37 protein-coding genes are annotated in these 46,812 nt (G+C 76.6%); 20 read left to right on the top strand and 17 right to left on the bottom strand.

Features of this window, described 5'->3' with window-relative positions; translation table 11 throughout:
• Window positions 1-149 precede the first annotated feature (149 nt).
• The gene (locus ACI8AD_RS20840) at window positions 150-1,157 is read left to right on the top strand and encodes a type IV toxin-antitoxin system AbiEi family antitoxin domain-containing protein (RefSeq protein WP_456872441.1); all 1,008 of its coding nucleotides are present in this window, start codon (window positions 150-152) and stop codon (window positions 1,155-1,157) included.
• Window positions 1,158-1,277: 120 nt separating this feature from the next.
• Here the strand turns inward: ACI8AD_RS20840 and ACI8AD_RS20835 are convergent, their stop codons facing one another.
• The 4 genes from ACI8AD_RS20835 to serS form a co-directional block, all read right to left on the bottom strand.
• The gene (locus ACI8AD_RS20835; RefSeq protein WP_456872440.1) at window positions 1,278-2,894 is read right to left on the bottom strand and encodes a methyl-accepting chemotaxis protein; all 1,617 of its coding nucleotides are present in this window, start codon (window positions 2,892-2,894) and stop codon (window positions 1,278-1,280) included.
• Window positions 2,895-2,964: 70 nt separating this feature from the next.
• A complete protein-coding gene (locus ACI8AD_RS20830; protein WP_456872439.1) occupies window positions 2,965-3,768 on the bottom strand; it encodes an HAD hydrolase family protein in 804 nt (267 codons plus the stop codon).
• On the bottom strand, window positions 3,761-4,675 hold the full coding sequence (locus ACI8AD_RS20825; protein WP_456872438.1) for an HAD family hydrolase: 915 nt from the start codon (window positions 4,673-4,675) through the stop codon (window positions 3,761-3,763). Before ACI8AD_RS20825 ends, ACI8AD_RS20830 begins: the two co-directional genes overlap by 8 nt.
• The gene (gene serS / locus ACI8AD_RS20820) at window positions 4,672-5,973 is read right to left on the bottom strand and encodes a serine--tRNA ligase (protein ID WP_456872437.1); all 1,302 of its coding nucleotides are present in this window, start codon (window positions 5,971-5,973) and stop codon (window positions 4,672-4,674) included. The genes ACI8AD_RS20825 and serS overlap by 4 nt, the downstream gene beginning before the upstream one ends.
• Before the next feature lie 87 nt (window positions 5,974-6,060).
• Here serS and ACI8AD_RS20815 point away from each other — a divergent pair, with 87 nt between their 5' ends.
• Together ACI8AD_RS20815 and ACI8AD_RS20810 are read left to right on the top strand one after the other, a co-directional pair.
• The gene (locus tag ACI8AD_RS20815; RefSeq protein WP_456872436.1) at window positions 6,061-7,491 is read left to right on the top strand and encodes a GuaB1 family IMP dehydrogenase-related protein; all 1,431 of its coding nucleotides are present in this window, start codon (window positions 6,061-6,063) and stop codon (window positions 7,489-7,491) included.
• Complete coding sequence (locus ACI8AD_RS20810) at window positions 7,488-7,835, top strand: metallopeptidase family protein (protein WP_456872435.1); 348 nt, start codon at window positions 7,488-7,490, stop codon at window positions 7,833-7,835. Before ACI8AD_RS20815 ends, ACI8AD_RS20810 begins: the two co-directional genes overlap by 4 nt.
• Window positions 7,836-7,907: 72 nt before the next feature.
• On the opposite strand, the gene ACI8AD_RS20805 is transcribed toward ACI8AD_RS20810, so the two are convergent.
• Window positions 7,908-9,131 carry a hypothetical protein gene (locus ACI8AD_RS20805; RefSeq protein WP_456872434.1) on the bottom strand — a complete coding sequence of 408 codons (1,224 nt, stop codon included), beginning with the start codon at window positions 9,129-9,131 and terminating at the stop codon, window positions 7,908-7,910.
• Between the two features lie 268 nt (window positions 9,132-9,399).
• Between ACI8AD_RS20805 and ACI8AD_RS20800 the strand changes: the two genes are divergently transcribed.
• On the top strand, window positions 9,400-9,735 hold the full coding sequence (locus tag ACI8AD_RS20800) for a GroES family chaperonin (protein WP_456872433.1): 336 nt from the start codon (window positions 9,400-9,402) through the stop codon (window positions 9,733-9,735).
• Between the two features lie 83 nt (window positions 9,736-9,818).
• Here the strand turns inward: ACI8AD_RS20800 and ACI8AD_RS20795 are convergent, their stop codons facing one another.
• The gene (locus tag ACI8AD_RS20795) at window positions 9,819-10,271 is read right to left on the bottom strand and encodes a MarR family winged helix-turn-helix transcriptional regulator (RefSeq protein ID WP_456872432.1); all 453 of its coding nucleotides are present in this window, start codon (window positions 10,269-10,271) and stop codon (window positions 9,819-9,821) included.
• 60 nt (window positions 10,272-10,331) lie between these two features.
• Between ACI8AD_RS20795 and ACI8AD_RS20790 the strand changes: the two genes are divergently transcribed.
• Window positions 10,332-12,449 (top strand): MMPL family transporter, encoded by a 2,118-nt coding sequence (locus ACI8AD_RS20790; RefSeq protein WP_456872431.1) that lies wholly within the window; start codon window positions 10,332-10,334, stop codon window positions 12,447-12,449.
• A gap of 27 nt (window positions 12,450-12,476) precedes the next feature.
• Here the strand turns inward: ACI8AD_RS20790 and pheA are convergent, their stop codons facing one another.
• On the bottom strand, window positions 12,477-13,412 hold the full coding sequence (pheA, locus tag ACI8AD_RS20785; protein WP_456872430.1) for a prephenate dehydratase: 936 nt from the start codon (window positions 13,410-13,412) through the stop codon (window positions 12,477-12,479).
• A 106-nt stretch (window positions 13,413-13,518) separates the two neighbouring features.
• On the opposite strand from pheA, the gene ACI8AD_RS20780 reads away from it, so the two are divergent.
• The 3 genes from ACI8AD_RS20780 (at window position 13,519) to yczE (ending at window position 18,605) form a co-directional block, all read left to right on the top strand.
• Window positions 13,519-15,210 carry a diguanylate cyclase gene (locus tag ACI8AD_RS20780; protein ID WP_456872429.1) on the top strand — a complete coding sequence of 564 codons (1,692 nt, stop codon included), beginning with the start codon at window positions 13,519-13,521 and terminating at the stop codon, window positions 15,208-15,210.
• A gap of 113 nt (window positions 15,211-15,323) precedes the next feature.
• The gene (locus tag ACI8AD_RS20775; RefSeq protein ID WP_456872428.1) at window positions 15,324-17,915 is read left to right on the top strand and encodes a diguanylate cyclase domain-containing protein; all 2,592 of its coding nucleotides are present in this window, start codon (window positions 15,324-15,326) and stop codon (window positions 17,913-17,915) included.
• A 72-nt stretch (window positions 17,916-17,987) separates the two neighbouring features.
• Window positions 17,988-18,605, top strand: coding sequence for a membrane protein YczE (yczE, locus tag ACI8AD_RS20770; protein ID WP_456872427.1), 618 nt, complete (start codon window positions 17,988-17,990; stop codon window positions 18,603-18,605).
• Between the two features lie 4 nt (window positions 18,606-18,609).
• On the opposite strand, the gene ACI8AD_RS20765 is transcribed toward yczE, so the two are convergent.
• A complete protein-coding gene (locus tag ACI8AD_RS20765; protein WP_456872426.1) occupies window positions 18,610-19,716 on the bottom strand; it encodes an MFS transporter in 1,107 nt (368 codons plus the stop codon).
• A gap of 322 nt (window positions 19,717-20,038) precedes the next feature.
• On the opposite strand from ACI8AD_RS20765, the gene ACI8AD_RS20760 reads away from it, so the two are divergent.
• Both ACI8AD_RS20760 and ACI8AD_RS20755 read left to right on the top strand, forming a co-directional pair.
• Window positions 20,039-20,638 carry a TMEM165/GDT1 family protein gene (locus ACI8AD_RS20760; protein WP_456872425.1) on the top strand — a complete coding sequence of 200 codons (600 nt, stop codon included), beginning with the start codon at window positions 20,039-20,041 and terminating at the stop codon, window positions 20,636-20,638.
• Window positions 20,639-20,697: 59 nt separating this feature from the next.
• Complete coding sequence (locus ACI8AD_RS20755; protein WP_456872424.1) at window positions 20,698-22,152, top strand: diguanylate cyclase domain-containing protein; 1,455 nt, start codon at window positions 20,698-20,700, stop codon at window positions 22,150-22,152.
• Here the strand turns inward: ACI8AD_RS20755 and ACI8AD_RS20750 are convergent.
• Window positions 22,133-22,699 (bottom strand): TetR/AcrR family transcriptional regulator, encoded by a 567-nt coding sequence (locus ACI8AD_RS20750; RefSeq protein WP_456872423.1) that lies wholly within the window; start codon window positions 22,697-22,699, stop codon window positions 22,133-22,135. The genes ACI8AD_RS20755 and ACI8AD_RS20750 overlap by 20 nt on opposite strands.
• Before the next feature lie 75 nt (window positions 22,700-22,774).
• On the opposite strand from ACI8AD_RS20750, the gene ACI8AD_RS20745 reads away from it, so the two are divergent.
• Genes ACI8AD_RS20745 through ACI8AD_RS20735 form a run of 3 tightly spaced genes read left to right on the top strand, consistent with a single transcriptional unit; the run spans window position 22,775 to window position 24,993 of the window.
• A complete protein-coding gene (locus ACI8AD_RS20745; RefSeq protein ID WP_456872422.1) occupies window positions 22,775-23,164 on the top strand; it encodes an antibiotic biosynthesis monooxygenase family protein in 390 nt (129 codons plus the stop codon).
• 39 nt (window positions 23,165-23,203) lie between these two features.
• Entirely contained in the window at window positions 23,204-24,172 is a 969-nt protein-coding gene (locus tag ACI8AD_RS20740) for an ABC transporter ATP-binding protein (protein ID WP_456872421.1), read from the top strand.
• A complete protein-coding gene (locus ACI8AD_RS20735) occupies window positions 24,169-24,993 on the top strand; it encodes an ABC transporter permease (RefSeq protein ID WP_456872420.1) in 825 nt (274 codons plus the stop codon). Before ACI8AD_RS20740 ends, ACI8AD_RS20735 begins: the two co-directional genes overlap by 4 nt.
• On the opposite strand, the gene ACI8AD_RS20730 is transcribed toward ACI8AD_RS20735, so the two are convergent.
• A complete protein-coding gene (locus ACI8AD_RS20730; RefSeq protein ID WP_456872419.1) occupies window positions 24,990-25,475 on the bottom strand; it encodes a VOC family protein in 486 nt (161 codons plus the stop codon). The genes ACI8AD_RS20735 and ACI8AD_RS20730 overlap by 4 nt on opposite strands.
• 56 nt (window positions 25,476-25,531) lie before the next feature.
• Window positions 25,532-26,422 carry a haloalkane dehalogenase gene (locus tag ACI8AD_RS20725; RefSeq protein WP_456872418.1) on the bottom strand — a complete coding sequence of 297 codons (891 nt, stop codon included), beginning with the start codon at window positions 26,420-26,422 and terminating at the stop codon, window positions 25,532-25,534.
• Window positions 26,423-26,529: 107 nt separating this feature from the next.
• Between ACI8AD_RS20725 and ACI8AD_RS20720 the strand changes: the two genes are divergently transcribed.
• Window positions 26,530-27,282, top strand: a complete 753-nt coding sequence (locus ACI8AD_RS20720) for a MerR family transcriptional regulator (RefSeq protein WP_456872417.1) — start codon at window positions 26,530-26,532, stop codon at window positions 27,280-27,282.
• A 76-nt stretch (window positions 27,283-27,358) separates the two neighbouring features.
• On the opposite strand, the gene ACI8AD_RS20715 is transcribed toward ACI8AD_RS20720, so the two are convergent.
• From ACI8AD_RS20715 to ACI8AD_RS20705, 3 genes are read right to left on the bottom strand one after another with little or no spacing between them, the layout of a single operon-like run.
• Window positions 27,359-28,156, bottom strand: coding sequence for a methyltransferase domain-containing protein (locus tag ACI8AD_RS20715; protein WP_456872416.1), 798 nt, complete (start codon window positions 28,154-28,156; stop codon window positions 27,359-27,361).
• A gap of 59 nt (window positions 28,157-28,215) precedes the next feature.
• Entirely contained in the window at window positions 28,216-30,549 is a 2,334-nt protein-coding gene (locus tag ACI8AD_RS20710) for a glycoside hydrolase family 65 protein (protein WP_456872415.1), read from the bottom strand.
• Between the two features lie 9 nt (window positions 30,550-30,558).
• A complete protein-coding gene (locus tag ACI8AD_RS20705; protein ID WP_456872414.1) occupies window positions 30,559-32,076 on the bottom strand; it encodes a glycerol-3-phosphate dehydrogenase/oxidase in 1,518 nt (505 codons plus the stop codon).
• A 38-nt stretch (window positions 32,077-32,114) separates the two neighbouring features.
• Between ACI8AD_RS20705 and ACI8AD_RS20700 the strand changes: the two genes are divergently transcribed.
• Together ACI8AD_RS20700 and ACI8AD_RS20695 are read left to right on the top strand one after the other, a co-directional pair.
• Window positions 32,115-33,779: an FAD-binding oxidoreductase gene (locus ACI8AD_RS20700; protein ID WP_456872413.1), complete on the top strand. Its 1,665-nt coding sequence runs from the start codon at window positions 32,115-32,117 to the stop codon at window positions 33,777-33,779.
• 1 nt (window position 33,780) lies between these two features.
• On the top strand, window positions 33,781-35,553 hold the full coding sequence (locus ACI8AD_RS20695; RefSeq protein ID WP_456872412.1) for a CocE/NonD family hydrolase: 1,773 nt from the start codon (window positions 33,781-33,783) through the stop codon (window positions 35,551-35,553).
• 212 nt (window positions 35,554-35,765) lie between these two features.
• Here ACI8AD_RS20695 and ACI8AD_RS20690 read toward each other — a convergent pair whose 3' ends face one another.
• On the bottom strand, window positions 35,766-37,181 hold the full coding sequence (locus ACI8AD_RS20690) for an FAD-binding oxidoreductase (protein ID WP_456872411.1): 1,416 nt from the start codon (window positions 37,179-37,181) through the stop codon (window positions 35,766-35,768).
• A 188-nt stretch (window positions 37,182-37,369) separates the two neighbouring features.
• On the opposite strand from ACI8AD_RS20690, the gene ACI8AD_RS20685 reads away from it, so the two are divergent.
• Window positions 37,370-40,807 carry a BTAD domain-containing putative transcriptional regulator gene (locus ACI8AD_RS20685; RefSeq protein WP_456872410.1) on the top strand — a complete coding sequence of 1,146 codons (3,438 nt, stop codon included), beginning with the start codon at window positions 37,370-37,372 and terminating at the stop codon, window positions 40,805-40,807.
• Between the two features lie 12 nt (window positions 40,808-40,819).
• On the opposite strand, the gene ACI8AD_RS20680 is transcribed toward ACI8AD_RS20685, so the two are convergent.
• Window positions 40,820-41,587 (bottom strand): SDR family oxidoreductase, encoded by a 768-nt coding sequence (locus ACI8AD_RS20680; protein ID WP_456872409.1) that lies wholly within the window; start codon window positions 41,585-41,587, stop codon window positions 40,820-40,822.
• A gap of 128 nt (window positions 41,588-41,715) precedes the next feature.
• Between ACI8AD_RS20680 and ACI8AD_RS20675 the strand changes: the two genes are divergently transcribed.
• From ACI8AD_RS20675 to ACI8AD_RS20665, 3 genes are read left to right on the top strand one after another with little or no spacing between them, the layout of a single operon-like run.
• Window positions 41,716-42,918 (top strand): arginine deiminase, encoded by a 1,203-nt coding sequence (locus ACI8AD_RS20675; RefSeq protein WP_456872408.1) that lies wholly within the window; start codon window positions 41,716-41,718, stop codon window positions 42,916-42,918.
• Complete coding sequence (locus ACI8AD_RS20670) at window positions 42,897-44,399, top strand: MFS transporter (RefSeq protein ID WP_456872407.1); 1,503 nt, start codon at window positions 42,897-42,899, stop codon at window positions 44,397-44,399. Before ACI8AD_RS20675 ends, ACI8AD_RS20670 begins: the two co-directional genes overlap by 22 nt.
• Before the next feature lie 10 nt (window positions 44,400-44,409).
• Window positions 44,410-45,846 carry a M20/M25/M40 family metallo-hydrolase gene (locus ACI8AD_RS20665; RefSeq protein ID WP_456872406.1) on the top strand — a complete coding sequence of 479 codons (1,437 nt, stop codon included), beginning with the start codon at window positions 44,410-44,412 and terminating at the stop codon, window positions 45,844-45,846.
• A gap of 6 nt (window positions 45,847-45,852) precedes the next feature.
• Here the strand turns inward: ACI8AD_RS20665 and ACI8AD_RS20660 are convergent, their stop codons facing one another.
• Entirely contained in the window at window positions 45,853-46,488 is a 636-nt protein-coding gene (locus tag ACI8AD_RS20660; RefSeq protein ID WP_456872405.1) for a hypothetical protein, read from the bottom strand.
• Window positions 46,489-46,812 lie beyond the last annotated feature (324 nt).

Genomic DNA, 46,812 nt, shown 5'->3' with positions numbered 1-46,812 from the left:
GGGCGTCCTCCCGCACGTCCTGCGGTGCGGGAGGACGCGCTGCGGTGCGGGAGGACGCGGTTGTCTACAGGTCGACGGCGCCGACGGAGCCCGTCCACGGATCCGCCCGGACCGTCCCCGCGAGCGCTCCGCAGGCGCAGGCTCCCCGCGTGGACCCGAACCTGGAGCTCGCCGCGCGGCGTCGTGGCGGCGTCTTCACCGTGGACGACGCCCGGCGCGCCGGCTACCGCCCCGACGACGTCCGCAGTGCCGTGCGCACCCGGGCCTGGCACCGCCTGCGCCGGGGCGTGTACGTGCCGACGGCGCGGTGGCTGGCGACGGCCGAGGACCCCCGCGCGCGCCACCTGCTGGTGTGCGCCGCCGCGCTCGCCGTCCTGGACCCCGGCCCGGTCCTGAGCCACGCGTCGGCAGCCCGCTTCCACGGGCTCGTCCTGCCGCGCGAGGCCGACGACGACGTGCGCCTCACGCACGCCGACGAGTGGCGGTGCGGCCGGGGGTACCGCATCGCGGCGGCCGCCCTGCCTGCCGAGGACGTCGTGGACGACGGAGCGTTCCGGGTGACCACCGCGGCACGCACCCTCATCGACTGCGCGCGCGACTGGTCCCTCGTCGACGCCGTGATCGCCATGGACGCGGCGATGCAGGCACAGCAGGTGGGGCGGGGCGCCCTGCAGGCCGCCGTCCTGCGGCAGACGCACTGGGTGGGCATCGGGGCCGCCGCACGTGCACTCGGCCTCGCCGACGGCCGCGCCGAGTCGCCGCTGGAGACGCGGGGGCGGCTGGCGCTGCTGCAGGCGGGACTCCCCCGCCCCGAGCTGCAGGTGGAGCTGCACGGTCCCCGCGGCTTCCTCGGCCGGGTCGACGCCTGGTACGAGGAGGCGGCGCTGGCCGTCGAGTTCGACGGCCGCGTCAAGTACGCCGCCCCGCGCGACGGCCGCTCGCCGGAGGCGGTGCTGTGGGACGAGAAGCGGCGCGAGGACCGGATCCGCGACCACGACGTCCGCGTCGTCCGGGTCACGCAGGAGGACCTCGGCCCCTCCAGCCCGGCGCTCGTACGGGTGGCCCGGTTGCTCGCCCAGCCGCCGGCCGGCCCTCGCCCGTTCCGCGTGGTCCGGTGCCCCGAGCCGGGAGCCGACCCCGAGGACGCCGTCGCCTGAGCGGCCCGCGCTGCGGCGCCCGGACGACGTCCTCCCTCACCTGCGGGCGTCCTCCTGCACGGTGGGCGGTGCGGGAGGACGCCCGACGATCAGGTCACCTGATCCCGGCGGAGCCCGCGCTCAGACGGAGAAGCGGCGGACGGCGTCCTGCAGCTCACCGCTCATCCGCGCCAGCTCGGCGGCGGCCTGCCGGGCATCGCCGACGCGGGCGTTGGTCTGCTGGGTGCCGTCGGCCAGGCCGGTGATCGCCGCGGCGATCTGACGGGTCCCGCCCGCCGCCTCGGCCACGTTGCGGTTCATCTCGTTGGTCGTCGCCGTCTGCTCCTCCACGGCGGCGGCGATGGTCGCCTGGAAGTCGTTGATCTCGCCGATCACCGAGCTGATCCGGCTGATCGCCTCGACGGCGCCGGCGGTGTCGGCCTGGATGGCCTCGACCCGGCGGGAGATGTCCTCGGTGGCCCGCGCGGTCTCCTGGGCGAGCTCCTTGACCTCGCTGGCCACGACCGCGAAGCCCTTGCCCGCCTCGCCGGCCCGCGCGGCCTCGATGGTGGCGTTGAGCGCCAGCAGGTTGGTCTGCTCGGCGATGCCGTTGATCAGCTTGACGACGGTGGCGATCTCCTGCGAGGAGTCGCCGAGCTTGCCGACGGTGCGGGTGGTGGTCTCCGCGACGCCCACGGCCTGACCGGCGACCCGGGCGGCCTCGGTCGCGTTGTGCGCGATCTCGCGGATCGCCGACTCCATCTGCGAGGAGCCGGTGGCCACGGTGTCGACGCTGGCGGCGACCTCACCGGCCGAGGCGACCACGACGTCGGTCTGGTCGGAGGCGGCGCGGGAGAACTCGGCGATGCTGCCGGCGGCGGTGTCGAGCTGGGTGGAGGCGCCCTGCAGCCGGTCGGCGGAGTCGCGGACCAGGGTCAGCACGCCGCCGAGCGCGTCGAGGGTCTCGTCGAGCGACCGGGCCACCTCGCCCAGCTCACCGCCGCCGGTGGCGCCGGCGCGCACCCGCAGGTCACCGCGGGCGACCTCGCCGAGGACCTCGCGGATCCGCTGCACCGGCCGGGTCACGCTGCGCGCCACCGCGAGGGCGAGCACGACGGAGACGACCAGGCCCAGCCCGACGACGACGAGCGTGAGGGTGCGCGCCGAGGCGTAGGCGTCACGGGCCTCGGCGACCGTCGCGCGGGCGGCAGCGGCGGCCGACGTCGTGGCGGCGGTCAGCGACTCCTCGATGACGTCCTCGTTCTGCGACATCGTCTGCAGCAGCGGCAGCGCGTCGGGCGAGGTCGGCGGCAGGGTCTGCAGCCGCGCGAGCGCCGTCAGGTAGGTCTGCGACGCGGTCCGGTACTCCTCGAACCCGGCGCGGGCGTCGTCGGACAGCGGCATCCCGGCCACGGCGTCGGCGTGCTCGACCATGGCCTCCCCCGCGGCGGCGGCGGACTCCCGGGCCTCCTGGAGGGTGGCCGGCGGCAGCGTCGGGATGTTGGCCCGCGCGGTGTGCGCCGACAGCTCCCACCAGTCGACCTGCAGGCGGCGCAGCCCGTCGAGCGGCGTGGCGCCCTCGTCGTACACCTGGTCGGCCTTGTCCGCGAGGACCGACATCCGCGCGATGCCGAACAGCCCGACCCCCAGCGTGGTCAGCGCGACGACGAGGATCGCGCCGAGCAGCCTCGTGTGCAGGCTCCAGCCCGAGGAGCGGGGCTCGGCGGACGTCGGGACGCGGGCGGGGGTCTGGCTCATGGATCGCCTTCCGTGGCGGGGTGCCGGTCGCTCCGACACATCGGCAGGGAGGGCGCGATCTCAAGCCGGGCTAGAGGGCGGCGAGGAAGGCCGCGACGCCGTCGTCGTCGTTGCCGACGGTGACGTCGGTGGCCACGGCCAGCAGGTCGGGGTGGGCGTGCGCCATGGCCACCGCCCGGCCGCCGCCCTCGCGCACCCAGTCGAAGGCGGCGATGTCGTTGGGCATGTCCCCGAAGACGACGACGTCCTCGGGACCGACGCCGTGCCGCGCGGCGACCCGGGCCAGCCCGCTGGCCTTGGTGACGCCGCGCGCGGAGATCTCGGCCAGGGCGTCGGAGGAGGAGTTGGTCACCGTGGCGAGGTCGCCGACGACGCGCTCCACCAGCGCGACGAACGTGTCGCGGTCGAGGTCCTCGTGGCGGGCCAGCAGCTTGGCCGCGGGCGCGGCGACCATCTCCTCCAGCGAGGCCTCGGCCACGCCGGGCGCGTCGACGTCCCACCGCGGCCGGTAGACCGGCTCGTGACGGAACTCCAGGCCGTACTCGACGGCGAACCAGGTGCCGGGCTGCTCGGCGCGCAGGCCGGCGGTGATCTCGCCGAGCACCGCCGGGGGCAGCGCCTCCTCCTCGAGGATCTCGAAGCGCCCGAGGTCGAGCAGCACCGCGCCGTTGCAGCAGACGGCGGTGCCCTCGGTGACGACCTGCCGGATGCGGTGCATCCAGCGCGGCGGCCGGCCGGTGGCGAGCACGACGGGGACGCCGTCGTGCTGCCAGCGGCGCAGCTCGGCGACCGTGGCGTCGCTGACGGTGTCGTCGGACCGCAGCAGCGTGCCGTCCATGTCGCTGGCGATCAGCCGGGGGCGCCAGTCAGACACCGGCGAGCACCGCCTCGAGGTAGCGGGCGACGCCGTCGGCGTCGTGCCCGCCGGTGAGCGCGCTGGCGGCCGCGCGGACGGCGGGGTGGGCGTTGGCCACCGCGACCGCCCGCCCGCCGGCCTCGGTGACCGCGGTGATCATGGGCAGGTCGTTGGGCATGTCGCCGAAGACGAGCACGTCGGCGAACCCGACGCCGTGGTGCTCGAGGGCGACGGCCAGGCCGGTGGCCTTGGTGACGCCCGGCGGCAGCACCTCGATGAACCCCAGCCCGGCGTGGGTGACCTCGGCCTCGGCCGGGTCGACCACCCGGCGGGCGCGGGCGAGCAGCTCGTCCTGGCCGAGGGTGGAGGAGCGCAGGAACACCTTGAGCACCGCTCCCTCGGGGACGACCGCGTGGCGCGGCAGCAGGTGCGCCGGCTCCGGGTAGGGCCAGTCGAAGCCGTGCTGCACCCGCAGCGGCGCGAACGCCTCGGCCTGCTCGGCGGCGTCCTCCACGGCCAGGATCAGGTCGCCGGCGACCGACTCGATCCGCTCGATGACGGCCATGGCCTGCTCGCGCGGCAGACCCACCGCGCGCAGCACCTCCCGGCGGTCGAGGTCGACGACGTAGCCGCCCTGCGCGAGGACGGCGATGCCGCGCCCGTCGAGCGCGGTGCGGACGCTGTCGAGCAGCCGCGGCCCGCGCCCGGTCACGCCGACGACGGGGATGCCGGCGGCCCAGCAGGCGTCCAGCGCCGCGCGGGTGCGCGGGCTGACCACGCCCTCGGAGGTCAGCAGCGTGCCGTCGAGGTCGCTGGCCACCAGCCGCGGGCGCCAGCTGCCGAGGTCGCCGGGCTCGACCACCCGGTCGGCGTCCGGGGAGGGGACGTGACCGGAGAGGACGGCGCGGGGCACGGTCTCGCTCACGCAGCCGCCGGGGGGACCGGCGCGGCCAGCGTCATGCCGGGCGTGAGCACCTCGTGACCGCCCAGCCAGGGCCGCAGCGCCACCGGGACGTGCACCGACCCGTCGGCGCGCTGGTGCACCTCCAGCAGGCAGGCGATGGTGCGCGCGATGGCGCACAGCGTGCCGTTGAGCGTGGCCGCCGGCTGCGGCCGGCCGTCGGCGTCGCGGAAGCGGATGGCCAGCCGGCGGGCCTGGAAGGTGGTGCAGTCCGACGTGCTGGTGAGCTCCCGGTAGGTGCCCTGGCTGGGGAACCACGCCTCGATGTCGTACTTGCGGGCGGCGCTGGTGCCGAGGTCGCCGGCGGCGATGTCGACGACGCGGTAGGGCAGCTCGAGCGCCTGGAGGAACTCCTCCTCCCAGGCGAGCAGCCGCAGGTGCTCGGCGGCGGCCTCCTCGGGGCGGCAGAAACTGAACATCTCGACCTTGTCGAACCAGTGCACGCGGATGATCCCGCGGGTGTCCTTGCCGTAGGAGCCGGCCTCGCGGCGGAAGCACGACGACCAGCCGGCGTAGCGGCGCGGGCCGGCCGACAGGTCGAGGACCTCGTCGGCGTGCATGCCGGCCAGGGCGACCTCGGAGGTGCCGACGAGGTAGAGGTCGTCGCGCTCGACGCGGTAGACCTCCTCGTCGTGCTCGCCGAGGAAGCCGGTGCCCTCCATCGCCTCGGGCTTGACCAGCGCGGGGGCGACGACGGGGGTGAACCCGGCGGCCACCGCGCGGGTGATCGCGAGCTGCGCGAGGGCGAACTCCAGCAGCGCGCCGGGGCCGGTGAGGAAGTAGAAGCGCGCGCCGGAGACCTTGGCGCCGCGCTCGGTGTCGATGGCGCCGAGCGCCTCGCCGATCTGCAGGTGGTCGCGCACCTCGAAGTCGTAGGACGGGACCTCGCCCACCGTCCGGAGGGTCACCGCGTCGTCCTCACCGCCGGGCGGGACGTCGTCGGCGACCACGTTCGGGATGGCCAGGTGCGCCACGCGCAGGGCGGCGTCGGCGGCGCGCTGGGCCTCCTCGGCCTCCTTCACCTGCGCCGCGAGCGCCCGGGCCCGCTCCAGGACGGCGGGCCGCTCCTCGGGGCCGGCCTTCTTGACCGCCTGGGAGGCCGTCTTCTGCTCGGCGCGCAGGTCGTCGGCGCGCTTGACGGCGGCGCGGCGGGCCTCGTCGGCGGCCAGGAGCGCGTCGACCCGGGACTCGTCGGCACCGCGGGCGCGCTGGCTGGCACGGACGACGTCGGGGTGCTCGCGCACCAGGCGCAGGTCGATCACCCCCCGATCGTAGAGAGGCGCGCCCGGGAGGAGCCGGACCCGCGGTGACACCTCCCCGCACGGGGGAGTGCTGGGACACTCGGGGGCATGCGATTCCTCGGCGGCAACCGCCCGGCCACCGACCTCACCTACGCCGACGTGTTCATGGTGCCCAACCACAGCACCGTGGGCTCGCGGCTCGAGGTCGACCTGACCACGCCGGACCGGGTGGGCACCACGATCCCGGTCGTCGTCGCCAACATGACGGCGATCAGCGGCCGCCGGATGGCCGAGACGATCGCCCGCCGCGGCGGCCTGGCGGTGCTGCCGCAGGACATCCCGGTCGACGTCGTGACCGAGGTCGTGTCCTGGGTGCACGCCCGGCACCCCGTCTACGACACCGCGATCACCCTGTCGCCGACGTCGACGGTCGGCGAGGCGCTGTCGCTGATGACCAAGCGGGCGCACGGCATCGTCGTCGTGGTCGAGGAGGGCGTGCCGGTGGGCGTGGTCACCGACGGCGCCTGCCAGGGCGTCGACCGGTTCAGCCAGCTCGGGCAGGTCATGGCCGAGCACCCGCTGACCATCCCCGCGGGCACCGACCTGCCGAAGGCGTTCGACGTGCTCTCCGGCGAGCGGGTCAGCGCCGCGCCGGTGGTCGAGGGCGACCGGCTCGTCGGCGTCATCACCCGCAAGGGCGCGCTGCGCTCGACGCTCTACACGCCCGCGGTCAACGCGACCGGCCAGCTGCTCACCTCGGCCGCCGTCGGGATCAACGGCGACGTCGCCGGCAAGGCCTCGGCGCTGCTGGCCGCCGGGGTCGACGTGCTCGTCGTCGACACCGCGCACGGCCACCAGGAGAAGGCGGTCGAGGCGGTGCGTGCGGTCCGCGCGGTGGCCGGGACGACGCCGGTCGTGGCGGGCAACGTGGTCACCGCCGAGGGCACCCGCGAGCTGGTCGAGGCCGGCGCCGACGTCGTCAAGGTCGGCGTGGGCCCCGGCGCGATGTGCACCACGCGGATGATGACCGGCGTCGGCCGGCCGCAGTTCTCCGCCGTCGAGGAGTGCGCGGCCGAGGCCCGCCGGCTGGGCCGGCACGCGTGGGCCGACGGCGGGGTGCGCCACCCGCGCGACGTCGCGCTCGCCCTGGCCGCGGGCGCGGCCAACGTGATGGTCGGCTCCTGGTTCGCCGGCACCTACGAGAGCGCCGGGGACATGCACGACGACGGCGGCCGGCTGTACAAGGAGTCCTTCGGGATGGCGTCGGCGCGCGCGGTCAAGGCGCGGACGGCGGCGCAGAGCGGCTTCGAGCGGGCCCGCGCCGGGCTGTTCGAGGAAGGCATCAGCTCCTCGCGCATGTACCTCGACCCGGCCCGCCCCGGCGTGGAGGACCTCGTCGACGGCATCGTGGCCGGGGTGCGCTCGTCGTGCACCTACGCCGGCGCCCGCACCATCGACGAGCTGCACCAGCGCGCGGTCGTGGGGGTGCAGAGCGCGGCCGGCTACGAGGAGGGCCGCCCGCTGCCCACCAGCTGGTGAGGCCGCTCCCCCGCGAGGTCTTCGAGTCGCTGGTCGCCGACGCCCTCGACGCGGTGCCGGCCGAGCTCATGGCGCTGCTGGACAACGTCGTCGTGCTGGTCGAGGACCGCAACGAGGACGAGCCCGACCTGCTGGGGCTCTACGAGGGCTTCGCGCTCACCGAGCGCGGCTGGCAGTACGGCGGCACGCTGCCGGACCGGATCATGATCTACCGCGAGGCCATCTGCGACGTCTGCGAGACCGCCGAGGAGGTGGTCGAGGAGGTGACGGTGACCGTCGTCCACGAGATCGCCCACCACTTCGGCATCAGCGACGAGCGACTGCACGAGCTCGGCTGGGGCTGAGACGCCGACGGCCCCGGCGGCCACTCCCTGGGGAGCGGACCGCCGGGGCCGCCGGCGTCTACCTGGTGTCGGTCAGTCCTGCTGCGCGGCCTTGCGGCGACGGCTCACCAGGACCAGCAGGCCACCACCGACGAGGGTGGCGCCACCGAGCAGGGCCGGCACCAGCGGCTCGGCGCCGGTGAAGGCCAGCGCACCGCCGGACGACGACGCCGTGGTGACGGCGACCGCACCGGCCTCGTCGACGGTGACGTCGAGGCGCAGGAAGTGCTCGTTGCCGTCGGGATCCACACCGGAGGCCACGAGCGAGTGGTTCCCGGCCGGCAGGTCCGACGGGACGGTGACCTCGACCTCGAAGCGGCCCTGGGCGTCGGCGAGGACGGTGGTCAGGACGCGGGGCTCCGAGTAGATGATCACCGAGACGCTCGAGAAGGGCATGAAGCCCTCGCCCTTGATCGTCAGCTTCTCCCCGACGCTGAGCTCCGTGTCGGCGCCCTGGTCGGTGGTGAGCTTCAGCGGGGTGCTGGGCACGGTGGTCGGCACGATCGGCGCGCTGGGCACCTGCGGCGTGCCACCCGGGTCCTTGACCGGGGTCACCGGGATGTCGACCGGCTTCTCAGGCGTCGGCTCCTCGGTGCCCGGGTCCTCGGTGCCCGGGTCCTGGGTGCCCGGGTCCTGGGTGCCCGGGTCCTGCGTGCCCGGGTCCTGGGTGCCCGGGTCCTGCGTGCCCGGGTCCTGCGTGCCCGGGTCCTGCGTGCCCGGGTCCTGCGTGCCGGGGTCCTGCGTGCCGGGGTCCTGCGTGCCGGGGTTCTCGGTACCGCACGGGGCCCCGGAGACGGCGACGTCGAGTGGCTCGCTGTCCGCGCTCTTCCGGAAACTCCCGAAGCTGTCCTCGCGGGCCTCGAGGACGATGCGGTAGCTCTTCCCATCGGTCAGCGGGACCTCGGCGGCGAGGCCGTCTCCGAACGGCAGGACCGTGAGCTCCTGCCACTCCGTCTCGTCCAGGACGACGTCCCCCGCCGAGCTGCCGGCCTCCGGGGCGGCGGAGACGTTTGCCCAGTACGAGAAGTTCTGACTGGTCTCCTCGTCGACGACGACCTCGGCGAACTCCAGCGTCACCGTCGACTCACAGGTCGAGTGGCCGGTGATGACCGGGCCGACCCAGGTCTCATCGTCGAAATCGGCCGCGGCGGCGAGGCCCGGGAACAGCACCGAGCCGCCCAGCGCCACCGACAGGCCCGCGGCGCCCGCCGCCAGCTGCCAGGCCACCGAGCGGCGGCCCTTCGTTCCTGCGTTCACTTCTCACCCTCTCCGGAACAGCACCGGCGCCGCGCGGGCGCCGAGGTGTGACGTTGTGTCCCCTGTATGAGACGGGACTGTTCCGTGCCTTGAGGGTCTCCAAAACTGCCAAAGAACTTGATCGGAAGTGGACGTTCACTGGCGAGTCGCACCACTCGTCACAGCAGTCCCGGGTTTCTGGAATGGCTCCACCTGCCACAGGGAGCCCCGAGCGAGACCAGCGGGTCGGGTGCTCAGGGGTCACCAGGCCCCCGCGTACCGTGATCGCGTGCCATCCGACGTCGCCAAGGGCAGCGGCCTGCCGATCAAGATGCTGCACGACCGGATCCTCGTGTCCCTCCGCAGAGAGGACGGCGAGCGTCGCTCGACCGGCGGCATCCTCATCCCGGCGACCGCGCAGGTTGCCAAGCGGCTGGTGTGGGGCGAGGCGCGCGGGGTCGGCTCCGGCGTCCGCCAGGTGAAGGTCGGCGACCAGGTGCTCTTCTCCCCCGAGGACCAGCACGAGGTCGAGGTCCACGGCGAGGAGCTGATCATCCTGCGCGAGCGCGACGTGCACGCCGTCGCCGCCGAGCGGATCGAGGAGTCCACCGGCCTGTACCTGTAGGGCTCCAGGCACAGGAAGCGATACGCACGTCCTGGGCTCCAGGACGTGCGTATCGCCTCCTATGCCGATCGGTGCGCGGGTGCTCAGCGGTGGGCGGTGATCACCTCGGTCATCCCGGCCAGCCACCGGCGGACGACGGCGACGTCGTCGTCGGTGAAGTCCGCCATCGCCGCCATGAGCCCCCGCTGCAGCCCGCCGAAGAAGGCGGCGCCGGCCGCCATCGTCGGCTCGGTCATCTGCAGGACGACGCGGCGGCGGTCGGCGGCGTCGCGCACGCGCTGCACGTGACCGGCCCGCTCCAACCGGTCGAGCAGTGCGGTCACCGCCGCCGAGCTCAGACCCACCGCGGCGCCCAGCCCCCCGGCGGTGAGGGGCTCGCCGGCGCGGGCGGCGTCCATGATCGCGATGACCGCACGGACGTCGGTGCGTCCGAGTCCGTGCGCGTCGGCGAAGCGTTGACCGACGGCGTCGAGCTCCACGGTCAGCCGTCGCAGCAAGAGGGTGACCGCCACCCGGTCGCTGTCGTTGCGCGTCATCCACCCACCCCCGTAATGTCTCGAACGTCGAGATTCTAGAGCACCGAAGGGTCGCCCCCGATGCCCCGACGCACCACCCTCCTGCGCTGGCTCCTGCCCGCTCTGGTCGCCGTCCTCTGGCTCGGCCTGGCCGCTCCCCTCGGGGCCATCGGCGGGCGGCTGACCGAGGTGCAGGAGAACGACAACGCCGCCTTCCTGCCCGACAGCGCGGAGTCCACCCGCGTCACCGAGCTCCAGGAGCGCTTCCGCGACGAGGAGGCGATCCCGGTCGTCCTGGTGTGGGAGGGCGACGGCCCGATCGACCCGGCCACCCAGCAGGCGGTCGGCGACGCGCTCGCGGAGGTCACCGCCGTCGCGGAGGAGGCCGACGCCCTGGCCGGGGAGCCCTCCCCGCCGATCCCCAGCGAGGACGGCGAGGCGCTGCAGGCCGTCGTCCCGCTGCGCGCCGACCTCGGCGAGGCGCTGCCCGAGGTGGTGCAGGAGATGCGGGCCGTCGACGACGTCGAGGGCACCACCGCCTACGTCACCGGCCCCGGCGGCGTGTTCGCCGACTTCGCCGACGGCTTCTCCGGCATCGACGGGCTGCTGCTGCTGGCCGCGTTCGGCGTCGTCCTGCTCATCCTGCTGGTGGTCTACCGCAGTCCGCTGCTGCCGTTCCTGGTGATCGGCACGGCCGGCCTCGCGCTGACCGCCGGCCAGGCCGTCTCCTACCTGCTGGCCCGCGAGGGGATCATCACCGTCAACGGGCAGAGCCAGGGCATCGCCTCGATCCTCGTGGTCGGCGCGGCCACCGACTACGGCCTGCTGCTGGTCGCCCGCTACCGGGAGGAACTGCGGGTGGAGCGGTCGCCGGTCGCGGCGATGCGGGTCGCGCTGCGCCGCTCGGTCGAGCCGATCCTGGCCTCCGGCGCCACCGTCGTCCTGGGCGTGCTCTGCCTGCTGTTCTCCGACCTCGCCTCCAACCGCGGCCTGGGGCCGATCTCGGCGGTCAACGTCGTCCTCGCGGTGGTCGCCTCGCTGACCTTCCTGCCCGCCGTCCTCGTGCTGCTCGGCCGCGCCGCCTTCTGGCCCTTCCGGCCCCGCTACGGCAGCGAGCCGAAGCGGAACGGCGGGTGGCAGCGCACCGCCGACGCGGTGGGGCGCCGGCCCGGCCGGGTGCTGGCGATCAGCGTCGCCGCCCTGCTCGCCGCCGCGGTCTTCGCGCCGACGTTCCAGGCCGACGGGCTGCCGCTGTCCGAGGCGGTGCGCGGCAACCCCGAGGGTGCCCAGGGCCAGGAGGCGCTCGCCCGCCACTTCGACGCCGGCAGCGGCAGCCCGGCGGTGATCGTCACGCCGGCCGACACCTGGCCCGACGTCGCCGCCGCGGCGGCCGCGGTGCCCGGCGTCGCCGCCGTCACCCCGGTGACCGGGTCGGACGGCCCGCCGGCGCCGGACGCCCAGCCGCAGGAGGTCGACGGGCTGGTGCAGCTCGACGCCACCCTCGCCGACGCCGCCGACAGCATCGCGGCCGAGCGCACGGTGGCCGACCTGCGCGAGGCGGTGCGCGACGCCGACCCCGACGCCCTGGTCGGCGGGACGACGGCCACCAACCTCGACACCCTCGACACCTCGGCGCGCGACCTGCGGGTGATCGTGCCGCTGGTGCTGCTGGTGATCACGGTGGTGCTCGCCCTGCTGCTGCGGGCGATCGTCGCGCCGCTGGTGCTGCTCGGCACCGTCGTCCTGAGCTTCGCCGCGACCATCGGCGTCTCGGCGCTGGTCTTCGAGCCGCTGCTGGGCACCGCCGACAGCGACCCGACGATCATCCTGATCGGCTTCGTGTTCCTGGTCGCCCTGGGGATCGACTACAACATCTTCCTCATGACCCGGGCGCGGGAGGAGTCGCAGCGGCACGGGACCAAGCAGGGGGTGCTGCGCGCGCTGGCCGTCACCGGTGGCGTGATCACCAGCGCCGGCCTGGTGCTGGCGGCCACCTTCGGGGCGCTGGCGGTGCTGCCGCTGCTCATCCTCGTGCAGCTGGCGTTCATCGTCGGCTTCGGCGTCCTGCTCGACACGTTCGTCGTCCGCACCCTGGTGGTGCCCTCGGCGGTGTACCTGCTCGGCGACCGCACCTGGTGGCCCGGCCGGCTGGCCCGCCGCCCGGAGCCCGAGCCCGAGCGGGAGCTCGAGCCCGCCTAGAGCGGGCACTTCCGCGGAAGTGCCCGGTCAGACCTCGCCGGTGCGCAGGCGCGCCAGCCACCGCCCGGCCTCGGCGAAGGCCGTGTCGGCCGACTCGTTGGGGACCGGGCGGTTGGTGCGGCCGTCGGCGCGCGGGTAGGAGCCGAGGAAGCGCACGTCCTCGCACACCCGGTGCAGCGCGGCCAGCGCCTCCCCCACCCGCGCCTCGGCCACGTGGCCCTCGCAGTCGAGGGAGAAGGAGTACACCCACAGCCGGTCGCGGGTGGGCCGTGACTCGATGCGCGTCAGGCTGATCCCGCGGACGGCGAACTCGCGCAGCACGTCGAGCAGGGCGCCGGTGCGGTCGGCGACGACGACCACCAGCGACGTCTTGTCGTTGCCGGTCGGGACCGGCAGCGCCCCGGGCCGCGACACCAGCACGAAGCGGGTGACCGCGCCGGGGTGGTCGGCGACGTCCTCGGCCAGCGGCACCAGGCCGTAGCGCTCGGCGGCGATCGGCGCGCAGACGGCGGCGTCGTGGGCGCCCTCGGCCACGGCGCGGGCGGCGGCCGCCGTCGAGGAGGCCGGCAGCGCGGGGACGCCGGGGAGCAGGCCGGCCAGGGTGCGCGCGGTCTGGGCGAGCGCGTGGGGGTGGCTGACCACGCTGCCCACGGCGTCGAGGGTCGCCCCAGGTCGCGCGGCGAGGACGAAGGAGACGGTCAGGAACACCTCGCGGGTGACCACCAGCCGGTCGCCCTCGGCCAGGCCGTCCATGGTGGCCGGGACCGAGCCCTCGACCGAGTTCTCCAGCGGCACCAGGGCGGCGTCGGCCTCGCCCGCGCGCACGGCCGCCAGGGCCGCGGCGACGCTCGCGGCGGGCTGCCGGACGCCCTCCCCGGGGGCGACGGCCCTGCTCAGCGCCGCTTCGGCGAAGGTACCCTCGGGCCCGAGATAGGCGAACCGCGTCGGAGGCGTCTGGGGCACCCGACGAGGGTAGTGCGGTCGGGCAGGGGCCCCGTCCCGTCCGGGGGGAGCTGCCTCACCGCCGGCCAGCAGCGGCCGGACGACCGGCGTCGGGGAGGAGGGGTGCGTGACCCCCGGCCCGTCTGCCCTCACCGAGGGTGACCTCGACGCTGCGCTGCGCCGCCTGCTGGTCGCCAGTTCCCGCGACGACGCGGACGCCTTCCGCGCCGAGCTCGACGACGCCGAGCCCGCGCTGGCCGCCGCCGGCGACCCGGGCTGGGCCGCCTGGTCCGCGGCGCTCGCGGCCCGCCGCGGCCTGGTCGACGGCGACCGGGAGGCCACCGCGGCGGGAGTCGCCACCGCCCGCGAGGCCCTCGGCGCCTGCCCGGCGTCGGCGGGCACGGCCCTGGTGCTGGCCTACCTCGCGCACGTCGAGGCCGCCGCCGACCACCTCGACGCCGCGATGCTGCTCGCCGTCGACGCCAGCCTGCTCACCGAGCAGGTCCCCGCCGAGCCGACCCGCGTGCTGCACCAGGCGCACCTGTGGCTCTCCCTCACCCTCACCGCGCTCGACCTCGAGGAGCTCGCCGTCGCCCACGCCGAGCGGGGGCACGAGGTCGCCGCCCGGCTGCCCGACCTCACCGACCGCTGGCAGCTGCTGCGGCTGTGCGCGCAGCAGAACGTCGAGCTCGCCCAGACGCTGCGCCGCCGCGGGGACGCCGCGCGGGCGCGGGCGCTGGCCGGCACCGCCCTCGCCGCGGCCGCCGAGGCCCGGGCGCTGCCCGTCGAGCCCGAGCCCGGCGACCAGGACCTGCTCGACGTCGTCCAGGCCTGGGCGCTGTGCTGCCACGACGACCTCGACGGCGCGCTGGGCCCGCTGCGGTCGGTGCACCGGCGGGTGCACCGCGGCGGCGGCACGTGGCTGCGCGGCTACGCCGACCTCGCGCTGGCCCGGCTGCTGACCCGGCTCTCGCAGGAGCACAGCGGCGGCGGGGGCGGGGAGGAGGCCACCGACCTGCTCGTCGACGCCTCCGGCGCCTTCGCCGCGACCGCCGACCGGCGCCGCTACCGGCAGTGCCTGCTCGAGCTCGGCCAGGCCACCGCCGCGATGGGCCGCCCCGCCGAGGCGCTGTACTGGCTGGAGGCCTACCGCGCCGACACCGGCCGGGCGCACGCGCGCAGCCGGGAGCTGTGGGCGGAGATGTTCGTCCGCCGCAGCCGGCTGCGCGAGGTGGAGCGGCAGGCCGCCGTGCTGCGCCGGCACGCCCTCGAGGACGCCCTCACCGGGCTGGGCAACCGGCGCAGCGCCGAGCGCCGGCTGGCCGGGATGCGGCTGGGCGCCGAGCCGCTGTCGCTGGCCGTCGTCGACGTCGACCGGTTCAAGGAGGTCAACGACGACGCCTCGCACTCCCACGGCGACGAGGTGCTGCGGCGGGTGGCGGCGCTGCTGCGCGAGCACAGCCGGGCCGGGGACGAGGTGTACCGGTGGGCCGGCGACGAGTTCCTCGTGGTGCTGCCGGCCGCCACGCAGGCGCAGGCGCTGGCCGCCGCGGAGCGGCTGCGGGCCGCCGTCGCCGAGGCCGACTGGGCCGACCTGCCGCTGTCCGAGCCGATCACCGTGAGCATCGGGGTGGCCACCGCGCCCGCGGTCGCCGACGACCGCGACGCGCCGGTCGGCTGGCGGTCGCTGTTCGACACCGCCGACCTGCACCTGTTCTCCGCCAAGCGCGGCGGGCGCAACCGGGTGCGCGCCCCCGGGCTCGTCGACGACGCGCCCACGGCGGACGACGACCTGCCCGCGGGCGGGGCGGCGCCGTGACGGGGCGCCCCGCCTGGGACGCCAGTGACGGGACGGACGACGCCGGCGGTCGGCTCCGGCGTGCCGGAGCCCGGGCGCTCGACTCCCTCCCCGACGACGTGCACAGTGCGCTGGTGCCACCGGGAGCCCTGCACCACCGGGTGACCGCCGCCCTCGCCAACTGGCAGCTCGACGACGCCGAGCGGTTGCTGTCGGTCGTCGACCCCTCCTCGCCGTACGAGGTCCCCGCCGACGCCGACCCCGCCGACGCCGCGGGCCTCGGCCGCGCCTGGGCCGACACCCTGCGCGCCGAGCTGCTGGTGCGCCGGCTGCGGGTCGCCGGGTTCACGCTGGTCGGCGAGCCCCTCGACGCGCCCGAGGCCACCGAGTCGCTGGACCTGCACGCCGGCGTCGCCGGCCTGCTCGACCGCGGCGACGGTGCGGCGGCCGCGGAGGCGGGCGAGGACGACCCGCGCTCGGAGTCGGCCGCGAACGCCGCCCTGGCCATCGCGCTGGTCCGCTCGGCCAAGGCCGCCTTCGACGCCAGCGACGACGACCTGCAGCGTGCCGCGGGGCTGGCCCGGCACGCCCGCATCGAGCTGCTGTCCCGCCGGATCGACGCCGCGATGGACGAGGCGGTCGAGGCCGCGAGCCTGCTCGACCCGCAGCTGCCGCCGAGCGCGCTGCTGGTCGACACGCTCGGCACCCTCGCCGGCGTCCTGGCCGACCTCGAGCTCATGCCGCTGGCGCTGGACTACCAGCGCCGCGCCCTGGAGACGGCGACCGCCGCGGTCGCCGCCGGCGTCCTCGGCCCCGACGAGGACCCCGACGTGCTCGCCGCCGGCGCGGCCACCTGCCTGGGCGAGCTGTGCGCCGAGCTCGGCGAGGCCCTGCTCGACGACGGCGACGCCGACTCGGCCCGGCCGCGGTTCGCCGAGGCGCGGGCGCTGGCCGAGCGGGCGCTGGCCCAGCTGCCGCCCGACGCCGGCGGCGTCGTCGCCGCGCAGGTGGTGCACGGCTGGGCGCTGGTCGGCCTGGGCGAGCACGCCGCGGCCACCGGCCCGCTGCGCGCCGCCGTCCGCACCAGCAGCGCCCGGGGCGACCGGGCGCTGCTGGCCTCGGCCCTGCTGGCCCTGGGCCGCGCGCTGCGGCGGCAGGGCGACGGCCGCGGCGCCGACCAGCAGCTGGCCAAGGCACTGGCGCTGGCCACCGAGCACGGCCTGCCGCGGTTGCGGCGGGCGGCGCTGCGCGAGCTGTGCACGCTGCACGCCGAGCTCGACGACGCGGGGCGCGCGCTGCCCTACCTGCAGGCCTACCTCGCCGACGAGCTCGACCGGGTCGACGAGCGGCGCACCCGCTGGGTGGAGCTGTTCGGCCGGCGCAAGAGCCTGCTGGAGAACGAGCGGGCCGCCGGGCAGCTGCGCCGCCAGGCCTACGAGGACCCGCTGACCTCCCTGCCCAACCGGCGCTACGCCGAGGCGCGCCTCGACGGGCTGCTCAGCGCGGGGACCACCCCGGCCCTGGCGGTCGTCGACGTCGACCGGTTCAAGGCGATCAACGACGCCGTCGGCCACCCCGGCGGGGACACGGTGCTGCGCACGGTCGCCGATCTGCTGCTGGCCGGCTGCCGCGACACCGACGAGGTGTGCCGGTGGGCCGGCGACGAGTTCGTCGTCCTGCTGCCCGACACCACCGCCGAGCAGGCCGAGCACGCGCTCGAGCGGATCCGCCGCGCCGTCGCCGGCCACGACTGGGCCGCGCTGGGTGTCCCCGTGCCGGTGACCATCAGCGTCGGCATCGCCTCGGCCACCCGCGGCGACGACCGCCGCACGCTGTTCGCCGCCGCCGACGGGGTGCTGTACGACGCCAAGCGCAGCGGCCGCGACCGGGTCGTGGCGCTGTCCGCGCTCACCCAGACCCGCGCACCGGACACGCCGCTGCCGACGCCGCGCCCTGCGCCCGTGCCGGCCTCGCCGCTGGACCCGGTGGGCGGCTTCTCGCCGCTGCTGAGCACCCCCGCGCCCCGTCCCGCCGACCCGCCGCTGTCGCTCGGCGCCCCCGGCGAGCCGTCGCTGGGCCCCGCGCCCGCCGCGCCGCCGGGGCGCCCCGTGCCGGCCGAGCCCGACGTCGTCTGGGGGGTGGGCCGCTCGACCGAGCAGGTGCTGGCGCTGGTCCGCGAGACCCGCGCCGCGCACCCCGACCGGCCCGCGCTGGTCGTCCGCGCCGGCGCCGACACCCTCGTCGCGCTGGCCTCCGAGCACCCCGGCTCCACCGTCGACGCCGCGGCGATGTCGGCCGCCGTCGGGCCGGTCCCCGAGCCGGTCGGGCGGGTGGGCGTGCTCTGCGCCGGCAGCGCCGACGCGTCGGTGGCGGCGGAGGCGGCGTTCGTCGCGCGGGTCACCGGCACCGAGGTGGTGCGCGTCGACGACGTGGGCGGCGGCCGGCTGCGCTCGCTGCTCACCGACCGCACGCTGCTCGACGACGTCGACTGCCTGGTCGTCGTCGCCGGGCTCGACGCCTCGCTGGCCGGGACGGTCGCGGCGATGACCGACGTGCCGATCGTCGCGGTGCCCACCTCGACCGGGCAGCCGGGCTCCTTCGGCGGGTTCGGGGCGCTGCTGACGATGCTCACCGCGGCGTCCCCGGGCGTCGTCGTCAGCACGATCGACAACGGCCACGCCGCCGGGGTCTTCGCCGCCCGCATCGCCCGCCGCACCGCCCGGTAGGTGGGGCGGGCCAGGCCACTCGCCCAGATTGGCCTGCGGCCCCCGGGCCGGTCCTGACGCAGGATCGGTGCCGTGCGCCAGCTCCCCGGACCCCGTCGCCTCGTCCAGCTCTACGCCGGGCTGGTGCTCTACGGCCTGTCGATGGCCCTGCTGGTGCGCTCGGGCCTGGGCGTCATGCCGTGGGACGTGCTGCACCAGGGACTGGCCCGCCAGCTCGGCTGGTCGCTCGGGGTGGTCACCATCGTCGTCGGCGCGCTGGTGCTGCTGGCCTGGGTGCCGCTGCGCGAGCGGCCGGGGCTGGGCACGGTCAGCAACGTCGTCGTCATCGGCCTGGCCCTGGACGCCGTGCTCGCCGTCCTCCCGGAGCCGGGGTCCCTGCCCGTCCGGGTCGGGCTCGTGCCGGCCGGGATCCTGCTCAACGCCGTCGCGACCGCCGCCTACATCGGGGTGCACCTCGGTCCGGGGCCGCGGGACGGGCTGATGACCGGCCTGGTCCGCCGCACCGGGCGCTCGGTGCGGCTGGTGCGCACGTCGATCGAGGTGGCGGTCGTGGCCGCCGGCTGGCTGCTCGGCGGCACCCTGGGCGTCGCCACCGTGCTGTACGCGCTGGCCATCGGGCCGCTGGTGCACGCCCTGCTGCCCCGGCTGTCGGTGCGGCCGCCCGCTCCGGAGGTGCCTCTGTCGCGGTGAGAGCTCACCTGTCGACGGGGACCGGCCGGAACGCCGACCAGGTGACCGGGACGACGGCGAGGAACAGCACCGCCACCGCGCCCGCCCCACCCAGCGCCCACGCGCTGAACACCAGCAGCGCGGCGGCCTCGATGCCCAGCCCCGCGACCGAGGTGACCGTCGCCCGCACCGCGGTGGGCACCTGCTCCTGCAGCCGCGTCTCCCCCACCACGAGCACCGCCAGGTACAGCCCGTAGGACACCGCGACGGCGGCGACGGCGACCGGGTGGTCGACCGCCGCGCCGATCGCGAGGAGCACCGCCGACAACAGCAGGAGGAGCGGCAGCGCCCGCGACGGCAGCCGCGCCGCCCGGCCGGCCAGCGCCGCACCCGCCGCCCCGGCCAGCGCGACGACGAGGACGGCGGCCGGGACGAGCTCGGTGGGCACGCCCTGCTCGCGCGCCATGACCGGGAAGTACTCCTCGATCGCGTCCAGCCCGCCCAGCACGGCGACGGCGACGACGACCAGGAGCACGCCCGGCCGGCGCAGCGCGGCGCCGACCGCCCGGCGCAGCGGGACCTCCGGCTCGTCGTCGTCGGCGACGTGCGGCGGCTCGGGGAACCGGGTGGCCAGGGCCGCGGCGGCCAGGCAGACCGCCACGCTGACCCACCCGACCAGCGCGTAGCCGCCGGCCTGCACGAGCACCCCGGCCAGCAGCGCGGTCGGCACCTGCACCAGCAGCTCGGCCGCCGTCGTCGCGCCGTGCACGCGGACGTAGGCGTCCTCCGCGCCGACGGCGGTCAGGCCGTCGTAGACCAGCGCCTCGGCCGCGCCGGAGGCCAGGGCACCGCCCACGCCCCAGACGACGAAGCCGGCGGCGAACCCGGGCAGGCCGGGCGCGACCGTCCACAGCACGAAACCGGCCGCCTCGAGCACGCCGGCGAGGACGAGCGCCCCGCGGCGGGACCAGCGGTCGGCGAGCACGCCGGTGGGGACCTCGGCCAGCAGGGCGGTCACCGACCACAGCGCGAACAGGCCCGACACCTGCGCCTGCGACAGCCCCGTGTCGAGGAACAGCAGCGCGTACAGCGGGTAGACCGGGGCGAGCCCGGACAGCGCGGTCCAGGCCACGGCCAGGCGGGCCAGTGGCCGGGCGGCGGCCGGCAGCGGGGTGCGGGACGGGCGTCAACGGAAGGGCACGGGCGGACGGTAACCGGAGCCACACCCGCGCGCACCGGGTTTCCCGCGCGCCGTCGGCTAGGGTGGGCGGCCGAGAAGGGGAGTAGCCCCCCGTCCGCTGGTCGACACGCTGGCGCGCTCCCGCGGGAGCCGCCCGGTCAGCGGGCCCGCGCCCCGCGCGGGTGGGCGAGACCTTCGGCCGAGCAGTCGTCGCACTGCCGGTCGGAGGCGTGCGCCCCCGCCCGGCCGTGCCGAGCGGAAGAGAGACCCACCCGTGATCGTGCTGTCCGTCGTCGTGACGGCGTTCGTCCTCGTCCTGCCGGTCGAGCTGCCGGACAAGACGCTGTTCGCCAGCCTGGTCCTGGCCACCCGGTTCCCGCCGCTGCCGGTGTTCGTCGGCGTCGGCACGGCCTTCGGCCTGCAGGTGGCCATCGCCGTCACCGCCGGCAGCCTGCTCTCGCTGCTGCCCGAGGCGCTGGTGGCCGGCGTCGTGGCCGTGCTGTTCCTCGTCGGCGCGGTGCTGCTGTGGCGCAGCGCCGACGAGGGACCCGAGGACGGCGGGGAGGCCGCGGACGCACGGGAGCGGACGTCGTTCCTGCGGGCGGCCGCGATCTCCTTCGGCGTGCTGTTCGCCGCCGAGTGGGGCGACCTCTCGCAGCTGGCCACCGCGGGCCTGGCCGCCCGCTACGACTCGCCGGTGTCGGTCTTCATCGGGGCGTGGGCGGCGCTGCTCGTGGTGAGCGGCCTGGCGGTGTTCCTCGGCAAGAAGCTCGCCGACCGGCTGCCGGTGGCCCTCATCCGCCGGGCGGCGGCGGTGCTGTTCGTCGTCTTCGCCGTGCTCGCCGTCGTGGAGGTCGTGCGCGCGCTCACCTGATCGGGGGACGCCTCCCCCGGGTCGCTGCAGGCGGCCCGGAGGAGGGCCGATCCGGTGGCATGCGCGTCTGCACCCCACCCGAGGAGCTCGCCGAGCTGCGTGCCCGGCAGGCCCGGCTCCTGGCCGACCTCGGCGTCCTGGACGCCGCCGAGGACGCCGAGCTGGCCGCCGTGGTGCGGGTGGCGGCGGCCGTCACCGGTGTCCCCTGCGCCACGGTCAACCTGCTCGACACCCGCTGGCAGCACCAGCTGGCACCCCACGGGTTCGACGGCGCGAGCACCCCGCGCGACGAGTCGCTGTGCTCGGCCACGACCACCGGCTCCCCGGGCCCGCAGGTGTACGACGACCTGGCGAGCCACCCCGTGCACGCCGCCAACCCGTGGGTCGACGGCCGGCGTGCGAGGGTGCGCGCCTACGCCACCGCGCCCCTCGTGGTCGACGGCACGACGGTGGGCACGCTGTGCGTCTTCGACGAGGCCCCGCACGCCTTCGCCCCCGACGCCGGGGAGCGGCTGGCCGACCTCGCCTCGGTCGTGGTGGCGCTGTTCCAGCGCCGGCGACAGGCCCGCGAGCTGGCCGACCTCGCCGTCGCCAACGCGGCCGCCCGCGACCAGACCGAGGCCGCCGCGGCGCACGCCGGCCGCTCGGAGGCCTTCACCCGCGCCCTGCTGGAGGCGCTGCCCGTGGGGGTGGTCGCCGCGGACGCCGACGGCGGGCTGACGATGTTCAACCGCGTCGCCCGGCAGTGGCACGGCCTGGGCGACGAGCACGCCGTCGAGCAGGCCCGGCTCACCCCGGAGATCGTCGAGGCGTTCGGGCTGACCACCGTGGACGGCCGGCCGATGGCGGTGTCGGAGCTGCCGCTGCAGCGGGTCCTCGACGAGGGCCGGGTCCGCGACGTCGAGCTGGCGATCACCTCCCCGGACGGGTCGCCGCGGCTGCTGCGGGCCTCGGGCGACCGGGTGGTCGACGCCTCCGGCCGGGTCACCGGCGCCGTCGTCGCCCTGATGGACGTCACCGCGCAGTGCCGGCTCGAGGCCCGGCTGCGCGAGGCGGCGCTGCACGACGCGCTGACCGGACTGCCCAACCGCGCCCTGCTGGTCGACCGCATCGAGCAGGCGCTCCGGGTGCAGGAGCGCGAGGGCCTGCCGGCGGCGCTGCTCTACTGCGACCTCGACGACTTCAAGGCGATCAACGACACCCTCGGGCACGCCGCGGGCGACGCCGCGCTGCTGCGGATGGCCGCCACGCTCGGCTCGGCCGTGCGCCCCGGGGACACCGTGGCCCGCATCGGCGGCGACGAGTTCGTCGTGCTGTGCCCCGGCACCGGCAGCGAGTCCGCCGCGCACGCCCTCGCCGCCCGCATCGGGCGGGTGCTGGGCGAGCCCACCGACGGCGGCCCGCCGCTGCGCTCGAGCACCGGCGTCACGCTGTCGCGGCGCGGGGACACACCCGACACGCTGCTGCGCCGCGCCGACGCGGCGATGTACGCCGTCAAGCGCTCCCGCCGCTGACCTCGGGGGACAGCAGCGCCAGCCGCGTCACCAGCGCGCCGACCTGCTCCTCGGGGTCGGGCCAGGGCCGGTCCCACCCCGCCCAGAGGGTGACCAGACCGTGCAGCGCGGTCCACACCAGGCCGGCGTCGGCGCGCACGTCGGTGCTGGCCGACCGGCCGGCCCGGACGCAGGCGTCGACGGCCCGGACCAGGACGGCGAAGGCCCGGTCCCCCGCCGGCACCTGCCGGGCGCCGAACATCGCCCGGTAGCGGCCGGGCGCCGCCAGCCCGCACCGCACGTAGGCCCGGCAGCCGGCGAGCAGCCGCTCGACCGGGTCGGGGACGCCGTCGGTGGCCGCCGCGATCGCCGCCACCAGGTCGGTGAAGCCGCGCTCCACCACCGCGTCGAGCAGGGCGTCGAGGTCGGCGAAGTGCCCGTAGACCGCAGGCGCGCTGACCCCGGCCTCGCGGGCGACCCCGCGCAGCGTGACCGTGTCCGCCGAGCCGGTCCGCTCCACCAGCACCGCGGCGGCGGTGAGCAGGTCGCTGCGGAGGTCCCGGGCCACGGAAGCCACTTTACACGCGTTAAGCGACGGGTCTACGGTGGCTTTACACCTGTTAAGTCACCCGAGGAGGACCCGGTGCCCGCCATCCCCGACCTGCCCTGGACCACCGGCCGCACCGTCGAGGGGCCCGGCGTCGTGCTGCTCACCGAGCTGCGGCTGCGCCGGCTCACCGACGTCCCGGCCTTCTTCGCCGCCTCGCTCGCGATCCGCCGCCAGGTGGCCGCCTCCCCCGGCGCCCGCTCGCTGCTGCTGCGGGCGCAGCCGCTGGCCCGGACCTTCACCACCGTGTCGTGGTGGGACGACGAGGCCGCCGTCCGGGCCTTCGCCCGCGCCGATCCGCACCGGTCGGCGATGCGCCGCTGGGCGCCGCGGCTGCGGTCGTTCGGCAACCGCACGCTGCCCGGGGACGGCGCCGCGCCGACCGTCGACGGCGCCCGCGGCGCGGCCGCTGCGCCCACGGCGTGACGGCGGCGGTGTCGGCCGGAGGTGGCACCATCGCCGTCGATGGACGCCGCGGTCGAGGTCAGCGAACTGGTCAAGCGCTACCCGGGCCGCCCGACCAACGCCGTCGACGGGGTGTCGTTCGCCGTCGACCGCGGGGAGGTCTTCGGGCTGCTCGGCCCCAACGGCGCGGGCAAGACCACCACGATCGGCGTCCTCACCACGCGGGTGCTGCCGACCGGCGGCACCGCGCGGGTGGCGGGGGTCGACGTCGCCGCCGACCCGGTCACCGCGCGCAGCCGGCTGTCGGTGGTGCCGCAGCGCTCCAACCTCGACCGCTCGCTGACCGCCCGGCAGAACCTGGTCTTCCACGCCGCCTACCACGGGGTGGGCCGCGCCGAGCGCAACCGCCGGGCCGACGAGCTGCTCGAGCGGCTCGGTCTCGGCGACCGCGGCGGGGACCGGGTCGACGACTACTCCGGGGGCATGGCGCAGCGGCTGCTCATCGCCCGGGCGCTCATGCACGCCCCGCAGGTGGTCTTCCTCGACGAGCCGAGCACCGGGCTGGACCCGCAGGCGCGGCTGTTCGTGTGGGAGCGGGTGCGCGAGCTGCGCGACACCGGCGTCACCGTCGTCCTCACCACGCACGACATGGAGGAGGCCGCGGCGCTGGCCGACCGGGTCGGGATCATGGACTCCGGCCGGCTGCTCGCGCTGGACACCCCGGCCGCGCTCACCCGGTCGCTGCCGGGCAGTGCCACCCTCGACGTCGACGTCGAGCGGGCGCCCGGGGACAGCGACGACGCGGTGCTGGCCGCCCTCGGCGCGCTGCCGCAGGCCGAGCGGGTCGAGCCGGTCGCCGACTCCGGCGGGCTGCGGGCCCGGCTCTACCTCTCCGCCGACGCCGCGACGACGGTCGGGCCGGTCTCGGAGGTGCTGGCCGCCCGCGGGGCCCGGCTGACCGGCGTGCGCATGGGCGAGCCCAGCCTGGAGGACGTCTTCCTCAGCCTGACCGGACGGGAGCTGCGATGACCGCCGTCGACACGCCACGGAGCGCCACCGGGGTCGCCGGGCCCGCCCGGCCCGACGTGTGGCGGGCCTTCACCGCGCTGCTGTGGCGCGACGTGTTCGTCACCGGCCGGGAGTTCGTGCCCTTCCTGCTGCAGGTGGTGCTGCAGCCGGTGTTCCTGCTGTTCGTCTTCGGCAAGGTGCTCGTCGAGCTCGGCTTCGCGTCCTCGGCCTACTCCGGCGTGCTGCTGCCCGGCGTCATCGCGCTCGCCGCCTTCCTCACCGCGCTGCAGAACACCGCCTTCCCGCTGGTCATCGACTTCTCGTTCACCAAGGAGATCGAGGACCGGCTGCTCGCGCCGCTGCCGACCGCGCTGGTCGCCGTCGAGAAGATCGTCTTCTCCACCGCGCGGGCGCTGGTGGCCGCGGCGGTGATGTTCCCGATCGGCTGGTGGGTGCTGGGCACGCTGCCGGTGACCTGGTCCGACGTGCCGCTGCTCGCGGTGTTCCTCGTGCTCGGCTCCCTGGTCGGGGCGGCGATGGGCATGGTCCTGGGCACCTTCGTCACGCCGAACCGGATCAACGTCGTCTTCGCCGTCGTGCTCACCCCGCTGCTGTTCACCGGCTCCACCCAGTTCCCGTGGCCCGCGCTCGACACGCTGCGCTGGTTCCAGGTGGTGTGCGCGGTCAACCCGCTGACCTACCTCAGCGAGGCGCTGCGCGCGGAGATGACGCCGGACGTACCGCACCTGCCGCTGCCGGTGTGCGCGCTGGCACTGGCCGGGTTCCTGGCGGTGTTCGGCGTCCTGAGCCTCGTCGGCTTCCGCCGCCGCGCCCTCGATTAGCTCTCCAGGGCACCCGACGCGGCCCACTCCGACAGCCGGCGCTCGGCCTCCTCGGGGCTGACGTCCTCCACCCGGGTCATGACCGCCCAGCGGTGACCGAACGGGTCGTAGAGCGAGGCGAACCGGTCGCCGGTGACGAAGGTGGCCGGCTGCTCGCGCACGGTGGCGCCCCGCGCGACGGCGGCGGCGAAGACCGCGTCGACGTCGGGGACGTAGATGCAGGTGGAGCCGCTGACCCGGTCCTCGGCCTGCCCGGTGGGGGCGACCAGGCCGAACTGCGGGTTGGGGTCGGACAGCTGCAGCCGGCCGGTGGGGAACTGCAGCTCGGCGTGCGCGACCGTGCCGTCGGGGCCGTCCGTGCGGCTGACGGTGGTGGCGCCGAAGACGTCCTCGTAGAAGCGGATCGCCTCGGCCGCGGGCGAGCAGACGAGGAAGGGGGTCAGGGTCGTGTAGCCGCCGGGCCGGCCGTCGGTGATCGCCATGCGCCCACCCTGGCCGTCCGCGGCGGCGCGGTCTTGGAGAAACCCGACAGCCCGCTTCAGGGCAGCGTCGGGATCCAGTCGGCCAGCGCCCGGCCGATGGCGTGCGGGGAGTCCTCGGGGACGAAGTGCGCGCCGGGCACGGTCACCTCGGTGACCAACGGCCACGTGCGGACCAGCGACCGCTGCCGCCCGACCAGGATCGACCCCGGCTCGGCGTTCAGGAAGAGCTTCGGCACGGCGCTGCCGCGCAGCCAGACGCCGTACCGCGACACGACGTCGCGCACCTTCGGCGGCACGTTGTCCAGCGGGATCTGCCGCGGCCACTCCAGCGTGGGCCAGCGGTCCTCGGGGGTCGCGAAGGGCCGCCGGTAGCGCTCGTGCGCCTCCGGCGACAGCCCGCGCAGCGTCGATGCCGGCAGGATCCGCTCGACGAAGACGTTCTTCTCCAGCACGACTGTCTCGCCGTCGTCACCGCGCATGGTGCGGAAGATCTTGCGTGCGTCGGCCGGCCAGTCGGCCCAGGTCATCGGCGTGACGATCGCCTCGGTGAACGCGAGGCCGCGCACCGCCTCGGGGTGCGCGCGGGCCCAGTCGAAGCCCAGCGCCGAGCCCCAGTCGTGCAGCACCAGGGTCACCCGCCGCTCGACGCCGACCGCCTCGAGGAACGCGGCCAGGTGCGCGGCGTGGGTGGTGAAGGAGTAGGTGCCCCGCTGCGGGTCCGGCAGCTTCCCCGACTCCCCCATGCCGACCAGGTCCGGGGCGATGCAGCGGCCGAGGTGCTGCACGTGCGGGACGACGTTGCGCCACAGGTAGGACGACGTCGGGTTGCCGTGCAGGAAGACGATCGGGTCGCCCTCGCCCACGTCGACGTAGGCCATCTCGGTGCCGAGCACCGGCACGCGCTGCCGGGGGAAGGGGTCCTCGGGCGAGACGTCCTCAGCGGCCACCCCGGCATCCTCGCCCAGACACCCGTGCGCCGCCGTCCGGGGATCGCGCTTGACCCTGACGCGGCGTCAGGCTGTGCACTCGTCGCCGTCAGGGAGGAGGGACCCGCGTGAACGTCGGTGAGGTGGCCGCGCTGGCCGGGGTCACGGTGCGCACGCTGCACCACTACGACCGCATCGGCCTGCTGTCGCCGTCGGGACGCACCGCGGCCGGCTACCGCCGCTACTCGGGGGCGGACCTGGACCGGCTGCACCAGGTGCTGCTCTACCGCGAGCTCGGGTTCCCCCTCGAGGAGGTCGCGACCCTGCTCGACGACCCGTCCGCCGACCCCGCCGAGCACCTGCGCCGCCAGCACCGGCTGCTGCGGGACCGGCTGGAGCGGACGCGGGCGATGGTCGCGGCCGTGGAGAAGGAGATGGAGGCCAGACAGATGGGGATCTCACTGACCCCGCAGGAGCGGTTCGAGGTCTTCGGCGAGCACGACCCGGAGCGGTACGAGGCCGAGGTCCAGGAGCGCTGGGGCGACACCGACGCCTACCGGGAGTCCTCGCGGCGCGCCGCGGCCTACTCGAAGGAGGACTGGGTCCGCATCAAGGGCGAGGGCGAGGACCTCACCCGCCGGATGGCCGACGCGCTGCGGGCCGGCGTCGCGCCCGACTCGGCGCAGGGCATGGACCTGGCCGAGGAGGCGCGGCAGCAGATCTGCCGGTGGTTCTACGACTGCCCGCCCCAGATGCACGCGGCGCTCGGCCGGATGTACGTCGAGGACGAGCGGTTCACCGCCACCTACGAGAAGACGGCGCCGGGCCTGGCGCAGTGGGTGAGCACCGCCGTCCAGGCCAACGCCGCCCGCCAGGACTGACGGTCCTTCCGTCGCGGTCGGTCCGCGTGCAGGGGCCCGCCGCGAGCGTGCGAGCGGTGGGGGGCACGGAGGTCCTTCAGCAGACGCGGATGAGCAGCTCGCCGTGCAGCATCGCCAGCCAGCCGTCGTCCGCGGCGGCCCAGCGCAGCCACGCGGCGGCGAGCTCCTCGAGCTCGTCCCGCGCGGCCAGCCCGTAGGCCAGGGCCTGCTCGGCGAAGGCCGACGCGGTGGCCCGGCCGGCCCAGGAGCGGCCCCACCACTCCCGCTCGGCCGGGGACGCGTAGCACCACGCCGACGCCGTGGCGGTGAGGTCGCGCAGCCCGGCGGCGTGCGCCCAGGCCACCAGGTGCCGCCCGGCGTCGGGCTCGGCGGCGTTGGCCCGCGCGACGGCGGAGTAGAGCGCCAGCCAGCGGTCCAGCCCGGGGTCGGCGGGGTGCCAGACGACGGTGGCGTAGTCGACGTCGCGGACGGCGAGCTGCCCGCCGGGCCGGCACACCCGGGCCATCTCGCGCAGCGCCGCCACGGGGTCGGTCAGGTGCTGCAGCACCTGGTGGGCGTGGACGACGTCGACCGCGTCGTCGGGCAGGTCGAGGGCGTAGACGTCGCCGACGGCGAAGGTCACCGCGACGCCCTCGCGCTCCGCCAGGTCCCGCGCCTCGCCGAGCGGGTCGGCCGAGACGTCGATCCCGAGCACCCGTCCCGGGGCCACCCGGCGGGCCAGGTCGACGGTGATCGTCCCCGGACCGCAGCCGACATCGAGCAGCTCCAGGCCCGGTCGCAGGTGCGGCAGCAGGTACCCGGCGGAGTTCTCCGCGGTGCGCCAGCGGTGGGACTGCAGGACGGGCTCGGCGTGCCCGTGCGTGTAGGTGTCCACGACGGCATCCTGACCCCGCCGTCCCGCTCTGCGGAACACCCTTCCCAGAGACTGGGACGTCAGGCGCGCGGTTCGCGGCCGGCCGGCTGCCGCGGCTCGCCGAGTAGCGGGGTGGGCGCGCGCAGCGGCGCTCGGGCGGGGGCGCCGGGCGCGACGGACAGCGGGTCCCCGTCGACGACGACGGTCACCGGGCCCTCGCCGCGGACCAGCGTGACCGTGGTGCCCTCCCGGGTGGTCTCGACGCGCAGCAGCCGGCCCCGCCAGGTCACGGAGTAGGCGGTCCGCGAGAGCCGGGCCGGCAGGAGGGGCGCGAGCTCCAGCTCGCCGGCGTCCTCGCGCATCCCGCCGAGGCCGGCGACGAGGGCCAGCCAGGCACCGGCCACCGAGGCCAGGTGCAGCCCCTTGGCGGTGCCCTGCTGCAGGTCGCGCAGGTCCACGAGCGCGGCCTCGCGCAGGTGGCGCAGCGCCAGGTCGGGGTGCTGGGCCTGGGCGCACACCACCGCCTGCACCGCCGCCGACAGCGAGGAGTCCCGCACCGTGCGCGCCTCGTAGTACTCCACGTCGCGGGCCACCTGCTCGGGCGTGAACTCCTCCCGGCACCACCACAGCGCCAGCACCAGGTCGGCCTGCTTGAGCACCTGGCGGCGGTAGAACTCGGCGTAGTGGTGGTGCTCCTGCACCGGGTAGCGGTCCCGCTCCTCCTCGAAGGGCCACTCCGCGAAGGCGGTGAAGTCGTCGTTCATCGGGTGCACGCCCAGGCTCTCGTCCCACGGCACGCACACGGCGTCGGCCGCGGCGCGCCAGGCGGCGGTCTCGGTGTGGTCGACCCCGAGCTCCGCGGCGCGCGCCTCGTGCCGCCGGCAGGCCTCGGCGGCGCGCCGGAGGTTGGCCCGCGCCATCAGGTTGGTGAACACGTTGTCGTTGACGACGCCGGTGTACTCGTCCGGCCCGGTCACGCCGAACAGGTGCCAGGCGCCGGCGACGTCCTCGTGGCCCAGCGACGCCCACATCCGCGCCGTCTCCACCAGCACCTCCAGGCCCCCGACGGAGTCGAGGTCGGCACCGGTGACGTTCCCGTACAGCCAGAACGCCCGGGCGACGTCGGCGCTGACGTGCACCGCCGCGCTGCTGGCCGGCCAGTAGGCCGACGTCTCCCGCCCGTCGATCGTCCGCCAGGCGAAGGCCGCACCCGACCGCCCCAGGGTCCGGGCGCGGTCCCGCGCGGCGTCGAGCGTGGAGGCGCGCCAGCGCAGCAGCCGGGCCGCCGCGTCCGGGCGCAGGAGGGTGAGGGCGGGCAGCACGAACCCCTCGACGTCCCAGAAGGTGTGGCCGCTGTAGCCGATCCCCGTCAGCCCCTTGGCGCCGACGGCGGCCCCCGAGATGCAGGCGGCCGAGCAGACGAGCTGGAAGACGCTGTAGCGCAGCGCCTGCTGCAGCTCCGGGTCGCCGTCGACCTCGACGTCGCCGGTCGCCCACACCTCGTCGAGTGCGGCGCGCTGTCGGTCGAGCAGGCCGTCCCAGCCGAGGTCGAGCGCGGAGTCCACGGCGGCCGACGCCTGGCCCAGGACGGAGTCGGACCCGGCGTCGGTCGACCAGTTGTAGCCGACCACCTTGACGACGGTGACGGCGTCGCCCGGGCCCAGGTCGGCGGCGACGGTGGTGGTGACGTGCTGCTCGTCGACGTCGGTGCGCGTCCGCCCGCCCTCGACCCGGTGGGCGACCGCCGCCGCGACGGTGATGCCCGTCCGGCGGGTCCGCTCGACGAGGGCGCCGCCGGTCGGCGAGCCGATCTGCGCGCGCGGCTCGAAGGCGTCGTCCAGGACGGCCGCCACGCGCGGGTCGTCGTTCTGCACGCCCTCGGGCGTCACCGCCCCGGCGGCGAGCTCGGATCGCACGACCACGTGCGCCCGCCCGTCCAGGGTGCGCACCTCGTAGCGCACCGCGCACACCGACCGCTCCACCAGCGACACCAGCCGTCGGGAGGTCAGCTCCACCGTCGTCCCGGACGGCGTGCGCCAGCGGACCCGGCGGTCCAGCGTGCCGGCGCGCAGGTCCAGCGTGCGCTCGTGCACCTCCGGCAGGGCCTCGCGCACGTCGAGCGGCACGCCGTCGACCAGCAGCCGCAGCGGGGTGCCGTCGGCGACGGTGATCAGCGCCTGCCCCTCCTCCGGCTGGCCGTAGCCCTCCTCGGGGTAGGACAGCGGGTGGGTCTCGAAGACCCCGGACAGGTAGGTGCCGCGCATGCCGCACGGCTCGACCTCGTCCAGGGTGCCGCGGATGCCCAGGAAGCCGTTGGACAGGGCGAACAGCGACTCCGCGACGGGCAGGGTCGCCGGGTCCACGCGCGGCTCGCGGACCGTCCAGGGGTCGACGTCGAGGGTCGGGGCGGTCACGGGCCTGTCCTACCGGTCGCCACCCCCGCCCGCGACCGCGGCCTGCGCGGCGGGCACGGCGCGCTCGCGGTCGGCAGGGACCAGTCCCAGCCGCACCCGCCGGTCGAGCAGGTCGCCCACCGTGCGCGCGCCCTCGGCGAGCACCCCGAAGCGCAGCTCCCCCACCGTCTCCGGCCGGCCCGCCACCACCGGCCCGGCGCCCAGCGCGGCCACCCGCGGCGCCTCGGTGCCGTAGCGGGCGACCAGCCGGGCCGGCGCGCGGACCCGGGCCAGCTCGGCCGGCGGCGCCGCGCCGACCAGCGGCAGGGACGCGGTGCGCGAGCGGCGGGCGCCCCGACCCAGCCGCGCCACGACGGCGTCGACGGCGTCGGCGGCCATGGCCCGGTAGGTGGTCAGCTTGCCGCCGACCACGGACAGGACCGGTCCGTCCCACTGGAGCAGGTGCCGGCGGGAGAGGTCGGCGGTCGCGTCCCCGGGCCCGGCTCCGGCGGACGCGGGCAGCACCAGCGGCCGCAGCCCGGCGTAGGCGCCGACGACGTCGTCGCGGGTGAGCGGCACCGCCAGCACCCGGCTCACGGTGCCGAGCAGCTCGTCGACCTCGGTCTCGCCCGGCCGCGGGTCGTCGTCGGGGACCGGTCCGGGCACCGGCTCGTCGGTGAGGCCCAGGTACACCAGCCCGCCCGGCTGCGGCAGCGCGAACACGTACCGCGACCGCGACCCGGGCAGCGGCACGGTCAGCGCGGCGAGCGGGTCGCCGAGCCGGTCGGCCCGCACGACCAGGTGCGAGCCGCGGGAGGGCGCCAGCCGGATCCCGGGGGCGAGCGCCTGCGCCCACACGCCGGTGGCGTTGACGACGGCGCCGGCCCGCACCGTCACCGGCTCCCCGTCGACGACGGCGGCCACCTCCCGCCCGTCGACGGCGACCACCCGCGCGCCGGTCAGCACCCGCGCGCCCAGCGACGCGGCGGTGCGGGCCAGGGCGACGACGAGCCGGGCGTCGTCGGTCAGCTGGCCGTCCCAGAACAGCGCACCGCCCCCACCGGGCCGCAGCGCCGGCACCAGCCGGGCGGCCTCGGCGGCCCCCACCCGCCGGGTGCCCGGCAGCGAGCCGCGCCCGCCGGACACCGACCGCCGCACCGCGTCCCCGAGCCGCCCGCCCAGCGCGCCGACCGCGCTGACGTCCCGGCCGGCGGCATCGGGCACGAGGAAGGGCAGCGGCCGCACCAGGTGCGGCGCGGTGGTCCCCATGAGGACGGCCCGCTCGCGGGCGCACTCCCGCGCCAGCCCGAGCTCGCCGTGGGCGAGGTAGCGCAGCCCGCCGTGCACGAGCTTGCTCGACCAGCGGCTGGTGCCGGCGGCGAGGTCGGCGCGCTCGAGCAGCACCACCGACAGGCCGCGGGCGGCGGCGTCCAGCGCCACCCCGGCGCCGGTCACTCCCCCGCCCACCACGACGACGTCGGCGCCGCGGGCCAGCGCCTCGAGGTCGGCCGCGCGGCGGGCCGGGCCGAGGTCGGGGTCGCCGCTCACCTGCGGGGTCGCCCTCGGCGCACCGGCAGACTGTAGCCGTGTCCGAGCAGCCGGAACTGACCGTCCAGGGCTGGGGGCCCGGCAGCGCCTCCGAGGCGCCCGACCTCGCCGCGGCGCTGCCGAGGGCCGCCCGCCGACACCTGGCCCGCGAGCTGGGCTGGACCCCGCGGCCCACCCCGCCGGTCGCCGTCGACGAGATCCGGCTGGCGCCCTCCCGCCTGCCCGCCGACGTGCACGCCGAGCTGGTGGCGCTGCTGGGCGAGGAGCACGTGCGCACCGACCGCGACGCGCGGCTGCGCCGGGCCGGCGGCCGGAGCTACACCGACCTGCTCCGCCGGCGCGCGGGCGACGCCGCGGGCGCCCCGGACGCCGTCGTCCTGCCCGGGAGCACCGCGCAGACGGCGGCGCTGCTGGCGCTGTGCAGCGAGCGCGGCGTCGTGGTGGTGCCCTTCGGCGGCGGCACGAGCGTCGTCGGCGGGCTGGCCGGCGTCGACCCCGACGACCGGCCGTCGCTGGCGGTGGACCTCGCGCGGATGGCGTCGCTGACCGACGTCGACGTCGCGTCGTCGCTGGTCACCGTGGGCCCGGGCGCGCGCGGCCCGGCCCTGGAGGCGGCGCTGGCGCCGCACGGGCTGACGCTCGGGCACCTGCCGCAGAGCTGGGAGTTCGCCACCGTCGGCGGCTACGCGGCCACCCGCTCGGCCGGTCAGGCCTCCACCGGCGTCGGCCGCTTCGACGACCTGGTGGCCGGGCTGACGCTGGCCACGCCGTCGGGCGTGCTCGAGCTCGGGCACCCGCCGGCGTCGGCCGCCGGGCCGGACCTGCTCGGCCTGGCGCTGGGCTCGGAGGGCGCGCTCGGCGTGATCACGGAGCTGCGGCTGCGGGTGCGGCCGGCGCCGCGGGCCGCCCGCTACGAGGGCTGGTCGTTCCGCAGCTGGGCCGACGGGCTGGCGGGTCTGCAGCGGCTGGCGCGGCACGACCTGCTGCCCGACGTCGTGCGGCTCTCCGACCCCGACGAGACCCGCGCCACCCTGCTGAACGCCGGCGGCACCGGGGCGCGGCTGCTGCGCGGGTCGCTGCGGGCCCGCGGCCGCGGCGCCGGCTGCCTGCTCGTCGTCGGGTGGGAGGGGCTGCCGCCGCTGGTGCGCGCCCGCCGCGGGGCGGCGCTGGCGGTGCTGCGCGAGCACGGGGCGGTGCCGCTCGGCCGGCGGGTCGGCGAGTCGTGGCGCCGGCACCGCTACGCCGCCCCGTACCTGCGCGACCGGCTCATGGACGCCGGGCTGCTGGTGGAGACGCTGGAGACGGCGGCCACCTGGACCGACCTGCCCGCGGTGTACGACGCCGTCCGCTCGGCGCTGCGCGCGTCGCTGGGCCGCGAGGGGAGGCAGCCGCTGGTGATGAGCCACGTCTCGCACGGCTACCCCACCGGCGCCTCGCTCTACGTCACCGTGCTCGCCGACCGCGACGACGCCCTCCCGCTGCCGCAGTGGCTCGCGGCGAAGCGGGCGGCCACCGACGCGCTGCTGGCCGCCGGCGGCACGCTCACCCACCACCACGCCGTCGGGGCCGACCACCGCCCCTGGCTGGAGCGCGAGGTCGGCCCGCTCGGCGTCGCGGTGCTGCGGGCGGTCAAGCAGCGGCTGGACCCCCGGGGCGTCTGCAACCCCGGCGTCCTGCTGCCCGACCGGGAGGGATCCTCGTGAGATGACGCCGCGCGTCCCCCTGAGGGGCTCGACCAGCGGGATCCAGTACGCCGGGTGGCAGCCGCGTGCGGTCGCGATGGACGGGCTGGGCAACCGGGTGCTGGCCGGTCAGCGCGTCCCGGTGGCCGGCGGCGTCGAGCTCAACGCCGACGTCTACACCCCTGCGGTGTCCGGCCGGTACCCGGCGGTGGTGTCCTTCGGGCCGTACAGCACCGAGCTGCACACCGCCGGCGTGCCGACCGGGTCCAACGAGATCGGCTCGCCGCCGGTGTTCACCGACCGCGGCTACTGCCCGGTCGTCGTCGAGCGCCGCGGCACGGGCCGCTCGGGCGGGCAGCCCCTGCCCTTCCTCGACCCGCGGGACGTCGACGACCACGAGGCCGTCATCGCCTGGGCCGCGCAGCAGCCGTGGTGCACCGGCGAGGTGGTGCTGTTCGGCACCTCGTACTACGCGCTGACCCAGCCGGCCGTCGCCGCCCGCCGGCCTCCGGCGCTGAGGGCGTTCTTCGCCAACGAGCTGTCCACCGACCTGTTCCGCCACGTGGTGCAGTTCGGCGGCGTCCCCGCCAGCTTCTTCCTCGGACTGTGGATGGGCGCGAACTTCACGGAGGGCCAGGAGGAGCTGCGCGTGTCGCCGGAGCGGCGGGCGCTGCTGAGCCACCTGACCAACGGGGCCGCGCACCCGCTGCTGGAGAAGGCGGTGCACGCCCACGTGGAGCGCCTGTTCGCCGCCTTCCTCACCCGCACCCCCACCCGCGGCTACGCGGAGGTCTACGCGCGGTGGCTGTTCGACGAGAAGACCCGCACCGGGAGCACCGCCCGCGAGGTCACCCGCGCCGAACTGGCCGCGATCGACGTGCCCTTCGTCGCGGTGCAGAACACCGGCTACCTCAACCTGCACCAGTTCGGCGCCTACGACCTCGTCGAGCACGCCGGCACGCCCGCCGGGGACAGGTGGCTGGTCATCGGGCCGCCGGTGTACGACCTGCCGGTCTACGCCTGGCAGGGCGAGGCGCTCGCCTTCTTCGACCACGTGCTCCGCCGCGTCGACAACGGCTACGCCGAGCAGCCACACGTGCGCTACTGGGTCGACGGCGTCGGCGAGTTCGCCGCCGACACCGCCTTCCCACCCCCGGCCGGTGAGACCCGGTGGCTCCACCTCGGGTCGGGGGGCGCGGACTCCGCCACCCACCGGCTGGGCGCCGAGCCCGCGGGAGCCGGCTCCAACGCGTGGGCAGCCGTGCCCTACGGGGTGCCGGTCCTCCCCGGGCTGGACGACCTCGCGCCGCAGACCCTGGCCTTCGAGCTCCCCGTCGACGAGGACCTCCGGCTGGCCGGCGCGGTGACCGCCCAGCTGTCCTTCAGCTGCACCGAGATCGACTCCTACGTGCTGGCGCGGCTCAGCCGCGTCGACGGCGAGGGCCGCTCGCACCTGCTGTCCCTGGGTGGCCTGCGACCGGCCACCCGCACCGAGGACCCCACCCGCGGCTCGGCCGTCGAGATCGCCCTCGACGCCGACCGTCGCGAGCCGTTGACCCCGGGTGCGCCGGTCGTCCTGCGCTTCAGTCTCACGCCGGCTCCGGTGCTGCTGCGGGCCGGGGAGAGGCTCCGGCTGGAGCTGGGCAGCCGCACGGACCTGCTGCGGGAGAGCGTCGGACACGGGTACGCGCAGTTCGACCTGCCCGTGCCGCCGTACCTGTCGCGCAACAGCGTGCACTTCGGGAGCGACACCTGGCTGGAGGTCACCGTGGTGCCCGCCCCTCAGGACACCTGAGCAGGTCCGCGGGCGGTCAGGCGGCGACTCGGTCCCCGTGGGACCTGCCATCCGGGGGTTCTGCTCCCTGACCGGCCGACTCCCCGGCGGAGTCCTCCGCCGGGTCCGGGCACGCGTGCAGCGGACGCTCGGCCGACGGCGCCCAGCCCGGCGGGGGCACGGCCGGTGGCGTCCCCGCCCGCCGTCGCAGCGAGCGGGGCAGCCGCGGGGCGTCAGGCACCGGAGGCCCGCACGGCGTGACCGCCGGAGAACACGTCACCGGGGTCGACCGCGCGCTTGACGGCCAGCAGCCGCTCGCGCGACCCGGCGTCCCAGGCGGCCAGCACCTCCGCGGGGCCGTCGACGTCGCCGAGGAAGTTGACCAGCCCGCCGGGCGCGGTCCACGGCGCCAGCGCGGCCAGCACGCCCCGGCCGACGTGCGGCACGACCTCGGCCAGCTCGGGCACCATCGGCGCGACCACGAACACCGACCAGGGGGCGTGCCGCCCGGGCACCGCGTCCGGCACCGGCGCGGGCCGGCCCAGCGCCCCGCCGAGCTGGCGGATCTCCACCATGACCAGCGGCACCTGCACCTCCGGGCCGGCGACGGCCAGCAGCGCGTCGACGGTCTCCGCGGTCAGGTCGGCGAGCAGCGCGCCCTTCTCCCACGCGGGCATCGGCTCGGTCGGGTCCATGTGGACGGCGTCGAGCGCGGTGGGCGGCATCGGCCCGACCCCGCCGAGCAGCACCTCACCGGCGCCGGTCATCGGCGCGAGCAGCGCGGCGGCGGCATCGGGGTCGTCGCCGGCGTAGAGGAAGCGCAGGTGCACCACGGTCTGCCCGCGCAGCGGCGGGGGCAGTTCCTCCAGCGGCGGCATCCGCAGCACGGCGATGGAGGAGGTGACCTCCTCCGGCAGCGTCGGCGCCCACGCGCGGTAGGCGTGCAGCACCGCGGCGGCGTCGCGACCGGCGAAGAAGAGGCCGCCGCCGACCAGCGCGGGCACGGCGAAGAGGCGGAACTCCAGCGCGGTGACCACGCCGAAGTTGCCCTTGCCGCCGCGGACGGCCCAGAACAGCTCGGGGTCGGACCCGGCGGTGACGGTGCGCAGCTCGCCGTCGGCGGTGACGATCTCGACGGCGAGCACGGAGTCGGCGGCGAAGCCGAACCGGCGGCCGAGCGGGCCCACGCCGCCGCCGAGGGTGTAGCCGACCACCCCGACGTCGGACGACGAGCCGCACAGCCCGACCAGCCCGTGCTCGGCGGCGGCCGCCAGCACCGTCGTCCACTTCACGCCGGCCTCGACGCGGGCGGTGCGGGCCCCCGGGTCGATCCGCACGCCCTGCATCCGGGACGTGGTGACCAGCACCGCGCCGTCGGCGTTGCGCACCGGGCCGTGGCCGGTGGCCTGCACGGCGACCGGCAGGCCGTGGGCGGTGGCGAACCGGACGGCGGCGACGACGTCGGCGGCGCACACCGCGCCCACCGCGACCGCGGGCGTGTGGGTGACCGCGGTGTTCCAGGTGGCGACCTCGGCGGCGAGGCCGGCGTCGCCCGCGGCGAGGACGGGGCCGCGGACCTCCAGGCGCAGGTCGTCGACGTCGAGGTCGGAGGGGACGGGGAGGGCGGGGGCGGCCTCGGTCAGGGTCATGGCGGGCTTCCTCGGGCTTCCTCGGGCGGTGGGGGTGGACGGCGGGGCTCGGATCGGCGACGACCCTCGCGACGCGGTCTTGCCTGCCACTTGGAGAGGACTTGCAGGTCTCGCATGGGGAGCCGATCCGGGCGCCCCGCGCGCGACCCCCTCCCGTTTCCGCCCCGGACCTGCGAAGATCCCGCCTCGTGCGGTACCGCGTCCTCGGACCCCTCGAGGTCACGGGCCCCGACGGCCGGCCGGTCGACGTCGGCGGCGCCAAGCCCCGCGCCCTGCTGGCCCTGCTGCTCGCCGAGGCCGGTCGGGTGGTCGCCGTCGACCGCATCGTCGAGACGCTGTGGGGCGACGAGCCGCCGCCCACCGTCACCGGCACCCTGCAGGCCTACGTCTCCCACCTGCGGCGGGTCCTCGAGCCCTCGCGCGGGCCGCGCGAGCCGGCGACGGTGCTGCTCACCCGGGCACCCGGGTACCGCATCGCCGTCGATCCCGACGACCTCGACAGCCTGCGCTTCGCCCGGCTGGTGGAGGAGGGCGACCGCGCCGCCGACACCGACCCCGACGCCGCCGTCGCCGCCCTCGACCGGGCGCTGGAGCTGTGGCGGGGCGAGCCGCTGCCCGAGCTCGGCGACGGTCCGGGCGCCGCCGACCGGCACCGGCTGACCGAGCTGCACGTGCGGGCCCGCGAGCGCCGCTGCGACGCGCTGCTGGCCGCCGGGCGGGCCGACGCCGCGGTGAGCGACCTGCAGCGCCTGGTCGCCGAGCACCCGCTGCGCGAGCGGCTGTGGGCCCGGCTGGTCACCGCCCTCTACTCCGCCGACCGGCAGGCCGACGCCCTCGACGCGCTGCGCCGCTGCACCGAGCTGCTGCGCGAGGAGCTGGGCATCGACCCCGGTCCCGAGCTGCGCGAGCTGGAGCGCCGCGTCCTCCGCCAGGACCCGGCGCTGGCCCGCCGCCCGCCGCGCCCGGCGCTGACGGTCGTGCCGCCGGCGCCCTCGGCACCGGCCCCCCTGACCGCGCCCGCCGACGACACGCTGGTCGGCCGGCGCGACGAGCTGGCCCGGCTGCAGGCGGTCGCCGAGGGGGTGGCCGCCGGCCGCCCGGCCGTCGTCGTGCTCGGCGGGGAGGCCGGCATCGGCAAGACCCGGCTGGCCGAGGCGGTCGCCGCGATGAGCCGGGCCGCCGGGTGGGCGGTGGCCGAGAGCCGCTGCGCCGACGACGCCGGCGCCCCACCGCTGTGGCCGTGGACGCAGGTGTTCGAGCAGCTGGGCCAGCAGCCGCCGGCCCCGGTCGCCGAGGACGGCGAGACCGACGCCGACGCCGCCCGCTTCCGGCTGTTCCAGGACGTGCGCGCGCGGCTGGTCGCCGCCGCCGGGTCCCGGCCGGTGCTGGTGGTGCTCGACGACCTGCAGGGCGCCGACGAGACCTCCGTGCAGCTGCTCGGCCTGCTGGCCCGCCACCTGCCGCGGGTGCCGCTGCTGGTGGTGGTCACCGTCCGCAGCGTCGGGGAGGACCTGCCCGAGGCCGTGGGCGACTGCCTGGCGCGGCTGGCCCGCGAGCCGGCCGCCGTCACCCTCGCCCTGGACGGCCTGACCCCCGACGACGTCGGCTCGCTGCTGGCCGCCCAGCTGGGCCGGGCCGGTGACCCGGCGCTGGCCGCCACGGTGCACGACCGCACGGCGGGCAACCCGTTCTTCGTCGTCGAGCTGACCCGGTGGATGCGCGGTGCCCGCCACCTGCGGCTGGACCGGGTGCCGGTGCCGCCGTCGGTGGTCGAGGTGCTGCGCACCCGGCTGGCCCGGCTGCCGGAGGGCGCCCGCCCGGTGCTGGAGCTGGCCGCCGTCGCCGGCCGCGAGGTGACCCTCGACCTGCTGCGCACCACCGGGGAGCCGGCCGAGGCCGTGCTGGCGGCGCTGGACGCCGCGGCCGCCGCGGGCCTGGTGGGCGAGGGCTCGGCGCCGTGGAGCTGGCGGTTCACCCACGCCCTCGTGCAGGAGGTGCTCGCCGAGGACCTGCCGGCGCTGCGCCGCGCGCAGCTGCACGCCCGGCTCGGCACCGCGCTGGAGCAGCGGGTCACCGGTGGCCGCGCCGACGACGCGCTCGTCGAGCGGCTGGCGCACCACTTCGTCGAGGCGGCGCCGATCTCCGGGCCCGGACCCGGGCTGCGGTGGTCGACCGCGGCGGCGGAGGTGGCCCGCGCCCGGCTGGCCGACGGCGAGGCCGCCCTGCACACCCGGCGTGCCCTGCGGCTGCTCGACCCCACCGCGCCCGACGCCACCCGCACCCGGCACGACCTGCTCACCGCGCTCGGCAACGACCTGCTGCGCAGCGGGCAGCGCACCGAGGCGCACGAGGTGGTCGGCGAGGCGCTCGCGCTGGCCCGCGAGCTCGGCGACCGGCGCTGCATGCTCGAGTCGGCCGCCGTCTGGGGGTCGGTGACGCTGTGGAACTGGCGGCCGCACGGCGTCGTCGACACCGAGATGGTGGGGCTGCTGGAGGACCTGCTCGAACACCGCGACGACATCGCGCCGGACGCCACGGAGGCCGAGCGCGACCGGCTGACCGCGCGGCTGCTCGGCACCCTCGGCGTCGAGCTGGCCTTCAGCGAGGACCTGCAGCGCGGCGTCCGCTACGCCGAGCGGGCCGTCGCGCTGGCCCGCGGCGCCGGCGACCCGGAGCTGCTGGGGCGGGTGCTGAACAACTACTCGCTGGCGGTGTGGGGGCGGCCGGGCGCGGCGGAGCTGCGGCTGGCGGCCACCGACGAGGCGCTGGCGCTGGCCGGCCGCGGGCTGCCGCGGCGCACCGAGTTCTACGCGCGGCTGCACCGCGCCGCGATCCGGCTGCACCTCACCGACCGGGCCGGCTTCGAGGCCGACCTGGAGGCCGGGCGGCGGCTGGCGTTCTCGCTGTCGGGGCCCGAGGTGCGCCCGCACGTGCTGTGGCAGCAGGCCGGCGCCGCGTGGCTCGCCGGCGACGCCGCCCGCGCCGAGGAGCTGACCACCGAGGCCCACGAGCTGTACCGGCGGGTGACGCCGCACTCCCGGCACGCGTTCGCGGCCCACCAGTTCGCGCTGCGCCGCGGCGACGGCCGGCTGCCCGAGGCGATCGACCTGCTCGTCGAGACCGGCGACGAGGGCAACCCGCTGCTGCAGCTGATGGCCGTGCTGGCCGCCGCGGAGTCCGGGGACCTGCACGAGGCCCGGCGGCTGCGCGCCCGGTGGGGGCGCACCCAGATCCGCGACTGGGCCAGCGACGTCGCGGTGCTGCTGCAGGCCGAGACCGCGCTGCACCTCGGCGACGAGCCCGAGATCACCATGGCCACCGTCGCGCTGCTGCCCTTCCGCGGCCGGCAGGCGGTGCTGGGGACGCCGGCCTTCAGCCTGGGCGCCTACGACGAGCTGCTGGGCCGGATCGCCGAGCAGACCGGGGACACCGTCGCCGCCCGCGACTGGTGGACCGGCGCCCGTGAGCAGGGCCGCAAGGTCGGCTCGCCGCACCAGGTGGCGCTGGCCGAGTCGCACCTGGCCCGCGTCCCGGCCGAGGAGGCGCACCGCCCGCCGCGCCGTCGCCGGTCCGCGCCGGCCCGGCGGCCCGCCGTCGAGCCGCCGGTGCAGGAGCGCCCCGCCTGATGGCGGACCCCGTCAGAGGGTGGTCGCGCGGCCGCCGTCGACGGGGATGACCGCGCCGGTGACGTAGGCGCCGGCGCGGCTGGCGAGGTAGACGACGACGCCGGCCATGTCGTCGGGGCGGCCGATGCGGCCCAGCGGCGAGCTGGCGGCGATCTCGTCACCGCGGGCGGCGAGCGTGGCGGCCATCATCTTCGACTCGAACGGCCCCGGCGCGACGGCGTTCACCGTGATCCGGCGCGGCCCGAGTTCCTTGGCCAGGTGGCGGGTGAGCTGGTGCAGCGCGGCCTTGCTCGACGAGTAGGAGTAGGTCGGCAGCTGCGGCACGTGCAGCCCGTCGATGCTGCCGACGTTGATCACCCGCGCCGGGTCGTCGTCGGTGGCGGCGGCTGCCAGCAGCGGGACCATCGCCCGGGTCAGGAAGAACGGGGCCTTCACGTTGAGGTCGAGGACCTTGTCCCACGCCGAGGCGGGGAAGGTCTCGAAGGGCTCGCCCCAGGTGGCGCCGGCGTTGTTGACCAGCACGTGCACCCGCTCCTCGCGCCGGGCGACCTCCTCGGCCAGCCGGACGCACTCGGCCTCGGTGCTCACGTCGGCGGGGATCGACTCGACCCGGCCGTGCGGCGACAGCTCCGCCACCGCCTGCTCACCGGCCTCGGGCTTGCGGGAGGAGACGTACACCGACGCCCCGGCCTGCAGCAGCCCGCGGGCCATCATCAGGCCGATGCCGCGGGTGCCGCCGGTGACGACGGCGACCTTCCCGGTCAGGTCGAACAGGTCCACGGCAGCCTCCGGGCGTCGTCCGCCCCGATCGGAGGACCCCGTACGGCAGCGGCCGGGCCACTGTGCCAGCCTCTGTCCCCGTGAACGCTCCGGCCCCCTCTGACGCGACCGCCCCCGCGTCCCTGGGCGTGACCAGCGAGGTCGGCCCGCTGAGGACGGTGGTCCTGCACCGTCCCGGCGCCGAGCTGCGCCGGCTCACCCCGCGCAACAACGACCAGCTGCTGTTCGACGGCGTGCCGTGGGTGGCCCGCGCGCAGGAGGAGCACGACGCGTTCGCCGCGGCGCTGACCGGCCGCGGCGTCGAGGTGCTCTACCTCGGCCGGCTGCTGACCGACGTGCTCGACGACCCCGCCGCGCGCAGCGAGCTGATTGCCGCCGCCGTCGACGACCCCCGGCTGGGCGCCACCCTCAAGCACGCCGCGACCGACCACCTCGCCGGGCTCGCGGCGGAGGACCTGGCCGGCACGCTGATGGGCGGCCTCGCCCACGACGAGCTGCGCGGCGGCCGCGGGCTGGCCTACCAGATCATGGACCGCGCGGACTTCGTCGTCCCGCCGCTGCCCAACCTGCTGTTCACCCGCGACTCGTCGGTGTGGGTCGGCGACCAGGTGGCGATCACCTCGCTGGCGATGCCGGCGCGGCACCGGGAGAGCACCATCCTCCGCGCGATCGCCACGCACCACCCGCGCTTCGCCGGGAGCGGGCAGCTCTACGACGCCTCGCTGGAGCACCTCGAGGGCGGTGACGTCCTGCTGCTGGCACCCGGCGTGCTGGCCGTCGGCGTCGGGGAGCGGACCACGCCGGGCGGCGCGGAGCGGCTGGCGCGCCGGGTGTTCGCCCGCGGCCTGGCGCACACCGTGCTCGTCGTCCCGATCGCGCAGGAGCGGGCGACGATGCACCTGGACACCATCGCCACGATGGTCGACGTCGACGCGATGGTCATGTACCCCGCCGTCGCCGACTCGCTGGTCGCCTGGACGGTCACCGCCGGGGACGAGCCCCCCGACGACGCCGACACCGCCGAGCTGTCGGTGACCGGGCCGCGGCCCTTCGTCGTGGCGGCCGCCGAGGCGATGGGCATCGAGCGGCTGCGGGTGATCGACACCGGGCTGGACCCGGTCACCGCCGAGCGCGAGCAGTGGGACGACGGCAACAACACCCTCGCCCTGGCGCCGCGGCTGGCCGTGGCCTACGAGCGCAACACGGTGACCAACGCCGCGCTGGAGGCGGCCGGCATCGAGGTGGTGCGGATCGCGGGCTCGGAGCTGGGCAGCGGCCGGGGCGGGCCGCGGTGCATGTCCTGCCCGGTGTGGCGCGACCCGGTCGGATGACCGGCAGCGGCACCGCCCTGCGCGCCGGGCGCATCGCCGGGCTGGGCGGGGGGCTGGTCGGCTGGCTGGTCTTCGTCGAGTTCACCAGCGGCGTGCTGCAGGGCTACTACGTCCCGCTGCTCACCGACGTCGCCCGCCACCTCGGCATCCACGACGCCGACGTCAACTGGCTCGAGGCCGCCCAGCTGATGCTCTCGGCGATCGCGGTGCCGGTGCTGGCCAAGCTGGGGGACCTCTACGGCCACCGCCGGATGCTGCTGCTCTCGGCGGCGGTGACCGCGGCGGCGACGGTGGTGCTGGCGTTCGCGCAGGACTTCGGCGTCTTCCTCGTCGCCTGGGCGGTGCAGGGCGTCTACTCGGCGTGGCTGCCGCTGCAGGTGGCGCTCATCCACTCGCGCTCGCGCGGCCGGGCCGACGCCGCGGCGAGCACCCGGCGGGCCACCGGGATGATCGTCGCCGCGCTGCAGGCCGGCGCGATCGTGGGCGCGCTCGGCGGCGGGCAGGTCGGTGCCGCCCTGGCGGGGCGGTTCTGGCTGGTGCTGCTGGTCCCGGGCCTGCTCGTCGTCGGCGTCTGCGTCGTCGTGCTCACCCGCGTGCCGGAGAGCACCGACCGTACGGGCGGGCAGGTCGACGTCACCGGCGTCGCCCTGCTCAGCGTCGTCCTGCTGGTCATCACCGGCGGGCTGACGTTCGTCCGGGTCAACGGTGCCGCCGAGCCGTGGCCCTGGCTGGTGACCGCGCTCGGCGTGCTGCTGGTCGTGCCGTTCGTCCAATACGAGCTGCGCCGTCCCGACCCGCTGGTCGACTTCCGGGTGCTGCGCTCCCCCAGCATGTGGCCGGTGCAGCTCACCGCCGGGCTCTTCGGCGTCAGCGTGCTCGGCGCACAGGGCCCGCTGTCGACCTACGCCCGCACCGACCCGGAGGTCTACGGCTACGGGCTGGGCCTGTCGACCAGCGAGGTGTCGATCGTCATCGGCGGCTACGTGGTGTCGATGCTGGTGGGCGCCAGCCAGTTCTCCCGGGTCTCGCAGGCCACCACCCCGCGGGTCACGCTCATCGGCGCCGCCGGTCTCACCGGCCTCGGGTACCTGCTGCTGGTGCCGCTGCACGACACGCTGCCGCAGGTCCTCGGGGCGATGGTGGTCGCCGGCCTCGGCTCCGGTGCGCTGGTCGCCGCACTGCCCGCCGCGGCGGCCGCGGCGGCCCCGCCCGGGCGCACCGGCGTGGCCACCGGGCTGACCAACACGACGAAGGTGCTGGGCGGCAGCTTCGCCTCGGCGGTCTTCGCCGTCGCCCTGGCCGCCGGGGCCCCGGCCGCCGCCGACGGGTCCGAGGGCACCGCCGGGTCGCTGGCCGGCTACGTCACGGTGTGGGCCGTCTGCGGGGCGACGGCGTGGCTGGCCGCGCTGTCGCTGGTGTTCGTGCCGCGGCTGGCGTTCTCCGACCGGCCGGAGGCCGTGGGCGTGCGGGAGACGGCGTGAGGAGGCCGGCGTGAGGATCGCCCCGCTCGCCCTGGGCTGCACCGCCGCCGTTGCCGCCGCGGCCGCCCGCCGGGTCGCCCGCTTCCGGCCGCGGCACGCCCCCGTCCCGCCCGCGGACGCCGCGGGCCTGGACGCCGACGCCGCCGCGGCGCGCCTCGCCGAGCTCATCCGCATCCCCACCGTGTCCTCCCGCGACCCCGGCCAGGTCGACGCCGCCGCCTTCCGGCGGTTCCGGGACCGGCTGGCCGAGCTCTACCCGCACACCCACCGCGTGCTCGAGCGGGAGGTCCTGGGCGACGGGGCGCTGCTCTACCGCTGGCGCAGCGGCACCGACCGGCCGCCGCTGGTGCTCATGGCCCACCACGACGTCGTCCCGGTCACCGGCCAGGCGTGGACCCGCGACCCGTTCTCCGGCGCGGTCGAGGATGGCGTCGTGCACGGCCGCGGCGCCGTCGACGACAAGGGCTCGCTGGTCGCCGTCCTGGAGGCGGTTGAGTCGCTGGCCGCGGCCGGCCACGTCCCGGCCCGCGACGTGTACGTCTTCTCGGGTGACGACGAGGAGGTCCTCGGCGTCGGCGCCGAGCTGGCGGTGCAGGCCTTCCGCGACCGCGGCATCCGGCCGTGGGCGGTGGTCGACGAGGGCGGCGCCGTGGTGACCGGCGTCTTCCCGGGGGTGCCGGGGCAGATCGCCGTCGTCGGGCTGGCCGAGAAGGGACTGCTCGACGTCGAGCTGGTCACCACCGACCCCGGCGGGCACGCCTCCTCGCCGACGCCGGACGGCGCCCCGGCCCGGCTGGCCCGCGCGATCGTGCGGCTGGACGCCGCGCCCTTCCCGGCCCGGCTGCACGACGTCGTGCTGCGGATGGTCGACGCCGCAGGCCGGCACGCCACGGGCGCGTACCGGGCGCTGTTCGCCCACGCCCCCGTGCTGCGGCCGGTGCTCGCGACGGCGCTGGCGCGGGCCAGCCGCGAGGCCAACGCGCTGGTGCGGACCACGGTCGCGGTCACCGAGCTGGAGGGCAGCGGGGCGCGCAACGTGCTGGCCACCCGGGCGCGGGCGCACCTGAACGTCCGCATCGCGCTGGGCGAGACGGTGCAGTCGACCGTCGAGCGGCTGCGCCGGGTGGTCGCCGACCCCTCGGTCGAGGTCACCGTGCTGTCGGGGACCGACCCGTCACCGGTCTCGCGGACCGACACCGAGGCCTACGCGGCCCTGCAGGCCGCCGTCCGGGCGGTGTACCCGGAGGCGGCGGTGGCGCCGTACCTCATGGTGCAGGCCAGCGACGCGCGGCACTTCGCGCAGATCAGCGACAGCGTCTACCGGTTCATGCCCTTCGACCTCTCCCGCGGCGAGCTCGACGCGCTGCACGCCGCCGACGAGCGGATCAGCGTTGCCGCGCTGCACCGCGGCGCGGTCTTCTTCCGGCACCTGATCCGCTCGCTCTGAGCGGGGTCACCGCACCAGCAGCCACACGAACCCGGCGACCAGGGCGCCGAGGACGGCCGACCGCAGCAGCCAGCGGGCCGCGGTCAGTGGGCCGCCGGGCAGCGGCGGGCGCACCTGCAGCCCGGGCGGGGGCGGCCCGAGCACCGGGCCGAGCCACCGCAGCGTCGCCTGCACGGTCTCGCGCTGGGACTGAAGCTTGTCGGTGTAGTCGCCCAGGGCGCCGACCAGCAGGACGGGCAGGAGGACCAGGGCGATCAGCCCGCTGATCGGGTCGTCCCCGCCGCCGAGGTCGACGGTGCCGGAGGACGGCGCGGTCGACACCCCGGTCAGCCGGAACAGCCGGTCCCCGTGCCACAGGTGCAGTCCCCGGCCGCCCCGCGAGGGTGCGGCGCTGTGGAACTCCGCCAGCGGGGCGTCGACCACCAGCCGCCGGCCGCGCCACGTCGCGGTGCGGGTGATCGACAGCCGGCCGCCGGACATCTGCAGGCTGACCGCGCGGCGGCCGATGCCCAGCGGGGTGAAGCGGCGCGCCCAGCGCAGCGGCGGACCGACCGCCCCGGGACCGTCGTGGGGCGGCAGCGGGTCCCCGCTGCGCCATCCGCGCCGCTCCTGCGGCCTCTTCTCCGTCTGCACCGTCGACACGGCGCGGGAAGGTACGGCGCCGGACGCCGTCGTGGGGACATCCGGCACGCGCTCGTGCTCTGCCCACGCGTGCGGGGCAGAGCACGAAGGGCGGACCGGCACAGGGGTGGTGCGCGCGCTCGTGCTCTGCCCACGCGTGCGGGGCAGAGCACGAGCGACGGCCGGACCAGGAGGTGGCCGGCCCGACCGGCGCGGGACTAGCTGTACTGACCGGAAACGTTGGTCGGGAGCGTGTGACCACGGGATCTAGTTGACGGATCTTGTGAGGGAGGACCTCCGGGCGTGGAGTGGAGCTGCTGAAGGCGACCACTGCCACGACACCGG

Source organism: Geodermatophilus sp. SYSU D00766, from assembly GCF_054049915.1.
This window is presented reverse-complemented; position numbering and strand designations above follow the sequence as displayed.

Bases quoted from the DNA above. Each gene is read 5' to 3' on its own strand.
- ACI8AD_RS20730 (WP_456872419.1), bottom strand. From the start codon at position 25,475: ATGGCGATCACCGACGGCCGGCCCGGCGGCTACACGACCCTGACCCCC.
- ACI8AD_RS20835 (WP_456872440.1), bottom strand. From the start codon at position 2,894: ATGAGCCAGACCCCCGCCCGCGTCCCGACGTCCGCCGAGCCCCGCTCC.
- ACI8AD_RS20790 (WP_456872431.1), top strand. From the start codon at position 10,332: ATGCCCCGACGCACCACCCTCCTGCGCTGGCTCCTGCCCGCTCTGGTC.
- ACI8AD_RS20735 (WP_456872420.1), top strand. From the start codon at position 24,169: ATGACCGCCGTCGACACGCCACGGAGCGCCACCGGGGTCGCCGGGCCC.
- ACI8AD_RS20740 (WP_456872421.1), top strand. From the start codon at position 23,204: ATGGACGCCGCGGTCGAGGTCAGCGAACTGGTCAAGCGCTACCCGGGC.
- ACI8AD_RS20690 (WP_456872411.1), bottom strand. From the start codon at position 37,181: ATGACCCTGACCGAGGCCGCCCCCGCCCTCCCCGTCCCCTCCGACCTC.
- ACI8AD_RS20815 (WP_456872436.1), top strand. From the start codon at position 6,061: ATGCGATTCCTCGGCGGCAACCGCCCGGCCACCGACCTCACCTACGCC.
- ACI8AD_RS20695 (WP_456872412.1), top strand. From the start codon at position 33,781: ATGACGCCGCGCGTCCCCCTGAGGGGCTCGACCAGCGGGATCCAGTAC.
- ACI8AD_RS20755 (WP_456872424.1), top strand. From the start codon at position 20,698: ATGCGCGTCTGCACCCCACCCGAGGAGCTCGCCGAGCTGCGTGCCCGG.
- ACI8AD_RS20795 (WP_456872432.1), bottom strand. From the start codon at position 10,271: ATGACGCGCAACGACAGCGACCGGGTGGCGGTCACCCTCTTGCTGCGA.